Here is a 57,671-nt window from a genome sequence, read left to right on the forward strand (position 1 = left end):
TTCGTGCACGAGCGGATCTACGCCTCCCGCACCGGCACCCTGCCGGATGCCGGCGAGGCCGGGGCCGAGATGCTGCGCGCGGTGATCATGGGCCTGCGCCAGAAGGTGGCGGCGCCGACGGTGTGAGGGCAGGGCCGCCGAGGACGCCACGCCGTCATCGCGAGCGGAGCGAAGCAAGCCCGTCGGTGCCACGCCCGCAGGCCTCGCGCTGCCCTGGGTCGCCTCGCTGCGCTCGCGATGACGGCTGAAGGGGCGCCTCACGCCCCCCCGCGCCGTTCCGCAAAGGCGCGGAAGGCCGCCAGGGTCTCGGCGCTGACATGGTGCTCGATCCCCTCCGCGTCCCGCCGGGCGGTCTCGGGACTCACCCCCAGCGCGCACAGGAAGCGCTCGACGATGCGGTGGCGCTCCCGCGCCTGGGCGGCCAGCCGACGGCCGGCCTCGGTCAGGAACACGCCGCGATAGGGCCGCTGCTGGACGAAGCCCTCCTCGCACAGGCGCTTCAACATCTTGGCGACGGTCGGCTGGGCCACGCCGAGGCGGGCCGCGATGTCCACTTGGCGCGCCTCGCCGCCGTCGCCGATCAGGTCGTCGATCAGCTCGACGTAATCCTCCACGAGTTCCGAGCGCCGCGCCTCACGGGCTTGGCGGAAACTCTCCACGTGCCGCTCCGGATCGACCAGCACGGTCTCGGGCAAGCCCGGCTCGGACGGTTCCTGCATCGGCTTCCCCCTCTCGGCTCGCATGCGCCGCCCCGGCCCTGTCTAGCAAACACCGGTACCGGCAGGGGAGTCCCGTCAGACCCGCACGGAGCCGAACAGACCCGCAGAGAGACCTCTTGCATCCGAGAGGCGCAGACCCGAGTATAGCTCACGCTATATTTTTGAGGAGAGGGTGAGCATGGTGGCGCCGAACGCCGCGACGGCCTCCGGTGGCCCGGCGCCCGAGGGAACCGCGCGCGGAGCGATGAGCCGGCGGACCGAGGGCGCCATCCGGGACGTCCTCGACGGCCGTCCCGGCGGCCGGGCCCGGTTCCTGCTGTTCGCCGGCCCCGCCGTGACGGCGTCGATCGCCTACATGGACCCCGGCAATTTCGCGACCAACATCCAGGCCGGCGCCCGCTACGGCTACGGCCTGCTCTGGGTGGTGCTCCTTGCCAACCTGACGGCGATGCTGTTCCAGGCGCTGTCGGCCAAGCTCGGCATCGTCACCGGAAAGAACCTCGCCGAGCATTGCCGGGACGCGACGACGCGGCCGGTGCGCCTCGGCCTGTGGAGCATCAGCGAGGTCGCCGCCATGGCGACCGACCTCGCGGAGTTCCTCGGCGGCGCGATCGGCCTGTCGCTGCTCACCGGCATGCCGCTCATGGCCGGCATGGGGATCACCGCGGTGGTCACCTACGCGATCCTGCTCCTGGAGCACGAGGGCTTCCGGCCGCTGGAGATCGCCATCGGCGCGATGGTCGGCACGATCGGCCTCTGCTACGCGGTCGAGCTCCTGGTGGCGCCGGTGGCCTGGGGGGAGGCCGCCAAGGGCCTCGTCACCCCGCGCATCCCCGACGCGCAGGCGCTCACCATCGCGGTGGGGATCATCGGCGCCACCGTGATGCCGCACGCGCTGTTCCTGCATTCGGGCCTGACCCAGGGGCGGGGCAATCCCCGGACCGAGGCCGACCGGCGGCTGCTGGTGCGCTACTCGAACCGGGAGGTGGTGGTGGCCTTGCTGCTCGCGGGCCTCGTCAACATGGCGATGGTGATCATGGCGGCGGCGGCCTTCCATGTCGGCCACAACGGGGTCGCCGAGATCGGCGAGGCCTACCGTACCCTGACGCCGCTGCTCGGCCCCGCGGCCGGGGCGGCCTTCCTGGTGTCGCTGCTCGCCTCCGGGATCTCCTCCTCGGTGGTGGGCACGCTGGCCGGCCAGTTGGTGATGCAGGGCTTTACGGGCTGGCGCATCCCGCTCCTCGTCCGCCGCCTCGTGACCATGCTGCCGGCCTTCGTGGTCGTGGCGATCGGGGTCGATCCGACGCAGGCCCTGGTCCTGTCGCAGGTGGTGCTGTCGCTCGCCCTGCCGGTGCCGATGGTGGCCCTGGTGGTGTTCACCCGGCGCCGCAGCGTGATGGGGCCCTTCGCCAACGGGCCGCTCACCCAGGCGGCCGCCGTGGCGGGGGCCGCCTTGGTGCTCGGCCTCAACATGGTGCTGCTGGCGGCGGCCTTCGGGGTGCCGGTGCCGGGGCTGGAGTGACCGGCCCGCTCACGTCGCCCGCACCACCACCTCCACGAGGTTGGTGCCCCCCGACCGGATCCCGGCCTCGATCGCCGGGGCGATGTCGGCGGCCCGGGTCACCCGCCGCGCGGGAACACCCATCGAGGCGGCCAGTGCCGGGAAGTCGATCCGCGGATCGGTGAGGTCCATGCCGATGAAGCGGTTGGCGCGCACCGAGGCGTAATGCGCCTGGCCCTTCATGAAGGTCTTGAGGATGTTGTACTCGGCGTTGTTGATCACCACGAAGGTGACCGGCAGTTTTTCGTGCGCGGCGGTCCACAGGGCCTGGGGCGAGTACATGGCCGCCCCGTCGCCGACCACGCAGACCACGGGCGCACGGTCGAGGCCTAAGGAAAACCCGACCGCGGCCGGCATGCCCCAGCCGAGCACGCCGCCGCGCATCGCCGCGTACTGGTGCGCCGAGGGGCTGTCGAGGAAGGTGCGCAGGTGGGTCAGCGTCGCGGGCGCCTCGTCCACGATGGTGGTCTCGGCCCCGACCGCGCGGGCGACTTCGCGCGCGGCCACCAGCGGCGCGATCACCGGATCCTCGAAGGCCGCGTCGGCGGCGGCGGCGAGCTTGGCCCGGCGCTCGGCCCGCGCGGTCACGGCCTGGGCGCGTAAGCTCGCGAAGGCCTCGGCCCGGTCGGCGAGGCGGGGGCCGAGCAGCGGCAGCAGGGCGTCGAGCGAGGCGCGGATGTCGCCCACCGTCGACAGGCAGGTGGCGTAGGTGCGCCCGAGGTCGCGGACGTCCGCCGAGAGCTGGAAGACCTGCACCCCCGGCGGCACCGCCGAGACCTCGGAGTAGAGCACGGTGATCAGCGACTTGCCGCCGAGCGCGAACACCGCGTCGTAGCGCCCGAGGATGTCGGCGATGGCATCGGCCCGGGTCGGGAGGTTTCCGGCCCAGAGCGGGTGCGCGGTGGGGAAGGGGATGTGGGCCGGCCAGGACGAGCCGTAGACCGGCGCCGCCAGGAGGTCGGCCAGCGCCACCATCTGCGCCGAGGCGTCCGAGGCGTCGATCTCGTCGCCCGCGATCAGGGCGAGCCGGCCCGGCGCGATTGCGGCGAGCTTCTCCGCCAGCCGGTCCAGGGAGCCCGCCACCGCCCGCTGGTCGATGGTCGAGGTCTCGCCGGCCGGCACCGCACTCATCGCCTCCATCACGTCCATGGGCAGGGACAGGAAGACCGGGCCGGAGGGGGCGGCCCCCGCGTCGTGGAAGGCCCGGCGCAGCAGGATCGGGATCTGGTCCGGGCTCGTCACCTCGCGCGCCCATTTCATCACCGGGTCGGCGATTGCGACGAGGTCGCCCATCAGCAGCGGGTCGGTCAGCGCGTGGCGGAGGTCCTGCTGCCCGGCGGTGACCACCAGCGGCGTGCCCGAGACCTGGGAGTTCACCAGCCCGCCCATGGCGTGGCCGAGGCCGCCCGCCGTGTGCAGGTTGAGGAAGGCCGGTCTGCGGGCGCCCTGCGCGTAGCCGTCCGCCATGGCGACCGCGGTCGCCTCCTGCAGGGCGAGGATGTAGCCGATATCCGGCGCCTCGGTGAGCGCGTCGATGAGCGGCAATTCGGTGGTGCCGGGATTGCCGAAGATGTAACGCACGCCTTCCGAGCGCAGCACCTCCACCAGCAGGTCGGCGCCCCGGCGGCGCCCGGCGGTCTCCACGGTCTCGATCGGCATCGTCCCAGTTCCCTCCGGCGGAATCAGCCGGAGGCTAAACCATGGGCGGGCCGGGGCAATGCCGCGGCTCCACCCGCCTCCCGCGGGGCCGAACCGGCACGATGGGAGCGATCGGGGCGACACACGGGATGCGGCACCCCGATGCCGTGCAGCAACCCATCGGCAGCCATTTTCGTCGTATCCTGCGGGCGGGATGCTCCCGCTCCCTCAGGCGCAGGCCTGACGTTCCCTGCCACCGACCAGGACGACACATCATGCGGATCGCGGCTCCTCTTGCGCTCCTGGCCACGCTGGGCCTCGCCGCGGCCGCCCAGGCGCAGGGGTTGGAGCGTGGGGCCCAGGAGGGCGCCTCGCGCGGCGAGGAGATGGCGGGGCCGCTCGGCGCGATCGTCGGCGGTGCGATCGGTGCGGCCGTGGGTACGGCCAACGGCATCCTCGGCGTCGACCGGCGGGAGCGATTCCGCATCTACGCGCTCGGCGAGCGCCGCCCGTCCATCGCGCTCGCGGGTCCCGTGCGGGTCGGGACCGTGCTACCGGAGGATGGCGTCGTGTACTACGATGTCCCGCGCGAATTCGCGTTGCCGGAGTACAGCTACACGATCGTCAACGGACATCCGGTTCTCGTCGAGCCGCGGTCACGCCGCATCGTGGAGGTGATCGACTGACGCCCCCGCCGGCGGGGCCCGGCTGAGGGATCCGGCGGGATGGAGCGGGCGATCCCTTGCGGAGTGCAACGATGATCCAGACCGCGATCCTGCTGGCGCCCCCGGTGACGGGATGACCGAGCGCGACGCCGCAGATGCCGACCGGCGGCACTGGTTCTACGACAGCCGGCTCCTGGTCTGCGCGTTCTGCTTGGTGTCGTTCATGGTCATCTTCTGGCAGGTCAGCCGATTCGAGGGCTTTCAGCCGATCTTCACCTGCGCGCGGGATCAGGACGTCGATCGCGGACTGCTCTCCACCGGGATGCGGGCGTGCATGGGCGACGCGAACTCGCAAGCCGCCCAGGCCCGCTGCATGCACGTCGTCTACGTGCTGGCCTGCACGAACGAGCGGTGGCGCTGACGTCGCTTCGGACGGGCGCCCCGGGTGGCCCGACGCAGATCATGTCCGCGACGATCGAACGGTCCCGGAGCGTGTTCCGCGGGCTCCGCTCAGGCGCGCAGCTGCGCCACGAAGGCCCGGATGAACGGCGGCAGCCCGTCGAGGTCGCGCAGGCACAGGGTCAGGTCGCGCCGCGCCCAGGGATCGGCGAGGGGCACCACCGCCAGGGCGAGCCCATGCGCGGCACGGGTGGCGGCGCTCTCCGGAAGGACAGCCAGCCCGACGCGGGCCTCGACCAGCCGGCAGACGGCGTCGAAGCCCCGCAACTGCACCCGCAGGCGCATCGGCCGCCCCGCCCGCACCGCCTGGGCCACGAGGAACCGGCTGATGGCGCTGCGCCGGTCGAGACCGACGAGGTCATGGCCGAGCACCTCGGCGAACGGGATCGTCCCGCGCGCCGCCAGGGGATGGTCCCGGGCCGCCACCAGCACGAACCGGTCCTCCCGGAACGGAAAGGTCTGCAGCGAGCCGGTATCCACCGTGCCGGACAGGATGCCGAGATCGGCCGCGCCCTCGGCCACCAGTCCGACGATCTCCTCGGAGGTGCGCTCGTCGATCTCGACGCCGATCCCGGGGTGATCGGCCAGGAAGGCCGAGAGCGCGTCCGGCAGGAACTCGGTCAGCGCGTTGGTGTTGGCCAGCACCCGGATCTGGCCGAAGGCGCTTCCCGAAAAGGCCGCCATCTCCTCGCGCAGGCGCTCGACCCCGGCCAGGACCTCCCGGGCATGGACGAGGAGCGCGCGCCCGGCCGGGGTCGGGCTGACACCCTGCCGGCCGCGGGTCAGCAGGGCGGCGCCGAGGGACTCCTCCATCAGCCGGATTCGCGTCGAGGCGGCCGCCAGGGCGAGGTTCGCCCGCGCGGCCCCGTGGGTGATCGAGCCGGCCTCGACCACGTGCCGGAACAGGCCGAGATCGGTGAGATCGAACCGCATCATCGCGAAGGCGCCTCCCGGCCCGCCAACTGCGCCGCCCGCCCCGGTCCGGCCGCGCGTCGACGGCCCCGTCGGTCGCGGCCCCACGGTAGCGCCGGGGCGGCCGCCTGTCAGGCGTTCCGACCGGCCATGCCCCGGCATCGGAGCGGCAGAGGCCCGGAACGCCGGCGGACACGGCCCGCCACGGCGCTCCCGGTTACAGACCGGCCCGATCGTTCAGGCCTCCGGTGCGGGGCGGCGCACGCCCCCGCCGTCGATCGACGCGCGCCTGCCGGTCTCCGGCACCCGATACCCTGGGATCAGGCAGATCCTCTCCGCGAATACTGCAGACACAACCAGATTCTGCCGAAGATGCCGTTTTACCGCCCGTTAACGCCACACAATCCAATGCTCTTCGTCAGTTCGAAAGGCTTCGCGGCGATGGCCCCTGCGTCAACACATCCGGTCGAGCGGCCGCCCCGCGATCGCCTGCGGCGATCCGGGAGCCGCTGATGGACGCGCTCCTGGTCGACGACAGCGCCACGATGCGGATGCGGCTGCGCCTCCTGCTCGAGGCCAAGCCCGACGTGTCGGTCACCGATCACGGCGACCCGGCCGCCGCGATGGTCGAGGCGCAGATGCGGGCCTTCGATCTCGTCCTGGTCGATTGCCACATGCCCGGCATCGACGGGATCGCCTTCATCCGGCAGATGCGCACCATTCCGCACTACGCGCAGGTGCCCATCGTGATGGTCACCAGCGACATCTCGGACACGGTGCGGCTCGCCGCCCTGGAGGCCGGGGCGACCGATTTCCTCGACAAGTCCATGCAGGGCGTCGAACTCACCGTGCGGCTGCGCAACATGATCCGGCTCGCCCGGGCGGTGCGGCGGCTGGCCGAGCAGGCGGCCTGGCTCGACGGCGAAGTGGAGGCCGCTCTGCGCCACATGCGCGAGCGCGAAGAGGAGATCATCTTCCGCCTGGCACTGGCCGTCGAGTATCGCGACAACGACACCGGCGACCACACCTGGCGGGTGGCCCGCTACAGCCAGATCGTGGCCGAGGGGCTCGGGCTGGCGCCGGAGATCTGCCGCAACCTCTATCTCGCGGCGCCGCTGCACGATGTCGGCAAGGTCGGCATCCCGGACGGCGTCCTGCTGAAACCCGGCCGGCTCGACCGGGACGAGTTCGACCTCGTCAAGACGCATCCGGCGATCGGCCGGCGCATCCTGGGCGGGAGCGCCTCCGAACTGATCCGGCTGGCCGCGGAGATCGCCGAGTTCCATCACGAGAAGTGGGATGGCGGCGGCTACCCGCACGGGCTCGCCGGTGCCGCGATTCCCCTGTCGGCCCGGATCGTCGCGGTGGCGGACGTGTTCGATGCCCTGACCACGGTACGGCCCTACAAGGACGCCCTGTCCTTCGACGCGGCCCTGGACTGCATCCGCTCCGAGAGCGGCCGCCATTTCGACCCGGCCTGCGTGGCGGCGTTCTGCGCGCGCTTCTCCGACATCCGCGTCGCCGGCGGGCAGAACCGGGCGGCGGTGCGGCCGAGTGCCGGGCCGGTCACGGAACCCTGGGCGCGGGTCCCGACCCTGCTTCGCGAGGTCGCCCCGGCTGCGCCCGCCCCGACGGGATGGTGCATCGGCGCTCTCGACGCGCTCCTGGCGCCAACGGCGAACCCGGACGCGTCTGCGCCGTTGATCCCGGACACGCACGGATCACGGACGGAGCGGGACCATGACCACGACCTGGAAGACGCTGCCGGAGATCGCGCTGACGCGCAAGATCTCCCTGGAGGCGGCCCAGCGCCTGGTGGACGGGGCGAACTGCCCGAAGGTGTTCCGCGCGGACGGCACGGTCTATCTCATCTGAGCCCGTCCGGGGCGGATGACGCGCGTCCCGGCGGGCCCTAACCTGCCGGCATGCGCGTCGTCCACACACCCGATTCGAGCCGGCACGATCCCGAACGCTACATGCGGCGCGGCGCGCCGATCCCGCATCCCGAGCAGGCCGCCCGCTACACGATCCTGCGGGACGCGGCCCTGCGGGGCGGCCACGACCTCGCCGAGCCGGCCGATCACGGTCTCGAGCCGATCCGGGCGGTGCACGATCCGGGCTACGTGGCGTTCCTGGCCGAGGCCTGGGCGCGCCGGGGCGAGATCCCCGACATCGGTGACGAGATCCTGACCGGGGCCTTCGCCCGGCCGCAGATGCACCGGACGCCTCCCGGCCTCCTCGGGCGCCTGGGCCTCTACACCGCCGACACCTCGACGCCGATCCGCGCCGGCACCTGGGCGGCAGTCTACGGGTCGGCGCAATGCGCCGTCGCGGCCGCCGACACGGCGCTGACGGTGGGGCACGCCTACGCCCTGTGCCGCCCGCCCGGCCACCACGCCTACGCGGATTCCGCCGGCGGCTTCTGCTTCCTCAACAACAGCGCCATCGCGGCCGAGCGGATGCGCGCCGCCACCGGCGGCCCGGTGGCGATCCTCGACATCGACGTCCATCACGGCAACGGCACGCAGGGGATCTTCTACACCTGCGCCGACGTGCTGACGGTCTCGGTCCATGCCGACCCGTCCGACTACTTCCCGTTCTTCGCCGGCTACGCCGACGAGACCGGCACCGGGGCGGGGGCGGGGTTCAACCGCAACCTGCCGCTGCCGCCGGGCTCGGGCGACGCGCCCTGGCTCGAGGCCGTGGAGGCGGGACTCGCGGCAATCGCCGCGCACAGACCCCGGGCCCTCGTGGTGGCGCTGGGCCTCGACGCCGCCGCGGACGATCCGATCGGCGCCTTCGCGGTGACCCGGGCGGGCTTCGTCGGGGCGGCGGAGCGGATCGCCCGGGCCGGGCTGCCCACGGCCCTCATCCAAGAGGGCGGCTACCTCTGCGCGGCCCTGCCGGAGAACCTCTCGGCCTTCCTCGCCGCCTTCGACGCCGCGCGCTGAGACCTACCGCACGACGGTCTCGCGGGCACAGGCATGATGGGCAGGCACGATGTGACCGTGATCGCCGGCGCACTGTATCATCTGCCCGGATGTGGTCGACCCGATGCCACAACCGACCTATCAGGGCGGGGAGGGCGCCGCCGATGCGCCCCGGCAGGAGGAACGGGTGATGGGCGCGGGTGACGGCGGGCTGCGCGAGGCGGCCGGCGCTCCGTGGTACGCGGGTCTCACCCGGCGCCACTGGCGCATCCTGTGGGGCAGCTATCTCGGCTGGATCTTTGACGGCTACGAGGCGGTGGCCCTGGTCTACGCCCTGCGCCCGGCGCTGGCCTCGATCCTCACGACCGAGCAGGCCCAGATGCCGGCCTTCTACGTGGGGCTGGCCATCGGCATCACGCTGCTCGGCTGGGGGATCGGCGGCCTGATGGGCGGGATCGCGGCCGATTATATCGGCCGCAAGCGCATGATGATGGTGTCGATCCTGGGCTACGCGCTGTTCACGGGGCTCACCGCCTTCGCGGAGAGCTTCACGCAGCTCGCGCTGCTGCGCTTCATCACCGGGCTCGCCATCGGCTCGGAATGGTCTACCGGCATCGCCCTGGTGGCCGAGACCTGGCCGAACCGGGCGCGCCCGAAAGGTTGCGGCTTCCTGCAATCGGGCTTCGGCGGCGGCGCGGTTCTGGCCGCCATCGTCTGGGCCGTGCTCGCCGCCACCGAGCCCCTGGGCGCGGAATCCTGGCGGATCCTGTTCGCGCTCGGCGCGCTCCCGGCCTTCGTCTGCCTGTACCTGCGGCGGGCGCTGGAGGAATCCGAGCAGTGGATGCAGGCCGTGAAGGCGCAGCGCTGGGCCGCCACGACCGAGGATGCCCGGAGCACCCCGAAGACCGGGACGCGGCCGTTCTCGCTCACGGAGATCTTCCGCGAGCCCGAGAGCCGGCGGCGGGTCCTGCTCGCCACGCTGCTCTCCTTCGCCACCACGGTGGGCTGGTGGGCGGTCTCCTCCTGGCTTCCGGCCTACACGGAGGGGCTCGCCAAGGCCGAGGGCGAACCGGCCAATGTCTGGGGCCCGCGCATGGGCATCATCTACAATATCGGGGCGATCACCGCCTACGTGATCTCGGGCTTCGTGGCCGACGCGATCGGGCGCCGCGCCTTCCTGCTCCTGACCTATGTCGGCTGCATCGCCACGTCGCTCGCCTGCTACCTCTGGACCGGCGGGCTGGTGCCGTTCATGGCGCTCGCCTTCCTGAACGGGTTCTTCACCCTGGGCTTCGCCTTCTCGTGGATGGCGATCTACCTCGCGGAGCTGTTCACCCCGGCGGTCCGGGCGACGGCGGCGAGCGTGGTGTTCAACGGCGCGCGGCTGATCGCCTGGATCTTCCCGATCCTCGCCGGGCAGATCGTGACCGCCTTCGGGGGCGTGGCCGCGGCGGCGCTGACCCTGTCGGGCGTCTACGTGATCGGCCTCGTCGTGCCGTGGTTCATGCCGGAAACGCGGGGCCGGCCGCTGCCGGAATAGATCGATCCGGCTTCCGCACCGCCGGCGGCGGGCGCTATCAGGCCCGGCCGGACGCGAAGCGGCCCCCGACTCCGATGGAGCGGGGGCCGCGTCCTGCACGGGCCGTCCTGGAGCCCGCCCGGCCAGAGGCAGGGGGCGCCAGCCGGTCCTAGTCCTCGTCGTCCTCGTCCTGGTGCCGGCCCTTGAGCTTGGCGAAGACCGAATCCGCGTCGAGCCGCTCCTCGCGGCCGCCGTGATCGTCCTCCTGCTCCCGCTCGTCCGCGTCGCGGGCCGTGGAGACCTCGGTCGGCAGCAGCGAGGCGCCGGACTCGGCCGCGACCGCGGCCGGGCGGTCGGCCGCCGCGCGCTGGACCTCGAAGTCGAGGTTGATCTGGGTGGTCAGGCCGAGCGTCACCGGATCCATCGGCTGGAGCGAGCCCGAGTTCCAGTGGGTGCGCTCGCGGATCTGCTGGATCGTCGACTTGGTGGTGCCCACGAGCCGGATGATCTGCGAATCCTTGAGCTCCGGGTGATTGCGCAGCAGCCACAGGATGGCGTTCGGCCGGTCCTGACGGCGCGACAGCGGGGTATAGCGCGGCCCCTTGGTGGTGCGCTTCACCTCCGGCAACTTCACCTTCGAGACCGCAGGCTTCAGCTTGTAGTGCGGCGCCTTCTGGGCCTTCTCGATCTCGTCGCGGGTGAGCTGGCCGGTGGAGACCGGGTCGAGCCCCTTGATGCCGGCCGCGACCTCGCCGTCGGCGATGCCCTTCACCTCCAGCGGGTGCAGCTTGCAGAAATCGGCGATCTGCTCGAAGGCGAGCGAGGTGTTCTCGACCAGCCAGACGGCGGTCGCCTTGGGCATCAGCGGACCCTGGGACATGTCTCTCGTGCTCCGGCCTGGCGGGACGGGGGCCGGGCATCGGGCCGCGGGCTCCGGATGGTGGATCCGGACGTCCCGTCTCACGCTGTCGAATGGGGATGAGGCACTATAGGCCCGGGCGGGGAGGGGCGCAATCGCGGGTTACGCGGTTCGGGGCATCAGGCGCGGATTCCGCGAGCGGCGAGAACCGCGGCTAAAATCCGGCCGTGAGCCTGACCGACTCCTTCAACGATAATCCGCGCCCTCTCAGCGCGGGCGCACCCCGTCGAGGAACAGGCGCACCGCCGCCTCGCGCCGCCGCTCCTGCGCCTCCGGATCGGTGGAAATGCCGTAGAGAGTCGCCTGGGACGACCGGCCGAGGACGAGGCTGAGGAACAGGTCGGCCGCGATCTCGGGATCCGCCACCGCGATCCGGCCGCGCCGGGCGAAGGCGTCGAGCAGTTGCGCCACGGCGCGCACGCCGCGCAGCCAGCCCTCCTCGTGGGCGAGGCGGGCGAGTTCGGGAAACTGCAGCGCCTGGGCCACGAGGTTGCGCTTGAGCATCGCTGCGCCGGGCGACTGCCCGTGGGCCAGAAGGGTGCGGCTGAGATCGTGCAGGGCGGTCTCGACGTCGTCGCGTCCGCCCTGCGCGGCCTGGGCCTCGGCGGCGGCGGAGAGCGGCGCCAGCCACGCGGCGATCCGCTCGCGCAGGACCGCCTCGAACAGGGCCCGCTTGTCGCGGTAGCGGGCATAGACCGTCGGCTTGCTCATCCCGGCGGCCTCGGCCACCGCGTCGATGGAGGTGGCGTCGAAGCCGCGCTCCAGGAACAGGGTTGTTGCCACGGCGATCAGGTGTGCCTCGCGCCGGGCCGCCTCCGCACGGGTCGGCCGTCCACCCCGCCGCGGCCCCGCCGGATCGATCTCCGTGACCGTCACCCGCGATCCTCCTTGCTCAAAACTGCCATTCGGATTATCAAAACGATACCGTACCGTTTTGATTCTGGCCAGACCCGATGGACGCACGTCGCAGCGACAGCTTCAAGAGCGCCGACTCTGTCGCGGGTGGCGCGGGTGGCGCGGCGCCCCCTGTCGCGCCGATCGTCCCCATGGCGAGGCCGCGCCGCGGCCGCGCGCGGATCGTCCTGCCGCTCGTCGGCCTGCTGGCGCTCGGCGGGGCGGGAACCTATGGCTGGCATTGGTGGACCATCGGGCGCTTCCTTGAGGTCACCGACGACGCCTATCTCCAGTCCGACAAGGTCACGGTGGCGCCGCGCATCGCCGGCATCGTCGCTGCGGTGATGGTCGGCGACAACCAGCCGGTGAAGGCCGGCGAGGTCGTCGCCCGCCTCGACGACCGGTCGTACCGGGTCCAGCTCAAGCAGGCCGAGTCCGAGGTCGCGAAGGACAAGGCGCAGGTGCTGGGCGTCGCCGCGGCGATCGTCCAGCAGCAGGCGCAGGTCGCCTCCTCGCGGGCCGACCTCGCCAATGCCGAGGCCGCGCTGACCTTCGCGCAGCAGGAATACACCCGCTACCAGAACCTGCTGCAGACCGGGTCCGGCACGGTGCAGCGCCAGCAGCAGGCGGAGTCCGACCTGCGCCAGCGCCACGCCGCCCGCGACAAGGCCGCCGCCTCCCTGGATGCCGCGCAGAAGCAGATCGACAGCCTGAAGGCGCTCGAAGCCAGCACCCGGGCGAGCCTGGAGGGTGCCGAGGCCAAGGTCGAGGGGGTGAAGCTCGACCTCAGCTACACCACCGTCGTGGCGCCGATCGACGGCGTGGCCGGCGATCGGGCGCTGCGGGTCGGCCAGGTGGTCTCGCCCGGCACCGGGCTCCTGACCCTCGTGCCCATGGGCCGGGACATCTACTTGGTGGCGAACTTCAAGGAGACCCAGACCGGGCACATGGTCGAGGGCCAGCGCGTCACCGTCACGGTGGACGCCTTCGGCGACCATGAATTCCAGGGCCGGATCGAGAGCTTCTCGCCGGGTACCGGCTCGCAATTCGCGCTGCTGCCGCCCGAAAATGCCACCGGCAACTTCACCAAGGTGGTGCAGCGCGTGCCCGTGCGCGTCGCCCTCGACCCGTCGGACCCGCTCCTCGCCCGCCTGCGGCCCGGCCTCTCCGTGCAGGCGACGGTCCACACCCACGATCCGGTGGAAGCGGTCGATCCGGCTCGGCGCGGACCGAAGCCCGCCCCGGCGGCCCTCGTCAGCGAGGCCCTGCCCCGATGAGCGCCGTGCCGGCCGTGGCCATGCCCAGACCAGTGCCCGAGGCGAAGGCGAGCGCCCAGGACTGGCTCGCCGTGTTCGGCGCGATCCTCGGCGCCTTCACCGCCATCCTCGACATCCAGATCACCAACGCGTCGCTCGCCGACATCCAGGGGGCGCTCGGCGCCTCCACGGAGGAGGGGAGCTGGATCTCCACCGCCTACCTGATGGCCGAGATCATCGTGATCCCGCTCACCGGCTGGCTCGCCTCGGTGATCGGCCTGCGCCGCTACCTCGCGGTGAACACGATGCTGTTCACCGCCTTCTCGCTGGCCTGCGCGCTCTCGACCACCTTGAGCCAGATGATCCTGTTCCGGGCCGGCCAGGGCTTCACCGGCGGCGTGCTGATCCCCACCGCCATCGTGATCGTGCGCACGCGGCTGCCGAAGAGCCAGCAGGCGGTCGGCATCGCGTTGTTCGGGCTGACCGCGACCTTCGCGCCGGCCATCGGCCCGACAGTGGGCGGCTGGCTCACCGACAACCTGTCCTGGCACTACATCTTCTACCTGAACCTGATCTTCGGCCCCATCGCGGCGGCGATCCAGCTCGGCGCCTTCGAGGCCGCGCCCGCGCGCTGGGGCGACTTGCTCAAGGGCGACTGGATCGGCATCGGCCTGATGGCCACCGGCCTTCCGGCGCTGACGTTCGTGCTGGAGGAAGGCCAGCGCAAGGACTGGTTCGGGTCACCGGTGATCGTCGAGGCGAGCTGGATCGCGGTCGCCGGCATCGTCGGGTTCATCCTCCGCGAGCTGACGGCGGCGAGGCCCTTCATCAACCTGCGGGTTCTGGCCAACCGCTCGGTCGGCGGCGCCTGCGTGCTGATGACCGTTCTGGGCGCGGTCTCGTACGGGTCGATCTACATCATCCCGGTCTACTGCGCGCAGATCCAGGGCTACAACGCCCAGCAGATCGGCACCGTGGTGATGTGGTCGGGCCTGCCGCAGCTGCTGCTGTTCCCGATGATGCCGCTGATCATGCGCGCCGTGGACGCGCGGCTCCTCGTGGTCACCGGCACGCTGTTCTTCATCGCGAGCTGCTGGATCAACGTGGGGCTCACCCACGACGTCGGCGCCGACCAGCTGATCCTGCCGCAGATCATGCGGGCCATCGGCCAGCCGCTGTTCACGATCCCGCTCTCGCAGCTCTCCACGGCCGGCCTCGCGCCCCGCGACACCGCGGACGCCTCGGCTCTGTCGAACATGATGCGCAACCTCGGCGGATCGATCGGCATCGCCATGCTGTCGACCATGATCGACCGGCGGGAGCACTTCCATTTCTCGATGCTGGCCGAGGCGATCACCGTCAACGCCACCCGCACCCAGGACCGGCTCGCGGCGCTGGCGGCCGGGATGCACGCCCGCATCGCCGACCCCCTCGCCGCCAAGGGCGTCGCGCTGGGCCAGCTCGCCGCCCAGGTCCGCCGCGAGGCCTATGTCATGGCCTACGCGGACGGGTTCTGGCTGGTGGGGGTGAGCCTCGTGGCGAGCCTCGCGGTGGTGGCGGTCCTCAAGAAGCCGCAGCGCGCCGCCGGGCCCGTGGAGGCGCACTGAACGGCCGGGGCCTACTTCCCCGGGAGGTTGTGGACGATCGGGAAGAACGTGTCCTTCCAGTCCTTGGGCTCGGCCTTGATGGTCTTCATCGCGTAGAAGTGCCGGGCCTGGAGCATGATGCCGTAGGGGGTGGTGGAGAAGTTCGTCCCCGGCTCCTTCATGATCTCGACCAGGGTCTCGGGCGGGGTCTTCTCCTTGGTGGCCGCCACGTAGTCCTTGGCCGCCTGGAGCGGGTCCTTGGCGATCGCGGCATTGGCCTCGTCGATGGCGGCCACGATGGCGGCGGCGAGCTTGGGGTTGCGGTTGAACCAGCCGGTCCGGGCGTAGAAGATCGCGTTGCTCACCGGCTCGCCGACCAGCTCGTAGGAATTGAGCACCTTGTGGATCGCCGGATCCTGCAGCTCGCGCTGCTGGAACGGCGGCAGCGAGAAGTGGCTGTTGACCTCGTTGTGCGGGCTCGCCAGCGCCGCCACGGCGTCGGGATGGCCGAGCTGGACGGTGAGCGGGTCGAGCTTGGTGGCGTTCTCGGGCCCGAACGCCGTCTTGGCGGCGATCTGGAGCAGCACCGCCTGGGACGAGACCTTCACGGAGGGCAGGGCGATCTTGTCCTTGGACGAGAAGTCCTTGAGTTCCTTCACGTCCGGGTTGCGGGTGAGCAGCAGCATCGGTGTCGAGCCGACGCCGCACAGGCCCTTCACGTCCCCGCGGGTCCGGTCGTTGAGCAGCAGCATGTTGGTCGAGCCGCTGTCGACGATGTCGATGTTGCCCGAGAGCAGCGCGTCGTTGCCGGCCGCGCCGCTCGTCAGGTTGACCCATTCCACCGTGACGTCCCCGAGGCCCGCCGCCTTGGCGTGCTTCTCGATCAGCTTGTGCTGCTCGGCGAGCACGGCGGGCAGGTAGACGAAGCCCGGCTGCCGGCTGATCCGCACCTTGGCATCGTCGGCTCGGGCGGAGGTGGCCAGCGCCAGCCCGGCCAGCAGGAGGGCCGATCCCGCTCGCAGGAGCCGGCGGCGGCCCAGCAGCGACGAGCCCGTCCGCGACGTACGCACCATGACGCTTCTCCCTGTGGCCCGGCGGCTCCGTGTCCGATCCGGGCTTGTCGTTGAAGCGAGTGGACAGAATCGGGCCGGCGCGCGCAAGGCCCTGCCGTCTCGGCCCGCTTACGCCGGAGCCTCAAAGTTCGGCGCCGGGAAATCATCAGCGCGGCGCGTCGGGTGATGATCGGGCGCGGCGCGAAGCGCCCCGCCATCGCGGCGACCGCTCCGGTCGGCATCGTCGCGGTCTCGGGATCGGGCTCGTCAGCGTGAAGCCCCGGGTCGAGGCGGGCCGGATGGCCAGGACGCGCGATCGGGCCGATGTGGCCCACGGGGTGGCGGCCTCTTGCGAGGGCGCGGAGCGCGCCGGGCGCTCAGTCCGCCGAGAAGCCCCGCACCGCCGCCCGCACCAGCGCGTCGATCATCGGCCGTACGTCGTCCACGCCGAGCGGCCCGAGGCTGCCGAGATCGGCGAGATAGGTCATGCCGTGGACGCTGGACCACAGCGCCCGCGCCATCACGGGGATCGCCGCCTCGGCGAGGCGGCCGCCGTCGCGCAGCACCCCTTCCAGGATCCCGAACAGGGCCGCGATATCGGCCTGCACCGTGTCCGGCGCCGCCACGGTGCGGCGCTCGAAGATCGCCGCCCAGGCGGCGTGGTGCTCGCCTGCGAAAGCGAGGTAGGCGTCGGCCAGGCACAGGAGCCGCGCCTCCGTCTCCCGCGACGGGCAGGCCGCCAGCGCCCCCGCGAGGGTGTCCCGGAGCTGGCGCATGGTGACGGCATTGGCCTCCAGCCGCAGCAATTCCAGGCTGTCGAACTGCGTGTAGACCGAGCCCACCGCCGTGCCGGCCCGCTCCGCGACGCCCCGCGCGGTCAGCGCCGTGACGCCGCCCTCGTTCAGGATCGCCAAAGCGGCGGCGATCAGGGCCCGGCGATCGGCCTCCCGGTCGCCCGGCTCCTTCCGCGGCCGCCCCCTCACTTTTTTATGAACGTTGTTCATTTTATCTCTTGCGCCCTGCCGCGTGCCGTGTTTACCTGTTTCATGAACGGCGTTCAATCAAATCCGGACACGGTCCGGGCCGCCGTTCCCGCGAGGTGAACCGTGATGAGGACCCTCTCCTTCCTGATGCGCGGCGTGATCGCCGACAACGCCCAGGCGATCCACGACGCCCATGCCGTGACGATCCTGCGCCAGCAGATCCGGGAGGCCGCCGGCGCCCTGGCGACCGCCCGCCGGGAACTGGCCGTCGCCATGGCCTACCACGCGGCCGAGGCGCGCGCCCTGGCGGCGATCGGCGGCCGGATCGACACCCTGTCGGACGGGGCGCGCCGGGCGCTCGGCGACGGCCGCGAGGATCTCGGGACCGAGGCGGCGATCCACATCGCCGCCCTGGAGGACGAGCGGGCCGACCGCCGGGCCGCCGCCGAACGCTTCGCCGCCGAGGTCGAGCGGCTGAAGCGCCTGGTCGCGCAGGGCGGCGAGCGGCTGCGGGATCTCGACCGCGGGCTCCAGACCGCCCGCACCACCGAGGCCTTGCGCCGGGCCGGACTGGAGGGCCGCCGGGCCACGACCCTGTCGGCCGGCGCGCTGGGCGAGGCCGAGCGGACCCTGGAGCGCCTGCGCGCGCGGCAGGCGGCCGAGGCGGACGTCGCCGCCGCGCTGACCGAGCTGGAGACGGAGGCCGGGGGCGGGATCGAGGCCGACCTCCAGGCGGCCGGCTACGGCCGTCCGCGCACGGACCCCCGGACGGTGCTCGACCGGCTCAGGGCCCGGCCCTGACCGGATCTGCATGACCCCCGACTTTGATCACCCCCCAGGAGCGCACCATGACACCGCAGATGCCCCATACCGGCGCCTGGAAGACCTTCACGCTGGTCAGCTTCGCCGCCGCCGCCGCCATGCTGACGATCGGCATCTTCTTCCTGCCCGCGGATATCTGGATCAAGGGCTACCTCGCCATGGCGTCGCTGTTCCTCACGGGCACGACCTTCACGCTGGCCAAGACCCTGCGCGACGAGCACGAGGCGAACCGGCTGATCAACAAGATCGAGGACGCCGCCGCCGAGCGCGTCCTGCGCGAGGCGGTGCCGGGCCGGCTCTGACCGGCTCCGAGGAGTCCGTTCAGCCCGCAGCGTCCAGGAACGCGGCGAGCACCCGGGAAAATTCCGGGGTCCGCAGGTAGCCGTAGGATTTGTGCCGGTTCTCGACGCCGTCCGGCCTCCGGTAGGCGTTGATCACCGGCACGTCCCGCACCCGCACGCCGACGGCGTTCGGCGCGTAGAGGGCCGCGAGGTCGTCGCCCACCGTGGCGATGTCCTGCCGGTCCATCAGGTTGGTCCAGGCGGTGAGCGCCGCCGGCACCCGGAGATCGCCGTGCTCGTCGGCGAGCTTCAGCTTCAGTTCGGCAAGCCCGAGGGGCGCGCCGAGGGTGACCAGGGCGCAGCGGGGGATCGGCGTCCCGTCCGCCTCGGCGGCGCGCAGCACGTCGTAGGCGATCAGGCTGCCCATCGAATGCGCAGCGATCAGCACGGCATCCGTCGCGGCCGCGGCCAGCGTGTCGCGCAGGCGCGCCCGCGCCGCCGACCGGAACGCCGCATCCTCGTAGTAGCCCCAGAGATCATCGAGGCGGTATTCCAGGATCAGGTCGTCCACCGGCGTCAGCCCGGTGGCCTCCTGCAGGTGCGACAGGCCGCGATAGATCCGGTCGGTGAGGGTCGGCTCGGCGCTGTCGGGATGGCCCGACGGGGAGGGGAACGGCCCGAGGCCGTAATCGGGACCGTAGGGCTCGCGGTTGCGGTCGCCGGAGAGCGGCTGCGGGTAGCGCAAATCCGCCCAGTAGACGAAGGTGAAGGGCAGATCGGCCTCGGCCACCCGGAGCCCGAGATTGCGGTCGAGCCCCTCACGGATCGCGGCGTGCCACCACGCGGCCTTCTCATCCCGGGGCGGCTTGTTGGCGAGTCCGTGGATGCCGATGATGTGCGCCCGACCCAGTGTCCGCTCCCAGACCAACAAGAGTGCCGGCCGGGCAAGATAGAGCCGTCCCGCGCGGACGGAACTGCGGCTTAATTTCCGCGCCTCCGCGGGCGGCCCGTCGCCCCATTGCCACACGGCGGTCCCGCCATAGCTGCGCTGCGGGAACCGGATCGAACCCGGGGCCTTCTCCCACGACAGATGATCCTGCTGCGCTTGTGCCCCGGTGCGCGCGGCCAATGACGAGGACGGTGGCCCGATGCGGCGCGCCCACAGCATGGAATTCGGGGCCGAGATGGTCGGGGGCGGCGTCCGCTTCGCCCTCTGGGCGCCCACCGCCCGGAGCGTCGACCTCGTCGTCGACGGCATCGATCATCCGCTGCCGGAATCCGGCGGCGGCTGGCGGCGCACCGCCCTGCCCGGGGTGAAGCCCGGCGCCCGCTACGGCTTCCGCATCGACGGCGACCTCGTCGCCCCCGATCCCGCCTCGCGCTTCCAGCCCGACGACGTGTCGGGCCTCAGCGAGGTGATCGACCCGCGCGCCTACGCGTGGTCCGACGAGGGCTGGGCCGGGCGGCCCTTCGAGGAGGCGGTGATCTACGAGTGCCATGTCGGCACCGCGACGCCGGAGGGCACCTATGCCGGCCTGCAGGCGCGGCTGCCCGACCTGAAGGCGCTCGGCGTCACCGCCATCGAGCTGCTGCCGCTCGCCGACTTCAAGGGCTCGCGCAACTGGGGCTACGACGGCGTCCAGCCCTACGCGCCCGACGGCGCCTACGGCCGGCCCGACGACCTCAAGCGCCTGATCGACACCGCCCACGGGCTCGGCCTGATGGTCTATCTCGACGCGGTCTACAACCATTTCGGCCCGGCCGGGAACTACCTCCACGCCTACGCCAAGACGTTCTTCACGGAGCGCCACCAGACGCCCTGGGGCGCGGGCATCAACTTCGACGGCAAGGAGAGCGGCGCCACGGTGCGGCAGTTCTTCATCCAGAACGCCCTGTACTGGCTGGAAGAGTACCATTTCGACGGCCTGCGCTTCGACGCCGTCCACGCGATCCTGGACGATTCGCCCCGCCACTTCCTGGCCGAGCTCGGCGAGACGGTGCGGAAGACCTTCCCGGACCGTCAGATCCACCTGATGCTGGAGAACGAGGCCAACCAGGCCCGCTGGCTGGAGCGCGACGCCGCCGGGCGCCCGAAGATGCACGACGCCCAGTGGGCCGACGACCTGCACCATTGCTGGCACGTGCTGCTGACGGGCGAGGATGCCGGCTACTATAAGAGCTTTGCCGACAAACCGGTCGAACATCTCGCCCGCTGCCTCGCGGAGGGGTTTGCGTATCAGGGCGAGCCGTTCGCCACGCTCGACAACCACCCCCGCGGCGAGCCCTCCGGGCACCTGCCACCCTCTTCCTTCGTGACCTTCCTCCAGAACCACGATCAGGTGGGCAACCGGGCGCTCGGCGAGCGCCTCAACCACCTGGCCGATCCGAAGAAGCTCGACCTCGCCCGGGCCGGCTTCCTGCTGGCGCCGCAGATCCCGATGCTCTGGATGGGCGAGGAATGGTCGGCCTCGGCGCCGTTCCTGTTCTTCGTCGACTTCGCGCCGGACGAGGCGCTCAACAAGGCGGTGCGCGACGGCCGCCGCCGGGAGTTCAAGAGCTTCGCGGCCTTCGCGGACGATACCTCGAAGATCCCCGACCCGACCGAGCGCGAGACCTTCGACGCATCGAAGCTCGACTGGTCCGAGCGCGACCGCTCGCCCCACCGGGAGGTTCTGGCCGAGACGACGCGGCTCCTGGAGCTGCGGCGCGACGCGGTCGTGCCCCTGGCGAAGTCCGGCTACGACGGCGCCGCCGCCATCCTGCCGCGCGCCGACGTGGTCGATTGCACGTGGCGCTTCGGCGCCGGCACCCTGCGCTTCGTCGCCAATGTCGGCGACGCCCCCTTCGCGCTGGATCCGGGCGGCGCCCGATTGGTCTGGACCAACGCCCCCGACGGGGCCGGACGCGATCTCCCGTCCTGGACGGGCGTGTTCCTGACGGAGTCCCGCTCGTGAGCCCGCTGGAAACACTCGCCGACCTCGTCGGCGTCGCCGCCGGCTACACCGACGCCTTCGGCAAGCCCGTCGAGACGCCGCTGGCGGTGCGCCGCGGCCTGCTCGCGGCGCTCGGCTTCGCGGTGGACGACGAGGCGGCCATCGCCGGGAGCCTCGCCGAGGTCGAGAGCCTGCGCCGCGGCCTGATTCCGCCGCTCCTGCCCGTGGAGGCCCGGCGTGCCGCACGCGTTCCGGTGCGTCCGCCGAACGGCGCGCCCCACACCCTGGTCTGGCGCCTCGTGGACGAGCGCGGCACGGCCCGCGAGGGGCGGGCGAACCCGCAAGGATCCGAGCCGGGCTTCGAACTGCCGCCGCTGACCCCGGGCTATCACCGCCTCACCGTGCAGGCCGGCCGGACCCGCACCGAATCCTGGGTGATCGCCGCGCCGCAGCGCTGCTGGCGTCCGCGCCCCTACACGGAGGAGGGCGCCTCCGACTGGGGCATGGCTGCCCAGCTCTACGGCCTGCGCTCGGGCAGCAATATCGGCATCGGCACCTACGCGGATGCCGGCGAGGCGGCCCGCGAGGCGGCCTTACGCGGGGCGGCGTTCTTAGGCCTGAGCCCGGTCCACGCCCTGTTCGGCTCCGACCGGACCAAGATCTCGCCCTACTCGCCCTCCTCGCGCCTGTTCCTCGAGACGCTGTTCATCGCGCCCCGCAGCCTGCCGGGGCTCGCCGGATCCCGGGCCGAGGCGCTGCTGGCCGAGCGCGAAGACGCGATCGCGGCGCTCCGCGAGGCCGCCCTCGTCGACCATCAGGGCGTGCACGACGTGCTCGATCCGGTGCTCCGGGCCCTCTGGGCGGAGTCCCCAGCCCGCGCCGGCACCGACGCGGGGTTCGAGCGCTTCCGCCAGGAAGGCGGCACGGATCTCGAATCCCACGCGGTGTTCGAGGCGCTGTCCGAGCATTTCCGGGGGCAGGGCGCCCACTGGCTGGGCGACTGGCCGGAAGACTATCGCCGCGCCGGCACGGACGCGGGGCGGGCCTTCGCGGCGGAGAACGCGGACCTCGTCAGCTACCATGCCTGGCTGCAATACCTCGCCGACCAGCAGCTCGCCGAGGCCTCCGCGGCGGCGCTCGGCGCCGGCATGCGGGTCGGGCTCTACCGCGACCTCGCGGTCGGCGCCGACCGGGGCGGCTCCGAGATCTGGTCGCATCCCGAGCGCTTCGCCGACAAGGTCTCGATCGGCGCGCCGCCGGACCTGCTGGCGCCGAAGGGCCAGAACTGGGGCCTGCCGGCCTTCGACCCGCTGGCGATGGAGCGCGACGGGCTCGCGGCCTTCCGCGCCCTGGTCCAGGCCAACATGCGCCACGCCGGCGCGATCCGGATCGACCACGCCTTCCAGCTCGCCCGGCTGTTCCTGATCCCGCTGGGCGCGGGGGCGCAGGCGGGCGCCTACGTGGCCATGCCGTTCGAGCCGATGCTGGCGGTGCTGCGGCTCGAGAGCCACCGCAACAAGTGCCTCGTCATCGCGGAGGATCTCGGCACCGCGCCCGAGGGCTTCTCCGACGCGCTGATGCGGGCCGGAGTGCTGAGTTACCGGATCCTCGCCTTCGAGCGCGAGGCCGACGGGCGGTTCAAGCCGCCCTCCGCCTATCCGCGGGACGCGCTCACCGCCATCACCACCCACGACCTGCCGACCTTCGTCGGCTGGTGGCGCGGGGTCGATACCGACACCCGCCAGTCCCTGGGCCTCTACGACCAGGAGCGGGCCGAGGCCGAGCGGGCCGAGCGCGTCGTCGAGCGCCGCCGCCTCGCCGAGGCGCTGGCCGGGGAGCAGCTTCTCCCCTCCGCCGAGCCGCCGGACGCCGCGCCCTTCGAGGCCGCCGCCCGCTACCTCGCTCGGGCGCCCTCGATGCTCACCGCCGTCCAGTACGAGGACGTGGTCTCCGAACTCGCCCAGGCCAACGTGCCGGGCTCGACCGAGGGCTATCCGAACTGGCGGCGCAAGCTCGACCGGGATCTGACCGACATCGCCGCCCCCGGCGGGCCGCTGGCGAAGCTCGCGGCCTCCCTCTCGGCTGAGGCGCGGGGCCCGCGCTCGGGCGCCGCGCGGCTCGCCGCGCCGCCGCCGCGCTCGACCTACCGGCTGCAGTTCCACAAGGACTTCACCTTCGCGGATGCGGGTCGGATCGTCCCCTACCTGCAGCGGCTCGGGATCAGCCACGTCTACGCCTCGCCGCTCCAGAAGGCGCGGCCCGGCTCGACCCACGGCTACGACATCGTCGACCACGGCGCGATCAACCCGGAACTCGGCGGCGAAGAGGGCTTCATCCGGCTCTCCGAGATCCTGCACGCCCACGGGATCAAGCTCCTCCTCGACATCGTCCCGAACCACATGGGCGTCGGCGGGGCCGACAATCCGTGGTGGCTCTCGGTGCTCGAATGGGGCTCGCTCTCGCCCTTCGCCGACGCCTTCGACATCGACTGGCAGCGGCTCGGGGCCGGGCGCAACCTCGTGATCCCGTTCCTGGGCGACCGCTACGGCGAGGCCCTGGAGAAGGGCACGCTGGAGCTGAAATTCGACCCCGAGAAGGGCGCCTTCAGCGTCTGGCACTACGAGCACCAGCTGCCGATCCGCCCCCTGAGTTACCCGACCATCCTCAACCGGGTGATCGCCGCAATCGGGGCCGTGGACGACGATACCACAGCGGAGCTGCTCGCTATCTCCGAGCGGTTACGGGCCATGGGGATCGACACCGACGAGACCCGCCGCAAGGGTTTTCCGGAAGAGGCCGAAGGCCTGAAGCGCCGGCTCGCCGAGATCTACGGCGTGTCGCCGCTGATCCAGGAGGCCACCGCCAGCACGCTGGCGCTGCTCAACGGCTTCAAGGGCCGCCCGGACAGCTTCGGGCCGCTGCACCGGCTGCTGGAGGCCCAGGCCTACCGGCTGGCCCATTGGCGGGTGGCGTCGAGCGACATCAACTACCGCCGCTTCTTCGACGTGAATTCCCTGGCGGGGCTGCGGGTCGAGCTCTCCGATATCTTCCACCGCTCGCACGAGACCGTGTTCCGGCACGTCCGCGAGGGCCGGATCGACGGCTTGCGCATCGACCACATCGACGGCCTCGCCGACCCGCTGGGCTACGCGCGGGCGCTCCAGGCGGCGGTCGGCCCCGGCTTCTACGTGGTGGTGGAAAAGATCCTGGAGCCCGGGGAGCGGCTGCGGCCCTGGCCGGTGGCCGGGACCACGGGCTACGACGTGCTCAACCAGCTCGACGGCATCCTGGTCGACAAGGGACGGCGCAGCAAGGTCGAGCGCCTCTACACCTGGGCCACGGGCTTCGACGAGCCCTACGGGTTCCAGCTCCGCGCCGCCAAGGCCGAGATCCTCGAGATCAGCTTCGCGAGCGAATTGGAGGTGCTGACCACCGACCTCAAGGAGGTCGCCGATGCCGACCGGCGCACCCGCGACTTCACCGTCAACGCGCTCCGCCGGGCGCTGATCGAGGTCATCGCGCGCTTCCCGACCTACCGGAGCTACCTGCCGCCGGAGCTGGAGGAGGGCGAGGTCGAGCCCGAGGACGTGCGCCTGATCGAGGGGGCGGTCGCCAAGGCCAAGCGCTGGTCGAGCCTGCCGGACCGCTCGGTCCACGATTTCGCCGCCGAAGTCCTGCTCGGGCGGATCGAGACCACGGGTCCGGGCCGGCCGGACCCCCGGGTGGTCCTGCGCTTCCGCCGCCGTTTCCAGCAGCTCACCGGCCCGGTCATGGCCAAGAGCCTGGAGGATACGCTGTTCTATCGCTACGCGTGCCTGCTGGGCCTCAACGAGGTCGGCGGCGATCCGGGCGAGTACGGCATCGACGCGGAGCATTTCCACGACCTGCAGATCGCCCGCGCCCGCGACTGGCCGAGCGCCATGATCACCACGGCGACCCACGACACCAAGCGCGGCGAAGATGCCCGTACCCGGCTGCTCGCGCTGTCGGAGATCCCGGAGGAATGGGCGAAGGCCTGGGACCTGTGGCAGCGGACCGCCGGGCCGCACCTCGCCCGCATCGACGGCGAGCCGGCCCCCGACGCCAACGACCAGTGGATGTTCTTCCAGGCGATCCTGGGCGCGTGGCCGCTGGAGTTGCTGGAGCAGGACGAACCCAGGGCGATCGAGGATTTCCGCAGCCGGCTCATCGCCTACGGCGAGAAGGCCATGCGCGAGGGCAAGCGCCGGTCGAGCTGGGTCAACGTCGACGAGGTCTACGAAGGCGCGGTCAAGAAGCTGTTCACGGCGTTGATCGCACCGGGCTCGGACTTCCTGCGGGAACTCCGGCCCTTCGCCCGGCGGCTCGCCCATCTCGGCATGCTGGCGAGCCTCGGTCGGACGGTCCTGAAATGCACTCTGCCGGGCCTGCCCGACACCTACCAGGGCACGGAGATCTGGGATTTCTCCTTCGTCGATCCCGACAACCGCCGCCCGGTGGATTATCCGGCCCTGGAACGCATGCTCGAACAGGGCGGCGAACCGGTGGAGTTGCTGGCGCATTGGCCGGATGGGCGGATCAAGCAGGCGACGCTGACGCGGTTGCTGGCCGAGCGGGCCGAGCGCCCGGATTTCTACGCCATCGCCGCCTACGAGCCCGTCGATGCGGCGGGGCCGCGGGCCGACCATGTCATCGCCTATCGGCGGGCCGATCCCGTCCAGGAGGGCGGCGACCTGTTCGTGGCGGTACCGCGGTTGGTGGCGAGCCTCGTCGGCGAGGCGGTCTGGTCGGGTGAGGCTCTTGCCGGCACCCGGGTGGATCTCGGGGCGGGCACACGCTGGCGGGACCTCGTCTCGGGGCGGATCGTTGAGAGTGAAGGGGAGGGGGCCGATCTCGGCGACCTCCTGCGCGACCTGCCCTACGCGGTGCTGCGGCGGGAGGCGTGATCCCTCCGTCATCGCGGGCGCAGCGAAGCGACCCAGGGCAGCGCGACCGCAAGAGGCACGGCGCCATCTGGATTGCTTCGCTTCGCCCGCAAAGATGACGGCGTTCCGGGTGTTTCTACCGGCATTCTCTCCGCAGACCTGTCACGCAAGTCTGCTGAGAGAAGACCAGCCGAATCCATGAGGCACGCCCGGGCGGTTCGGGCGTTACGACACAGGAACGGGAGCCAGAAGCCAGCATGAACGCACCGACCAAAGCCGCTGCGACGTCCGGGGCCGAGGCCGTCCTGCCGGCCGCGCTGGCGCCCCGGGCCGAGGGGCCGCGGATCTACAACCTGTTCCCGCTCCTGGTCGGGCGCGTCTCGGACTGGGCCGCCGAATTGCCGCGGATCGCCGCGCTCGGCTTCGACTGGATCTACCTCAACCCGTTCCACCAGACCGGCGGCTCGAAGAGCCTCTACGCGGTGGCCGACCCGGACCGCCTCGACGAGCGGTTCCGCGACCAGGACGGGACGCCCGACGACGAGCAGATCCGCCGCTTCTGCGCCGCCGCCAAGGCGGCCGGCCTGTCGGTGATGACCGACCTCGTCATCAACCACACCGCCGACAACGCGCGGCTCGCCACCGAGCGGCCCGACCTGTTCATGAAGGAGCCGGACGGCTCGATCATGCACCCGGCCGCCGTCGATCCGGACGATCCGTCGATCCGCACGGTCTGGGGCGATCTCGCCGAGCTCGACTACCACACGCCGGCCGCCCGGGACGAGCTGACCCGGATCTGGGGCGGCTACGTCGCCCGGCTCCAGGGGCTCGGCGTGGCCGGCTTCCGGTGCGACGCCGCCTACAAGGTGCCGCCGGAGACCTGGCGGGTCCTGATCGGGGAGGCCAAGGGCCGCGATCCCGCCTGCCTGTTCGCCGCCGAGACCCTTGGCTGCACCTTCGAGGAGGCCCGCGCCACGGCGGGGGCCGGCTTCGACTACCTGTTCAATTCCTTCGCGTGGTGGGACCTGAGGAAGCCCTGGGCGCTGGAGCAGTACGAGCGCCTGCGGGTGCTGGCGCCGTCCATCGCCTTTCCGGAGAACCACGACATGAAGCGGCTCGCCGCCGAGATCGGCGGCGGTCCCGAGGCGGTGGCGGCCCATCTGCGCACCCGCTACGCGCTCGCCGCCTTCTTCTCGGCCGGCGTGCTGATGCCGATCGGCTACGAGTGGGGCTACCGCCGGGCGCTGCACGTGGTCGAGACCACTCCGCGCGACCGCGAGAACGAGACCGGCATCGACATCTCGGCCTCGATCCGGGCGATCAATGCCCTGCGGGCGGAGCTGCCGGCCGCCAATGTCGAGGGCGCGCAGATCCGGATCTCGGCCCCCGACAGCGATCTGGTGGCGCTCGCCCGCTTCGACACCGGCCACCCGGCCTCGGCCCGGCACGGCCTGATCGTGCTGTACAATCCGACCGACAAGCCGGTTCCGGTGGAGGCCGGCGCGCTGATCGCCCGCACGGGCGGGATGCTCGGGACCTTCGTCGACCGGACCCCAGAGGCCGAGCCGATCGCCTTCCACCCCGGCAGCGCCATCGACCTCATGCCGGGCGAGCTGCGCATCCTCGCTGCCAGCGCCCAGGAGGTCGCCCGCCAGCCGACGCGCGGCACCCCGGACGGGGAGGGCCGGGTGGTGATCGAGGCCGTCAGCCCTGAGATCGACGGCGGCCGCTCGGCGGTGAAGCGGATCGTCGGCGAATCCCTGCGGGTCGAGGCCGACATCTTCTCCGATGGCCACGAGATCATCGACGCCGCGATCCTGTCGCGGATCGCCGGCACCGAGGCGTGGCGCGAGGACCCGATGGTCTTCGTCGACAACGACCGCTGGGCCGGGCAATTCCCCCTGGAGAAGAACGCCCGCTACGAGTTCACCCTGATCGCGTGGCGCGACGCCTTCTCGTCCTGGGTGCGCGACACCCTGAAGAAGCGCGCCGCCGGCGTCGACGTGCGCCTGGAGACGATCGAGGGCGTGACGCTGGTCGGGACCGCCGCCTCCCTCGCCCGCACCCGCGGCGGCCGCGACGCCGACCGGCTCGCCGCCTTGGTGGCGGCGCTGGCCGCCGAGGAGACGGGTTCGGCCGCCCAGCTCGACCGGATCCTGGCTCCCGACGCATCGCGCCTCGTGCGCCGGAACGCCGAGCGGGTGAACCTCACCCGCTATCCCGTGACTCTGCCGGTGATCGCCGACCGCCTCGCCGCCCGGTTCTCCGCCTGGTACGAGATTTTTCCGCGTTCGCAATCCATGGACGTGAACCGGCACGGCACCTTCGACGACGTCATTCGCCGGCTTCCGGAAATCCGTGAGCTGGGCTTCGACGTCCTCTACTTCACGCCGATCCACCCGGTGGGCCGGACCAACCGCAAGGGGAAGAACAACACCCTGAAGGCCGAGCCCGGCGATGTCGGCTCGGTCTACGCGGTGGGCGCGGAGGAGGGCGGACACGAGGCCGTGCATCCCGACCTCGGCACGCTCGCCGATTTCGAGCGGCTGGTCGCGGCGAGCCACGCCTACGGGATGGAGATTGCCCTCGATTTCGCGATCCAGTGCTCGCCGGACCATCCCTGGATCAAGAACCATCCGGAATGGTTCGAGTGGCGCCCAGACGGCACGCTGAAATTCGCCGAGAACCCCCCGAAGAAGTACGAGGACATCTCGAACGTCCATTTCTACGGGGGCGCCCTGCCCTCGCTCTGGATCGAATTGCGCGACATCCTGCTCGGCTGGTGCGCCCGGGGCGTGCGCATCTTCCGGGTCGACAACCCGCACACCAAGCCAATCCCGTTCTGGGAATGGGTGATCGGCGAGGTCAACGGCCAGTATCCGGACGCAATCTTCCTCGCCGAGGCCTTCACCCGGCCGAAGATGATGATGAAGCTCGCCAAGGCCGGTTACCAGCAGAGCTACACCTACTTCACGTGGCGCAACACCAAGCAGGAGCTGACCGACTACGCCCTGGAGCTGGCCGGCCCGATGGGCGAGTATTACCGTCCCAACTTCTTCGCCAACACGCCCGACATCAACCCGTACTTTCTCCAGACCAGCGGGCGTGCCGGGTTCGTCATCCGGGGCACGCTCGCCGCGACCCTGTCGTCGGTCTACGGCATCTACAACGGCTTCGAATTGTGCGAGGCCGCGCCGTATCCCGGCAAGGAGGAGTATCTGAACTCAGAAAAGTACGAGCTTAAGGCCTGGGACTACGACCGACCCGGCAACATCCGCGAGCACATCGTCAAGCTGAACAGGATCCGGCGCGAGAACCCGGCGCTCTGGGACTTCCGCAACGTCACCTTCACGGGCGCCTGGAACGACAACATCATCGCCTACGCGAAGGCGACGCCGGAGCGCGACAATTGCATCTTCACCATGGTCAACCTCGATCCCAAGAGCCGGCAGGAATGCACCTACGAGGTGCCGCTCTGGCTGTTCGGCCTGCCCGATGACGGCGCCGTCGAGGTCGAGGACCTGCTCCAGGGCTACCGGTTCGAGCTGCGCGGCAGAACCCACCGCATCGCCCTCGATCCGGCCGAGCGATCCTGCGTGATCTGGCGCCTCAGGGCGCCGCGGCGGGTTGCGGGTTGAGGCCACCCGTGGCACTCGGCCATGGCCGTTGAATCCGGCGGCGGGCGTGCCCGTCGCCGCCCCTTGCACCCGTGCGGCGGCCCCCCGCCCGCGCCCCGGCCGGTTCCCCCGCCGGTCCCGTCAGATCCGACCGATGAGGCAGCGACGCGATGATCGATCGCAGCGACCCGCAATGGTACCGTGACGCCATCATCTACCAGATCCACGTCAAGTCGTTCTTCGACTCGAACAACGACGGGATCGGCGACTTCGAGGGCCTGACCCAGCGCCTCGACTACGTGCGCGATCTCGGCGTCACGGCGATCTGGCTGATGCCGTTCTACCCCTCGCCCCTGCGCGACGACGGCTACGACATCGCCGATTACCGGGACATCAACCCGTCCTACGGCACCATGGAGGACTTCAAGGCCTTCGTGGAGGCGGCCCATGCGCGGGGCCTGCGGGTCATCACCGAACTCGTCATCAACCACACCTCGGACCAGCACCCCTGGTTCCAGGCCGCCCGCGAGGCGCCCCCCGGCTCGCCGGAGCGCAACTTCTACGTCTGGTCGGACACCGACGAGCCGTACAAGGATACGCGGATCATCTTCCTCGACACCGAGGCCTCGAACTGGACCTGGGATCCGCTCGCCAAGCAGTATTTCTGGCACCGGTTCTACAGCCACCAGCCGGACCTGAACTTCGACAACCCGGCCGTGCTGGAGGCCGTCATCGAGGTGATGCGCTACTGGCTCGACATGGGCGTCGACGGCCTGCGCCTCGACGCGATCCCCTACCTGATCGAGCGCGACGGCACGAATTGCGAGAACCTCGCCGAGACGCATGACGTCATCAAGAAGATCCGCGCCGCGCTGGATGCCAGCTACCCCGACCGGATGCTGCTGGCCGAGGCCAACCAATGGCCCGAGGAAACCGCCCAGTATTTCGGCGACGGCGACGAATGCCACATGGCGTTCCACTTTCCGCTGATGCCGCGGATGTACATGGCGATCGCCCGGGAGGACCGGCACCCGATCACCGACATCATGCGCCAGACCCCCGAGATCCCGGACGGGTGCCAGTGGGCCATCTTCCTGCGCAACCACGACGAGCTGACGCTCGAGATGGTGACGGCCGAAGAGCGTGACTACCTCTGGTCGTTCTACGCCGCCGAGCGGCGGGCCCGGATCAATCTCGGCATCCGCCGCCGCCTCGCGCCGCTGCTCGAGAACGACCGGCGCAAGATCGAATTGATGAAGTCTCTCGTCCTGTCGATGCCCGGCACGCCGGTGCTCTATTACGGCGACGAGATCGGCATGGGCGACAACATCTATCTCGGCGACCGCGACGGCGTGCGCACGCCGATGCAATGGTCGCCCGACCGCAACGGCGGCTTCTCCCGGTCGAACCCGCAACGGCTGTTCCTGCCGGCGATCCAGGACCCGATCTACGGCTTCGACGCGATCAACGTCGAGGCTCAGACCCAGGCACAAACGAGCCTGCTGAACTGGACGCGGCGCATGATCGCGATCCGCAACAACAGCGTCGCCCTCGGGCGCGGCACGATCCAGTTCCTGTACCCGTCGAACCGGAAGGTGCTCGCCTGGATCCGCGAGCACGAGGACGAGCGGGTGCTGTGCGTGGCGAACCTGTCCCGCGCGCCGCAGGCGGTGCAGCTCGACCTGTCGGAGCTGCGCACCGCGGTGCCGATCGAATTGACCGGCGGCACCGAGTTCCCGCCGATCGGCGACCTGCCCTACCTGCTGACCCTGCCGTCCTACGGCTTCTACTGGTTCAGCTTGAGCGCCGCGCGGTCCGGGGTGATCGGCCCGCAGCAGGAGCCGCCGGAGCTGTTCACCCTGGTGCTCACCGGCGGCATCGAGAGCCTGATGAGCGGACGCGAGCGTGTCGCCTTCGAGCGCACGGTCGTGCCGCCCTTCCTGATGAGCCGCCGCTGGTTCGGCGCCAAGGGCTCACGGATCAAGGGCGTGAAGGTCATCGACTGCGCCGCCCTGAAGGACGTCGACGGGAGTGCGCGCTTCCTGCTGCCGCGGCTGCAGGTGCAGCTCGCCAACGGCGAAGCCCAGGAATACTTCATGCCCGTGGGCGTCGAGGAGGGCCGGGAAGACGAGACGCTGCTGCCCTTTGCGGTGGCGCGCGTGCGCCGGGGACCGCGCACCGGGCTGCTCTACGGCGCAGCCGGCTCCAACGACTTCGCTGCCTGCCTGATCGACGACATGCGGCAGGCCCGCGAGATCCCCACGGAGAACGGGCGCCTCGTCTTCGCCGTCACCTCGGCCTTCGACCCGGACGTCACGGTGGACGTGGCCGATATCCGCCGGCTCTCGGCGGAGCAGAGCAACACATCGATCGCCGTCGGATCGAAAATGATGCTCAAGCTGCTGCGCCGCCTGCAGCCGGGGCTGCATCCCGAGATCGAGGTCGGGCGCTTCCTCACCGAGGAGGCAGGCTTCGCCAACACCCCGGCGCTGCTCGGCACCCTGGAGCACGTGGCCGAGGACGGCACCCGCACGGCGCTGGCCGTGCTGCAGAAGTTCGTCATGAACCAGGGCGACGCCTGGACCCTGATGCTGGAGGGCCTACGCCGGGACTTCGAGACCGTGGTTCTCACCCCCGAGAGCGAGGCCGCCAGCCCCGAGGAGGCGTTCCAGGCCCACGGGCCTTGGGCCGACCTCCTCGGACGGCGCACCGCCGAGCTGCACGCGGCGCTCGCCATCGAGACCGACGACCCGGCCTTCGCGGCCGAGCCGTTCACGGCGGACGACCTCGCGGTGCTGGCACGCGACGCCCGCCACCAGGCCGAGCGCGCCTTCCGGGCGCTCAAGGGCCTGGCCGAGCGGGGACTCGATTCCGGCAAGCCGGCCTGCGCCGAACTCGGCCAGCGTCGCGGCGCGGTCGAGGCCCTGATCGAGGCGCTCACCGCCGAACCGGTCCGCGGCGCCCACAAGACCCGTATCCACGGCGACTACCACCTCGGTCAGGTGCTGGTCTCCGAGAACGACCTGATCATCGTCGACTTCGAGGGCGAGCCCTCGCGCCCGGCCGACGAGCGCCGGGCCAAGTCGATGCCGCTGCGCGACGTCGCCGGCCTGATGCGCTCCTTCGCGTACGGCGCCGAGACGGTGATCCGCGAGATCGCCGCCCGGTTCGGGGATTCCGAGGAGCGGGCGCGAGGTGCTGCCACGGCATGGCGGGGCATGATCGAGGCGGCGTTCCTGACCGGCTACGAGACCGCGGTTGCGGGCTCCCGGGCGGCCGTGACCGACGCAGGAAGCCGGGCCCGGCTGCTGCGCCTCTGCCTGCTGACCAAGGCCCTGTACGAGGTCGATTACGAGGCCAACAACCGGCCGGATTGGATCGAAATCCCCGCGCGGGGGGTTCTCACCATTCTGGACACGGACGGACACGAGCCCGGAGCATCTGAATGACGGCGATCGACGAGACCTTCGCAATGCGGGCCGACCCGGAAGCGGCGACGGTGCGGAACGCGAATGTCCCGGGCTCCGGCGTCGCGCAGCCGCCGAGCGTCCATCCGGACGCGATCGCGGCCCTGATGGCGGCCAATCACGGCGATCCGTTCTCGGTGCTCGGTCCCCATCGGGTCGGGCCCCAGGCCTGGGAGGTCCGCGCCGTGCTGCCCGAGGCACGCGCCGCCACCCTGGTGATGGACGGCCGCACCGTGCCGTTCGAGAAGCGCCATCCGGACGGGTTCTACGTCGCCCGGGTCGAGGGTGAGCACCGGCCCCTCTACGAGATCGAGGTCGAGTCCTGGGACGGGACGAAGCGCCGCCGCTACGATCCCTACGGCTTCGGCTCCTCGATCGAGCAGTACGACGTGGCCTCCCTCCGCGAGGTCGGCACCAATCTCGTCTACCGGATGCTGGGCGCCCAGTCGGGCCAGCTCGACGGCATCGACGGCTTCCGCTTCGCCGTCTGGGCCCCGAACGCCCGCAAGGTCAGCGTCGTCGGCGACTTCAACGACTGGGACGGCCGGCGCCACCCGATGCGCCTGTGGCAGGATGGCGGGATCTGGGAGCTGTTCGTGCCCGGCCTCAAGGCGGGCACCTGCTACAAGTTCGAGATCCGCGGCCCCGACGGCGCGCTGATCCCGCTCAAGGCCGACCCGGTCGCCTTCGCGGCCCAGCACCCGCCGGAGACCGCCTCGGTCACGCATGGGACCGGCGAGTTCGACTGGCGCGATTCCGGCTGGATGAGCACCCGCGGCGCCAAGGACCCGCGCCACGCGGCGATCTCGGTCTACGAGGTGCATCTCGGCTCCTGGGCGCGGGTGCCCGAGGAGGGGAACCGCTATCTCACCTACCGGGAGCTGGCCGAGCGGCTGATCCCCTACGTCAAGGATCTGGGCTTCACCCATATCGAGATGCTGCCGATCACCGAGTTCCCGTTCGACGGGTCCTGGGGCTACCAGCCGGTTTCGCTGTTCGCGCCGACGAGCCGCTTCGGCACGCCGGAGGAGTTCGCCGCCTTCGTGGATGCCGCGCACGAGGCCGGCATCGGCGTGCTGCTCGACTGGGTGCCGGGCCACTTCCCGCTGGATGCCCACGGGCTCGGCCTGTTCGACGGCACGCACCTCTACGAGCATGCCGACCCGCGCCAGGGCTTCCACCAGGATTGGGGCACCTACATCTACAATTTCGGCCGCACGGAGGTCGCGACCTTCCTGGCCGCCAACGCCCGGTTCTGGCTGGAGCACTACCATCTCGACGGCCTGCGCGTGGATGCCGTCGCGTCGATGCTCTATCTCGACTATTCCCGCCGCCAGGGCGAGTGGATCCCCAACCGCTACGGCGGCAACGAAAACCTCGACGCCATCGACTTCCTGCGCAAGACCAACGAGGCGACCTACAGCCACGCCCCGGGGACGATCACGGTGGCCGAGGAATCGACCTCCTGGCCCGGCGTCTCGCACCCGACCTATACCGGGGGCCTGGGCTTCGGCTTCAAGTGGAACATGGGCTGGATGCACGACACCCTGCATTTCATGCAGGAGGATCCGATCCACCGCCGCTACCACCACCACAACCTGACCTTCGGGCTGCTCTACGCCTTCTCGGAGAATTTCATCCTGCCGCTCTCCCACGACGAAGTGGTGCACGGGAAGGGCTCGCTGCTCGGCAAGATGCCGGGCGACCGCTGGCAGAAATTCGCGAATCTCCGGGCCTATTACGGCTTCATGTGGGGGCATCCCGGCAAGAAGCTCCTGTTCATGGGCGGCGAGTTCGGCCAGGAGCGGGAGTGGAACCACGACAACAGCCTGGATTGGCACCTGCTGGAGGATCCCCTGCACAAGGGCGTCCAGAGCGTGATCCGCGACCTCAACCGGCTCTACGTCTCGACGCCGGCCCTCTACAGCCGTGACGTCGAGCATACCGGCTTCCAGTGGCTGGTGGCGGACGACCAGGACAACAGCGTCATCGCCTGGGCCCGCAAGGGCGCCAAGCCCGGCGAGATCGCCATCGTGGTGTCGAACTTCACCCCGGTGCCACGCGAGGGCTACCGGATCGGCGTGCCGCAGGCGGGCTTCTACCGGGAGGCGTTCAACTCGGATGCCGGCGTGTATGGCGGCTCCAATTTGGGCAACCAGGGCGGCCGCCACGCCGAGGAGCAGGCCAGCCACGGCCAGAAGCAAAGCCTGTCGCTGACCCTGCCGCCGCTGGCCACGATGATCTTCCTGCTGGAGGGGTGAGGGGGCGAGGAGACGTCCTCCCCCGCTTCAGGAGCCAGCGCGTCATCCCGGGGCCGCACAGCGGAGCCCGGGATCACACCCGCCGACGCGCCAAGTCTCGGCACCCGATAGTGTCTCTGGCTTCGGGGCTCGCCTGCGGCGCCCCGGAAGGACGGTGCGCTGCGCCGTCATAGGTGTGGGCCCACCGAGCGCTACGGAGACGATCCTACCCTGGGCAACCGCCCCGTCGGCCAGGAGGGGATGGCACGCGATCCGCCGCGCGACCGTCCTACGCCGCCCGCCAGCGCAGGGCCGTGCTGTTGCCGATGGCCCGGCCGTAGAGCCCGGCGTAGTTGTCGGCGGCCTGGTCCCAGCCGAAGCGGGCCACCATGGCGCGCCGCCGCATGGCGTGGAGGCGCTTCTTCTGGCCGAAGGCCTCCAGGGCCCGGCGGACCGCCGCCCCGAAGGACGCGGCCGAGGCCTCCGCGAAGGTGAAGCCCGTCACGCCGTCCTCGACGGTGTCGGCCAAGCCTCCGGTCCGGCGCACGATCGGCAGGGAGCCGAAGCGCTGCGCGTACATCTGCGCCAGCCCGCAGGGCTCGAAGCGCGAGGGCATCAGCAGGAAGTCGCTGCCCGCGAACATCCGCCGGGCCTGCGCCTCCTCGAAGCCGACATGCACGCCGACCGCCTCGGGATGGCGCTTGGCGAGGCCGCGGAGCGCCTGCTCGAACCGGCCCTCGCCCTGGCCGATCACCACGAGCTGGCCGCCCTCGGCCACGATGGCCTCGGCCGCCTGCAGGCTCAGGTCGATGCCCTTCTGGTGCACGAGGCGCGAGACGATGGCGAAGAGCGGTCCGCGGGAGACCGCCAGCCCGAACTGCTGGCGCACCGCCTCGGCATTGGCGCGCTTGCCCTTCCAGTCGTCGACCTCGAAGCGCGTGGCGAGATGCGGGTCGGTGCTCGGGTCCCAGGTCTCGTCGATGCCGTTGAGGATGCCGGCAAGCCGGCCCTGACCGGCGCGGGTGCGCAGGAGCCCGTCGAGGCCGCAACCCATCTCGGGAGTCTGGATCTCCCGCGCGTAGGTCTCGCTCACCGTGGTGACCTGGGAGGCGTAGAAGATGCCGGCCTTGAGGAAGGAGAGCTGCCCGTAGAACTCGGCGCCCTCCACCTGGAAGGCCGATTCCGGCACGCCGAGGCGGGGCAGGGCGTCCCGGGGAAACAGGCCCTGGTAGGCGAGGTTGTGGATCGTCAGCACGCTCGGCACCCGCCGGCCGCGCCAGGCCAGGTAGGCGGGGGCCAGGGCCGCCTGCCAGTCGTTGAGGTGCAGGAGATCGGCCGCCCAGTCGGGATCGGCGCCGCCGGCGGCGAGTTCCGCCGCGGCGAGGCTGAGGCGGGCGAAGCGCAGGTCGTTGTCTCCGAAATCGCCGTGCTGGTCGCCGTAGGGCGTACCGTCGCGCTCGTAGAGCTCGGGACTGAGCAGGACGTAGATCCGCAGGCCGTCGACCGCCTCGACCAGACCGAGATCGCAGGCCGGGACACCCGCGAAGCCCTCGAGCCGGCCGATGACCGGGATCTCGGGGAAGGCCGCGCGGACCTGCCGGTAGCCCGGAATCAGGACGCGAATATCGTAGTGCGGGACCAGGGCCCGCGGCAGGGCGGCCGAGACTTCGCCGAGACCGCCGGTCTTCACGAAATCGGCCATCTCGGGCGTGGCGTAGAGGATGCGGCGGCGCAGAGAGGCCGGCCGGGCCGGAACGGATACGACGCCGTCCTCTTCGCCGGACGAATACTCGGCGAAGGAACCACCACGGCGCGCATCGAGCATCAACATTGATCCTGGCCGGGCGGAATGCCCCGGTCTGGCAGACGATCGGCCAGGCACGGCTGTCGCGATCTCAACCACGGCTAATGCTCCCTCGCCGCGACGGTTCCGTTGCGACGCACAAAATAGGCCACCGGGCGCATTAAGCTTCACTTACCTATGTCGCATCGCAGCAGGAAATCGCGCCGGAGCGGCGGATTTCGGCCCCTGAAGACGACTCTTCGGCCGGGGAAAGTGCCGCCGAACACGCCCGTGGGCGCCCGGCCAACGATCCTCGCCCGACGGGCGGCGTGCGCCGGACACCTGATTCGGTCTCCGGCCTGACGGGCGCCGGAGCCGGGAGCGGGCTCCGCTTACCCGGCGCGGCGCAGGATCACCCCCTCGGCGGGCTCCAGCGCCAGGGTGAGGCCGGCCACCTCGCCCGTGCGCCCCGCGCGGGTCGAGAGCAGCACGGTCCAGCCGCCCTCGGGCAGCGGCAGATCCTGCGACGCTGCGCCGAAGTTCAGGAACACTCGCAGAACGGCCTCGTCGGCGAAGCGCTCGTAGGCGAACACCTCCGCGCGCCCCAGCGGCACCGCCCGGTAGCCGCCCACGGCGAGCGCCGCATGGTCGCGGCGCAGGGCGAGGAGCCGCCGATACAGGGTGAGCATCGAGGCGGGGTCCGCGCGCTGGCTCTCGACGTTGCGGGTGGCCCAATCCTCCGCCAGAGGCAGCCAGGGTTCGGCCGTGGAGAAGCCGGCCTGCGAGCTGTCATCCCACTGCATCGGCGTGCGCTCCGGATCGCGGCCGTGCCCGGGCTCGTTGTGCTCCCAGGGGTCGCGGGCGCGCTCAGGCGGGATCGGCACATGGCCGAGCCCGATCTCGTCGGCATAATAGAGGGTCGGGGTGCCACGCAGGGTCAGGAGCAGCATCGCGGCGATGCGGGCCTGGGCCTCGCCCACCCGGGCGGCGATGCGCGGCTGGTCGTGGTTGCCCAGCACCCAGTTCGGCCAGCCGCCCTCGGGCAGGGCCGCCTCGTACTGCGCCACGAGGTCGGCCACCGCATCGGCCCGCCACGGGGTCTGGATCAGCTGGAAGTTGAACGGCAGGTCGGCGCCCGTGAGGTCCGGCCCGTAATAGGCGACCAGCCGCTCCACCGGCAGGTAGATCTCGCCGATCAGCACCCGCTCGCCGTAGTCGCGCAGCACCGCCCGCATGCCGGAGATCACGTCGAAGATCTCGGGCCGGTCGGCGGAGTAGACCTGGGTGAATCGGTTGATCTCGGGCGCGCCCGGCGCGTAATCGGGATTGGCCGGATTGTCGCGGAAACCGGCATCCTTCATCAGGTGCCAGATCACGTCGACCCGGAAGCCGTCGACCCCGCGCTCCAGCCAGAAGCGGAGCACGTCGTGCATGGCCGCCCGCACCGCGGGGTTGCGCCAATTCAGGTCCGGCTGCTCGGCCAGGAAGGCGTGGTAATAATACTGGCCGGTGGCCGCATCCAGCGTCCAGGCCGGCCCGCCGAAATTCGACACCCAGTTGTTGGGGGGACCGCCATCGGGCGCCGGGTCGCGCCAGATGTACCAGTCCCGCATCGGGCTCGTGCGGGACGACCGGCTCTCCGCGAACCACGGATGCGCGATCGAGGAGTGGTTCGGCACGAAATCGAGGATCACCTTCAGCCGGCGCCGATGGGCCTCGGCCACCAGGGCATCGAAATCGGCCAGCGTGCCGAACAGCGGGTCGATCCCGCAATAATCCGCCACGTCGTAGCCGAAATCCGCCATCGGCGAGGGGTAGACCGGCGAGATCCAAACGGCGTCGACCCCCAGCCAAGCGAGGTAGTCCAGCCGCGCCGTGATCCCCGGCAGGTCGCCGACCCCGTCGCCGTTCGTGTCCTGAAAGGAACGGGGATAGACCTGATAGACGGTCCCGCGCTTCCACCAGACGGTGTCGGTCATGCTGCGCCCTTCGCGTTGGCGGCCCAGGCTTAACCGCTGACCCACGCTCTGGCGACCGGCAACGGATGCGCTCCGAGTGCGCGCCGGGCGTGGACGAATCGGCCCGCCGCCGCGCCCCCCTCTTGACGCCCTCGTTCAGGGAATGGCTGCGGCCCACTTGCGCGGCCGGCATGCCCCTCGTGCAGCGCCGCCGCGCGAGGCTGTGTCTGGAATGTCACGATGCCGTGCCATATCTCCTTCGCCGTGCCCGTGCGTTCCGCCGGAACGGCGCTGCCACGACTTCGCCGGAAGCCGACCGCATCGTTGGACGCTTCGGGGCACGGATCGCTCGCCCGTTCATGCGGCGGCAATCCATCAAAAGAGATAATCCGCCCACGATACCCCCGGCGCTAGAATCCGGGGCGACGACTTTGGGGGACCCGCACGTGTTGAACGATGTTCTGACCCGGCCTGTGCCACAAGATGTCCCGCGCGACGAGCGCGCACCCGAGGTTCCGGCCGCGGCCGCCTGGACCGCCCCGGCGCTGTCCGCGAGCGGCGACGCGGTGGCCGACCTGCGGGAATCGATCCGCGCCAAGCTCGCCTTCGCCCTGGGCCGCACGCCCGAGACCGCCCGCCCGCGCGACTGGTTCGCGGCGACCGCGCTGGCCCTGCGCGAGCGGATCGTGGCCGCGGCTCTGGCCTCCGAGCGCAGCGTCCCGAACAAGCGCGTCTACTACCTGTCGCTGGAATTCCTGATCGGCCGGCTGATGTCGGACGCCCTGAACAATCTCGGCCTCACCGAGACGACCCGCAGCGCGCTCCGGGAACTCGGGGCCGATCTCGACGCCGTGCAGGAGGCCGAGCCCGACGCGGCTCTGGGCAACGGTGGCCTCGGGCGGCTCGCCGCCTGCTTCATGGAGAGCATGGCCAGCATCGGCATCCCGGCCATGGGCTACGGCATCCGCTACGACCACGGCCTGTTCCGCCAGTCCATCGAGGATGGCTGGCAGCGCGAGGCGCCGGAGACCTGGCTGGCCGAGGGCAATCCCTGGGAATTCGCCCGGCCCGAGGCGACCTACCCGATCGGCTTCGGCGGCACCGTCACGCTGTCCTCGCCGGAGGAGGGGGTGATCCGGCGGCACTGGCAGCCGGCCGAGACCGTGCGGGCGGTGGCCCACGACGTGCCGGTGGTCGGCTGGCGCGGGCGCCACGTCAACGGCCTGCGCCTCTGGAAGGCCGAGGTCGGCGAGCCCATCGATCTCGCCCGCTTCAACGGCGGCGACCATGTCGGCGCGGTCGCGGCGCGGATGCGCGCCGAGGCGATCTCGCGGGTGCTCTATCCGAGCGATTCCTCGGCCGAGGGCCAGGAGCTGCGCCTGCGCCAGGAATACTTCTTCACCGCGGCCTCGATCCAGGATCTCGTGGCGCGCCACGTGGCCGAGCGCGGCGACGTCCGGTCCCTGCCGGACCACGCGGCGATCCAGCTCAACGACACCCATCCGGCCATCGCGGTGCCGGAGCTGATGCGCGTCCTGCTCGACGTGTACGGCCTCTCCTGGGAGGATGCGTGGCACGTCACCACCCACACGCTGCACTATACGAACCACACGCTCCTGCCCGAGGCACTCGAGACCTGGCCGGTGGAACTGATGGAGCGGCTGCTGCCGCGCCACATGCAGATCATCTACCTGATCAACTGGATGCATCTGGAAGAGCAGGCCAAGCACGGCCGCCAGGATGCGGCCTACCTCGCGTCGATCTCGCTGATCGACGAGTCGCACGGACGGCGGGTGCGCATGGGGCACCTCGCCTTCCACGGCGCGCGCCGGGTCAACGGCGTCTCTGCGCTGCACACCGACCTGATGCGCTCGACGGTCTTCTCGGACCTGCACGCCCTCGATCCGGACAAGATCGTCAACAAGACCAACGGCATCACCTTCCGCCGCTGGTTCCACAACGCCAATCCCGGCCTCACCCGGCTCGCCGTGGAGACGGTGGGCGCGGGCGTGCTGGACAATCCCGATCTACTCCGGGGCCTGGAGGCCCATGCCGAGGATCCGGGCTTCGTGGCGCGCTACGCGGCGGTGCGCCGGGAGCGCAAGGAAGCCCTGGCGGCGATCATCGCCGAGCGCACCGGCATCGACGTCGATCCGGCCGCCCTCTTCGACGTGCAGGTCAAGCGCATCCACGAGTACAAGCGCCAGCTCCTCAACGTGGTCGAGACCGTGGCGCTCTACCAGGCGATCAAGGCCGAGCCGCACCGGGACTGGACACCCCGGGTGAAGATCTTCGCCGGCAAGGCAGCACCGAGCTATGTCCAGGCCAAGCTGATCATCAAGCTCGCCTGCGACGTCGCCAAGGCGGTCAACGACGACCCCGAGGTCGCCGACCGGCTGAAGGTGGTGTTCCTGCCGAACTACTCGGTGAGCCTCGCCGAATCGATCATCCCGGCCGCGGATCTCTCCGAGCAGATCTCCACCGCCGGCATGGAGGCGTCGGGCACCGGCAACATGAAGTTCGCCCTCAACGGCGCGCTCACGGTGGGCACCCTCGACGGCGCCAACATCGAGATTCGCGACCATGTCGGGGCGGATAACATCTTCATCTTCGGCCTGGAGGCCGACGAAATCCGCGCCCGGCAGGCCGAGCCGGACTACGCGGCCAAGGCGATCCAGGCCTCGCCGCGCCTGGCGGCGGCGCTCGACATGATCGCCTCCGGGCGGTTCTCGCCGGAGGAGCCGGGCCGGTTCCGGCCGCTCACCGACGACCTGCGCCGGCGCGACCAGTACCTGCTCACCGCCGATTTCGACGATTACTGGCGGGTGCAGCGCGCCATCGACGCCGCGTGGCGCGACCCGCGCGGCTGGTGGGCGAAAGCGATCCGCAACACTGCCCGCATGGCGTGGTTCTCCTCCGACCGGGCGATGCGCGAATACGCCGAGGAGATCTGGCGGGTCCGCCTGGGCTGAATGCCGGTCGGGCCGAGAATCGGGGTCGCGGATCGCGCCGATCCGCGACCCCGCCGCGCGGGTCGGTGCCCGGCGCGGGCGGGGGGCCTCAGGCGGCGCGGACGCCGCCCAGGAAGCGGCCCACCTCCGCCGAGAGGTGCTCCGACTGGCGTGACAGGGCCGTCGCGGCCCTGAGCACATGGTCGGCCGCGACGCCGGTCCGCTCCGAAGCCTCGGCCACCCCGACGATGGTACCGGTCACCGCCGTGGCGCCCCGCGTCGCCTCGCCGATGGTGCGCACGATCTCCTGCGTGGCGGTCCCCTGCTCGTCCACGGCCGCCGCGATCGCGATCGCCACTCCGTTGATCTCGCGGATCCGGTCGATGATCACGCCGATCGCACCGACCGCGGAACCGGTCACGCCCTGGATCCGGCCGACCTGCGCGGCGATCCCGTCAGTCGCCCTGGCGGTCTTCTCGGCCAGGGCCTTCACCTCCCCCGCCACCACCGCGAAGCCGCGCCCGGCCTCGCCGGCCCGCGCCGCCTCGATGGTCGCGTTCAGCGCCAGCAGGTTGGTCTGCCCGGCGATGGACGCGATCAGCCGCACCACGTCGCCGATCTCGGAGGCCGCCTGCCGCAGCTCGGCCACGAGGCCGGCGGTCTGGTCGGCCTCACCGACCGCCTGCTGCGCGAGGTCGGACGAGCCGCTCGCCTGACGGCCGATCGCCTGGATGGCGCTGCCGAGCCGTTCGGTCGAGGCCGCCACGGCGTTGATGTTGGCCGCGGCTTCCTCGGCCGCCGTCGCTACCGCGCCGGACTGGCTGGCCGTCTCCTGGGCTGTTGCGGTCATCTGGTGGGCGGTACCTTCCAGTTCACCCGCCGAGGCCGAGACCCGGTCCACGATCTTGGCCACGGCCTCCTCGAAGGTCCGGGCGAGGTCCATCATCGCATCCTTGCGCATTGCGGCGGCTTTGGCATCCGCGCGCTGGCGGCGCTCGGCTTCCGCGGCGGCGTTGCGGGCGACCATGCTCCGGATCGCCTCGACCGCCCGCCCGACCATCCCGATCTCGTCGCCGCGCTGCGCCTCGACGATCGTGGCCTCGATATCGCCCCGCGCCATGCGCTGCAGCACGGCAACGAGGCGGTGGAGCGGCCGCGTCACGCCGAACCCGACGATCGCGGCCGAGAGGCCGAGGGCGGCGAACAGCCCCGCGACGGCCGCGCCGATCAGCACTGTCCGCGCCCGTTCGGCCTCCTGATGCGCCGCGATCTTGGCTTCGCCGAGGCGGGCCGCCGCCTCCGCCGCGTAGGCCTGGGCCGCCTGGTCGAACTGCGCCCGGACCTCACGGCTCGCGACGACGCCGACCTGGATCGCCGCAGGGCGGTCGCTCCGGCGAGCGAGATAGTTGGAGCGGTCGAGCAGATCGAAATAGTCCCGGGCGATCGCCCCGATCTGGCGTTGCAGCGCCGCGATTTCCTTACGTCGCGACCCCTCGGCCAGCGTCTCGACGCTGTCGGCCACGGCCTTGACGTCCTCGTCGTAGCGCCTGCGGAAGAGCGGAAGGTCCGCCTCCGGCCGGCCGATGATGAGGTTGCGATTCATGAGTGCGGCATCGACGAATTTCTCGCGGATGCGCGCGAACATCTCCAATCTTGCGAAGTAATAATCGACCAGATACCTGTTTCTATCCTCCATATTTTTTATTCCCGCGAGCGCATAAAAGACCGAACTCGCAGCGACAATCACCATGATGACGATGGGCACGGACATTTTGACATGCAGCTTCGTGTTCCTCAGAATCCGCATGTTGCCCGATCTCCTTCCGCACGCGGAAAGCTTTTTATCACACAGGCTCAATCGAGATCCATGCGCTCCAAGCTGATTCTAAGGATACCAAGGGCAATATCGATATGAAATATTTAGCGTTCCGATGCAATAATTGGAATACAGGAGCAAATACGTCGACACTTTCGAACCGATCGAGCCGCGCAGGCGTGGGATCCCGAAGCCGAGCCGGATGCGCGATGGGCCGGTCGCCGCGGGCCGCCGGTCGGGCTCCGTAAGGCCCGCTGCCCCGTTCGCTCCGGGGCCGGGCTCTCAGGCCCCGCGGACGAGGCCGATCCGCAGCCCGATGCGGCGCAGGCTGCGCCGCAGCCGGTGATGCAGGCGCACCGCGCGCTGGGCGAGGCTCAGCCTGCGCCGGCAGATGATGTGCGACACCCGTCCGAGCCGCGGGCCCGGATCCGGCGTCCCCTTGCGCAGGGCGATGTCGGGACGCTCCGTCGATTGCGCGATCGTCAGCGCGCACGCCGCCGGGAGTGTGACGCTGCGGTACATCGAGCGCGTGTAGTAGGAGAACTCGTCGTAGGCGACGAGGGTGTGTGCCCGCCCGGTCGCGGAATCCTCGATTGTCAGCGTGCCCGCCTGCGGCCCGTAGGTCACGAGGAGGCCGATCACGTCGCGGGGTCGCCCGAGGGAAACGGCGACGCGCGTGCCCTCCGGGATCTCCAGGAAGTCCAGCGGGATGCCGTTGCGGCGCAGGGCGAACGCGCAGGACAGGCCGGGGAGGGTGCAGAGCGGCAGGGACTCGAACCGGCCCGGCAGAGTCCGGAACCGGTCGATATAGGCGTGGCCCGGCGGCGGTGCGCGCAGGAAGCTGTAGACCAGGAGGCCGTAGAGGTCGGCGCCCGCCGGCGTGACGTGGGTCGCGTCCGTCAGCAGATAGGTGATGTCACCCGCTCCCGCCGCCGCCACCGGGGCGGCGATGTCGAGAGAGGGGATCCCGTAGAGGGCGCGGTATTCCGCCAGCAGGCCGGCGACGGGCTCGGCCGCGTAGTCGACGCCGCCCTGGTGCAGGTTGAGAAAGGCGACGGGCAGGTTCCGCCGGGCGGTCGCCGCGAGGATGTCGTCGAGATAGGCCCGCATCGTCGCGCCGTCGAAGTAGCGGACGTTGCCGGTGAACAGCTCCAGGAGCACGCGGTCGCAGGGGATCGCGTCCAGGATCTCGTCGATCAGGGCGGCGATGGAGGGCAGGGAATGGCCGCCCCAGCCGCTGCGGAGGACGGTGACCGGGCGACCCTCGGCCTCGGCCAGGGCGTTGGCCCGCTCCACATAGCCCGGCAATTCCGTGACGCTGTAGCCGAGGCAGAGGACGCGGATCATCGAGGCTCGGATCGGGCACGGGGCCGGCCCCGTGCGGCCGCCCCGGCGCGGGTATCAGCCGCACGCCGCCACGTCGAGGCGGCCGCGGTCAGTCGAGGACGATCGGGTAGCAGCGGGCGCCCACTGAGGCGGCGAGCACCTGCACGGCGCCGACCGTCGAGACGTCGCCCGCCACATGGACCACGTCGGTGGCCCGCAGGCTCGGCAGGTGGGCGCTGAGCGGGCCGGAACGCACGTCCGGCGGCCGCTGGCGGCCGCGGTCGGCGCAGAGCACGATCCGGGAAACGCCGGTGCGGCGCAGCCAGTCCAGGCTCTCGCGCATATAGAGATCCAGGGCGTCGCGGGCACCGACGGCCAGGGCCATCTCGCGGGCCGGCTCGACGTAGCGGGCCGCCCGGGCGATCGCCCAGATCGCGCCGAAGCCGGCGCCGGCCGCCACCAGCACGAGGCGGCCGCCCCCGGGGCGGTACTGCCCCCGGCCGACGGGCCCCTTGAGGCGCACCGGCTGGTCGAGCCGGAGCCCGTCGAGGGGATCGCCCTCGGGGTCGCGGGCGACGTGGAACACCACGTCGTTGATCTCGGTCGTGCCGTCGACCCGCAGGGTCGGGGACAGCGTCCGCGTCGGCATCCCCGCGAAGGTCACCAGCGCCTGGTGGCCGGGCTCGCCGGTGGGGCGCCGGGTCAGGGTCGCGACGACCTCGAGGATTCCGGGGCTGAGCCGGCGGATCTCCGTGACCGTCCCCTTGCGGACGGCGACGGGCGGGGGCGGCGCCTCCTCCTGGCCCAGGATCGGGGCGCCGGGAAGGGGCGGGCGCAGGGCCTCGGCCCGGGCCCGGCGGGCCGGGTGCCGGCGGCCGGACGGCGCCGCGCTTCCCTGGGCGAGCCCCTGGCCGGCGAGCAGGTTGCCGGACTGCGCCTGCAGCGGCGCGATCATGCCCTCGGCCAGCGCCGCCTCCAGCGGCGTGTCGCCGGTCGAGACGCGCACCGAGCGACCGTTGACGACGAGCGAGCAGCGCGCCCCCATGGCTCTCCCCCGCATGCCCTGGTGACGGATCAGCGGGCGCGGATCAGGAGCGAGTCGACCAGGGCCGCCCAGCGCTCGCGGGTCGCGCGGACATCGTCGGTCGGTGCCGATTCGGTGAGGAGCTGGCGCTGCGCCCGCAGCGACTCGACCTCCTGCCGCTGGGCCCGGAGCACCGCCTTCATCACCTGCAATTCGGTCTCGAGGCGGGCGATCTCATCGGCCTCGTCCTGCACGTCCGCCGCATCGTCGGCGAACGCGTCCGTGAGCGCATCGGCGTGGCGTGGGTCGCGGAGGGGCAGGCGGGTCCGGGCCTGCTGCTCCAGCCGGACCGGGCGGGCCATCAGGCGGCGCACGAGGTCCGAGCCGCCTGCCTGCTGGTAACGCCGTGCCGCCTCGGCCATCCGACCCATCCCCATCGCGGGCGCTGAAGGGCCCGCCTATCAACAGGAGCTTGATCGGACATGGTTAAGGCCGACTTAAACCGATCGGCGCCATTCTTCGTTTCGGCCTCTCAGACCGCGTCTGCAGCCGCCTGCTGCATCACGCCGGCGACGAGCCTGTAAGTCTCGGCCCAGGCCTCCCGGATCTCCGGCGTGAAGTCCGAGCCCAGGCCCTGCTCCAGGGTCCACAGCAGGGCCGCTCCCACCGGAGCATAATGGGCATCCTGCGTGCCGTAGGCCACGTGCTTGCGCCCGAGATCCTGGAGCGCCGGAACCACGGTCTGCGGGTGGTTCAGATTGGCCACCGCCAGACCGAGCATCGCCATCAGCTTCTGCTTCTGCTCGGTCATGTCCTCGGGAAAGAGGGCGCGCACCTGCGGAGCGATCTCGAACAGACGACCGTAGAACAGGTCAGCCGCCGTCCCGGCGATGGGTCGCACCTTCGCGAAGCTGTCCTGCACGCATTTGATCTGTTCTGGCGTCATCGCATCCCTGCCACCGCGTTATCGTTGGTCGGCAGTATGCCTGATTGGCCGGTCAGGTGGAATCTCAGGCCGCCTCCGGCGCCGCTCCGACGATTTGGCGGGCCTGCAGCAGGGTCATCGGCTCGCCGAAGGCGGGGCCGAGGGCGTATTCGCAGCCGAGTCCGGCGAGCGCCTGGGCGTCGGCCTCGGACTCGCAGCCCTCCGCCACGATGGCGAGGTTCAGCTCGCTCGCCATCCGGACGATGGAGCGCAGGATCGCGGTCTGACCGGTGCCGATCTGGCGCACGAAGGTCGCGTCGACCTTGATCGTGTCGAAGGGGAAGCGCTGAAGATAGGAGAGCGCCGAGTAGCCGGTGCCGAAATCCGACAGGCACAGGCCGGCTCCGAGGTCGTGAATCCGCGCCAGCATCTGGGCGGCGTATTCCGGGTTCTCCATCACGAGGCTCTCGCTGAATTCCAGCTTGAGCGAGCCGGGCAGGGCCCCGGAGCGGGCCAGCACGGTCTTCACGTCGTGCAGGAGATCGTGGCGCAGGAGCTGGCGCGAGGACAGGTTGCAGGCCGCGAAGATCGGCGGCTCGACCTCCAGGGAGCGCTGCCACGCCGCGAGTTCCAGCGCCGTGCGCTCCAGGGCGAAGATGCCGAGATTGACGATGAAGCCGCTCTCCTCGGCGAGCGGCAGGAAAGTGGAGGCCGGGATGCGCCCGAGCTTCGGGTGGTCCCAGCGCAGCACGGTCTCGAATCCCGCCACGGTCCGGTCCTCCAGCCGCACCACCGGCAGGAACAGGACCTTCAGCTCGTTGCGCTCGATCGCCTTGCGCAGATCGCTCTCCAGCATCAGCCGGTCCGAGCGGTCGGTGCGCATATGGGCGCGGAACACCTCGATCCGGTCGCCGCCGTTGCGCTTGGCCTGGATCATGGCGATCTCGGCGCTCTTGAACACCTCGTCGCGCTTCAGGTTGGCGCCGGCCTCGTAGAGGGCGAGGCCGATCGAGACCGTGAGGAAGATCTCCCGGTCGGCGTAGGTGATGGGGGTGGCGATCGCCCGGCGGATCATCTCGGCGAAGGCCAGGATCCGGTCGGGGTCGCGCTCGGAGAGGAGGATCACCGCGAACTCGTCGCCGGCGACCCGGGCCAGCGTGTCCTGCGGCCGCAGCAGGCGGCCGAGCCGGCGCGACAGGGTCAGCAGGATCGAGTCGCCCGCCGAGAGGCCGATGGCGTCGTTGATGCCCTTGAACCGGTCGACATCGAGCACGATCACGGTCGGCTTGAGGCGCTGGTCCTGGCCGGCAAAGGCGAGCGCCGCGTCGAGCCGGTCGCCGAACAATTCGCGGTTCGGCAGGCCGGTCAGGCTGTCGTGCACGGCGTCATGGAGCAGGCGCTCCTCGGCGGTCTTGATCTCGGTGACGTCCGCGATGGTGCCGACCACCCGGATGACCTCGCCGTCGGCGCCGATCACCGGCCGCGCCTTCAGCCGGTACCAGAAGAACGTGCCGGCCTCCGAGCGCAGGCGGAAATCGTGGACGATGCGCCCGCGCCGCTCCTCGATCACCGTGTCGAGGGCCGCCGAGTAGCGCTCCACGTCGAAGGGGTGGAGCGCGCCGAGCCAGTTGGTCGCCGGCCCCTCCAGGGTGCCGCGGGCGAGGCCGAGCTGGCCCTCGATCTCCGGGCCGACGAAGACCCGGTCGGCGGGCACGTCCCAGTCGAAAACCACGTCGCCGGCGCCGGTCAGCGCCAGGGCGCGCCGCTCCGTATCGGAGACCAGGGCGTGGCTGAGGCCGCCGCCCGCGAAGGCGTGCTGGAGCACCGTGAAGCCGATCAGCATCACGATCAGAACGAGGCCGCCGATGAGGGCCGGCTGCACGAGGTCGCTGCCGATCTGGCCGGTGACCGCGAAGCCCGCCGCCGTGACCCAGACCACCAGCAGCAGCCAGGTCGGCACCAGCAGGATGGCGCGGTCGTAGCCGTTATGGGCCGCGAGGTAGACGATCAGCAGCAGGCCGATGCCGGCCACCGCGGCGATCGAGATCCGCGCCACGCCCGCCGCCACCGGCGGGTCGAACACCGCGAGCCCGACGAGGCCCGCCAGGAAGGCGAGCCAGAAGAACGCCACGTGGCTGTAGCGCACGTGCCAGCGGGCGAGGTTGAGATAGGCGAACAGGAAGACCAGCAGCGTCGCCCCGAGCACCGCCTCCGCGGAGGCCCGGTAGACCCGCTCGGCCAGTTCCGTGACCGGGAAGACCCGCTGCAGGAAGCCGAAATCGATGCAGGCATAGGCGAGCACCGACCAAGCCAGCGCCGCCGCCGCCGGGAAGATGATCGCGCCCTTGACCACGAACACGATGGTCAGGAACAGGGCCAGCAATCCGCTGATCCCGATGATGATGCCCTTGTAGAGGGTCAGGCCGGCGGTCTTGCGGCGGTAGGCGTCCTGATCCCAGAGGCGGAGCTGGGGGACGTTGGAGCCGCGCAGCTCGGCCACGTAGGTGATGGTCGCGCCGGGATCCAGCGTGATGGTGAACTGGTCGGCCTCGGGGTTCTCGTCGCGCTCTGGACGGATACCCTGGCTCGCCGTGATGGCGGCGATGCGCGAGCCGCCGAGATCCGGCCAGATCACTCCGGAATCGACCAGCCGGAAATGCGGGGCGACCAGGATGCGGTCGATCTGCTCGTCGGTGTCGTTGGTGAGCGCGAACACGATCCAGTCGGGCCGGGCGCCGGCGTCGCGCGCCTTCACGACGATGCGCCGGACGATGCCGTCCTTGCCGGGTGCGGTCGAGATCTGGATCAGGTCGCCGTCGGAGCGGTAGCGCTCGATCGCGGTGGTCAGGTCGATCACCGGCGCGTCGAGGGTGACGCGGACCGCCTCCACGGCCTGGGCGGGCCCGCTCACGCCGAGCGCGAGCGCGAGGGCACCGACGAGACCGCCGACCAGGGTCAGGAGGAGGGCGAGGATGCGCAAGGGTGTCTTGACTTCCGGCCGTGCGAGCTTCGGCATCGGCCGCCCGGGCGGCCTCGATCGATAGGCGCGGGCCTAACCTGGGGCAAGGTCGCCCCGCGGCCGGTCCACATGCCGCGGATCGCGCCCCTTTGCGGCCAAATCAAGTTGGGCCCGACCGGAGGGGGCGGTTCTGGGCACGATCCGAATTATCTCAGAGGCTGCCCAACCCGGACTCCCAATCTCCCCCCTCTCCCGAGGGGGCGGGTCGGATCTCCATCGCGTCGGGCGGCGCTCAGGCCGCCCGGAGCGCGCCCGCGATCTTGTCGAGGGCGGGCAGCTTGCGGATCGGGCCGATCGCCGCCAGCGTCGGCGTGCCCTGCAGCATCGCGGCCGCCGCGGCCCGAACATCCGCCACCGTGACGGCGTCGACCTTGTCGATCACCTCCCCGGCGGGAATCACCCGGCCCCAGGCCAGGATCTGGCGGGCGTTGCGCTCGATGCGCCCGCCGGGCGTCTCGAGAGCCGAGAGCAGCGAGACCTTCAACTGCGCCTTGGCGCGGGCGATCTCGGGCTCGCCGAGGTCGCGGGCCGCGCGGGCTGTGGCGGCAAGCGTCACGTCGACGAGTTCCGGCAGGTCCGCCCCGGCGGTGCCGGCGCCGATGCCGAACAGGCCGCAATCCGAGAACGGCCAGTGGAAGGCCTGGATCTCGTAGGCGAGGCCGCGGGTCTCGCGCACCTCCTGCCAGAGCCGCGAGGTCAGGCCGCCACCCAGCAGCTGCGCGAACATGTGGAGCGCGTAGTAGCTTTCGTCCCGGAAGGAGAGGCCCGGCAGGCCGATCACCACGTTGGCCTGCTCGAGCTTGCGCGGCATCCGCCGCTCGCCGCCGCCGTAGACGCCCGGCACGGAGGCGGGGGCGGATTTGGCCGGCAGGGCGCCGAAATGGCGCTCGGCCGCCGCCACGATCGCCTCGTGGGTGACGGCCCCGGCCCCGGCCACGACGATGCGGTCCGGCGTGTATTCCCGGTCGAGATAGGCCCGGATGCCGGCCTCGTCGAAGCTCCGGATCGTCTCCGGCCGCCCGAGGATCGGCCGGCCGACGGGCTGGTCCGGGAAGGCGGCCTCCGTGAAGGCGTCGTAGACCACGTCGTCGGGAGTGTCCTCGACGGCGGCGTATTCCTGCAGGATCACGCCCTTCTCCCGGGCGAGTTCGCCCGCGTCGAAGACCGAATCGGTGAGGATGTCGCCGATCACGTCGAGGGCGAGGCCCACATCCTCGCCGAGCACCCGGGCGGTGTAGCTCGTCCCCTCCGTGGAGGTCGCGGCGTTGATCTCGCCGCCGACATTCTCGATCGCCTCGGCGATCGCCTGCGCCGAGCGCGCCCGCGTCCCCTTGAAGGCCATGTGCTCGATGAGATGGGACAGGCCCGCCTCGTCGGCGCGTTCGTTGCGCGAGCCCGCCCCGACCCAGACGCCGAGGCTGGCGGTGGCGACCCCCGGCATCGGCTCGGTGACCACCGTGACCCCGTTGTCGAGCCGGGTCGTGCGCAGGGACGGCGAGGCGGCGTGCGTGGAGAAGTGCTGGTTCATCGCGGGCTCAGGAACCCCTGGTGATGCGGGCACGCTCGCGGATGAGCGTCTCCAGAGCGGCCTGATCGTTGGCCACCCGGGTCAGGCGCTCGGGCCGGTCCATCAGGTCGGCGAGGTGCGGGGGCAGGGACGGACGCAGGCCGCCGGTGGCCTTGGCGACCGCGTCCGGGAATTTCGCGGGATGCGCCGTGGCCAGCGCGATGACCGGCGTCGCCGGGTCCTTCTCCAGCAGCCGCCGCCCGGCATGCACGCCGATGGCGCTGTGGGGGTCGAGCACCACCCCGGTGGCGGCCTGGGTCAGGGCGATCTCCGCCATGACCTCGGGTTCCGGCACCGCGACGGCGTCGAACTCGGAGCGGATCGCGGCCAGAACCTCCGGACTCAGGTCGAAGCCGCCGGACTGCTTCAGACCGGCCATCAGCCGCGACAGGGCGGAGGCGTCGCGCCCCAGCGCCTCGAACAGGAGCCGCTCGAAATTCGACGAGATCTGGATGTCCATGGAGGGCGAGGTGGTGGGCACCACGCCGCGCAGCGCGTAGGCGCCGTGCTCCAGGGTCCGCACCAGGATGTCGTTGGCATTGGTGCCGATCATCAGCCGCTCGACCGGCAGACCCATCTGCTTGGCGACCCAGCCGGCGAGGACGTCGCCGAAATTGCCCGTCGGCACCGCGAAGGAGACCGGTCGGTGGGGGGCGCCCAAAGCCACCGCGCTGGTGAAGTAGTACACGGCCTGCGCCGCCACCCGGGCCCAGTTGATCGAGTTGACGCCCGACAGCCGCACCGAATCGGCGAAATCCGCGTGCTGGAACAGGGCTTTGACGAGGTTCTGGCAATCGTCGAACGTGCCGTCGACGGCCAGCGCGTGGACGTTCTGCGCCGGCACCGAGGTCATCTGCCGCCGCTGCACCTCGGAGACCCGGCCGTGCGGGTAGAGGATGAACACGTCGACCCGGTCGAGGCCGCCGAAGGCCTCCACGGCGGCCGAGCCGGTATCGCCCGAGGTCGCGCCCACGATGGTGGCGCGGGCGCCGCGCTCAGCCAGCACGTGGTCCATCAGCCGCCCGAGCAGCTGCATCGCCACGTCCTTGAAGGCGAGCGTTGGCCCGTGGAAGAGTTCCAGCAGGAACAGGTTGTCGTCGAGCTGGGTCAGCGGGCAGACCGCCGGGTGGCGGAACGTGGCGTAGGACGCGTCGATCATCCGGTCGAGGTCAGGGCCGGCGATGTCGCCGTCGATCAGCGGGCGCAGCACGCGCTTGGCGGCCTCCGCGTAGGGACGGCCGGCGAGCGCAGCGATCTCCGGATGACCGATCTTCGGCCAAGTCTGCGGCACGTAGAGCCCGCCGTCGCGGGCGAGGCCCGCCAGGAGCGCGTCCGAGAACGAGAGCGGCGCGGCCGCGCCGCGAGTCGAGACGTGGAGCACAGGGTCCTCCGAGGGGAAGGCGCCCCCTCTACACGATGCGGGCGGGCCTGTCGAAAGTCGCGGACGCGCGGCCGGCCTGTCCGGGCGGCGGGTCCGGTCCCTAAACCGGGGCTGAATGGGACGGTTCAGGGCCGGTTTTCCGGCCGGGTCCTAGAGCCGGCTGGCCCCGCGGCCCCCAAGCCGGCGGAGCGGAGATCCCCTCGGAGAGAGCCGACATGACCCGAATCATCACCCTCGCGTGTGTCGCGGCGCTGCTGTCCGGCACGGCCGCTTTCGCGCAGGCCCCACCGCCGCCGCCCGGCGGCCCGAGGCCCGGCCCCGAGGCCGGCGCGCCGCCACCGCCGCCCGGCGATCCGAGGCGCGGTCCCGGTCCCGACGACCCGCCGCCGCCTCCCCCGCCGTCGCGGGCCGCCCACATCGTGCTCGAGCGCGGCGACGCGCGCGTGGACGTGAAATGCGCCGACGACGATTCGACGAAAGCCTGCGCCGACCTCACCCTGCAGATGCTCGACAGGCTCGCGACGCTCCGGCCCTGAGCCCGGCAGGTCCGCGCCCGCCGCAACGGCGGCGGGCGTCCCTCAGGCGCGCGCGCCGGGCGCCTTGATCAGGCGGCAGCCGGTGATGCGCCATTGCCCGTCCGCGTCCCGGGCGAGGCTGTACTCGGCGGTCCAGTCGACGCCGTACGCGTCCTGGATCGCCACCGACTGGACCAGGGCCGCATCGCCCGTGTCCCACGCCTGGCCGAACACGAAGCTGCGGTGGCGGTAGACCGGAGGGTACTGGTTCCGGACCATGCCGATGAACAGATCGGCGTTCGGGAACAGATCCCGGATCCCCGGCGCAGCCTGCTCGTAGGCGGTCTGCGCATCGTCGCGGCCCAGCGCCTGCTCCTGTTTGGCGATCACCGCCCGGGCCGCCGCGCGCTGCGAATCGTCGGCCGCCGCCGCCGCCGATCCTGCGAGGACGAGGACGAGGAGCAGAGCGGACCACGCACGCATCGCTGTCACTCCGGCAGGATCGGACCAAGATTTCTCAATGCCACCTGGAAATGGTCTCCGTTTCGGCGGTGACAATCTTTTCGAAGGCTTCCGGACGATGCTGACGCACGGAAACTTATCTCGGCCGTTCGGCGCGGCCGAACGGGCAGCGCGCACGGGTTGAGCACGCATCGCGGCTCGGTTGTGCAAGCCGCTGGAAAGAGAGGCATTTTCGCCCCGGATGGACGCCGCGGGTTTGACCCTCCGCCGCGGTTTTGCGAGCCTCCGCGCCGACTCGGTTCCGGGGGGAACCGACCGGGCGGAGCGCGGACGATGATGCAAGGCCATGCGGACGAGAGCGCCGGTGCCCGAACAGGGCCGGCCCAAGGCACACCTGCTCCGAACCGCGTGACCGCTCCGGATCTCGTGGCCGGGACGACGCCTGGAGGCGGGCCGGCCATGAGCGTCGGGGTGTTCATCCCGATCGGGAACAACGGCTGGCTGCTCTCGGAGAACGCCCCGCAATACCGCCCGAGCTTCGAACTGAACAAGCAGATCACCCTGAAGGCGGAGGGCTACGGGCTCGACTTCGCCCTGTCGATGATCAAGCTGCGCGGCTTCGGCGGCAAGACCGAGTTCTGGGACCACAATCTCGAATCCTTCACCCTGATGGCAGGGCTCGCCGCCGTCACCAGCCGGATCAAGCTGTTCGCCACCGCGGCGACGCTGTGCCTACCGCCCGCGATCGTCGCCCGGATGGCGGCAACCATCGACTCGATCTCCGGCGGGCGCTTCGGCGTGAACCTCGTCACGGGCTGGCAGAAGCCGGAATATGACCAGATGGGCCTCTGGCCCGGCGACGAGCATTTCGCACGGCGGTACGACTATTTGGCTGAGTATGCTCACGTTTTGCGTGAGCTTTGGGAGACGGGCGTCAGCGACCTCAAAGGCACGTATTTCCAGATGAACGATTGCCGCCTGAGCCCCCGGCCGCAGGCACCCGTGAAGATCATCTGCGCCGGCCAAAGCGGCGCGGGGCTGGCCTTCACGGCGCAGTATGCCGACTACAATTTCTGCCTGGGCAAGGGGCTCAACACACCGACCGCCTTCGCCCCCGTGGTGGAGAAGCTCGCGGAAGCCAGATCCAAAACCGGGCGGCGGGTGACCTGCTACGCCCTGTTCATGATCCTTGCCGACGAGACCGACGATGCCGCGATGGCCACGTGGGCGCATTACAAGGCGGGGGCGGATTCCGAGGCGATCGCGTGGCTCGGCCTCCAGGGCGCAGCCGACACCAAGTCCGGCGGCGACACCAACGTGCGCCAGCTCGCCGATCCGACCTCGGCGGTGAACCTCAACATGGGCACCCTGGTGGGCAGCTACGCCAGCGTGGCCGCGATGCTCGACGACATCATGACCATCGACGGGGTGGAGGGCGTGCTGCTGGTCTTCGACGACTTCCTCAAGGGCCTCGAAACCTTCGGGACGCGGATCCAGCCGCTGATGCGGTCACGCCGGCACGTGACCGCGGCGCCGCTGGCGGAGGTCGCCTGATGGACGCCCCCGCCGGGTATCGCGACCCGAACGGCCACCACGGCGACGTCATCCTGCCGGCCCGCCCGGAGCCGATCGCCTTCGATCCCGCGACCACCTTCCTCATCGTCGTGGACGTCCAGAACGCCTACGCGAGCCCGGGCGGCTACCTCGACCGGGCCGGCTTCGACGTGTCGGGCACGGGACCGGTGATCGCCCGGATCGCCCGGGCAGTGGCGGCGGCCCGGGGTGCCGGCATCCCGATCCTGTGGTTCCAGAACGGCTGGGACCCGGGCTATGTCGAGGCCGGAGGCCCGGGCTCTCCGAACTGGCATAAATCCAACGCTCTCAAGACGATGCGCCGGAATCCTGAAGCGAATACGCAGCTTCTGGCCAAGGGATCCTGGGATTATGCGCTGGTCGACGCCCTGACGCCCGAGCCCGGCGACATCGTCATGGGCAAGCCGCGCTACAGCGGCTTCTACAACACGCCCCTCGACAGCACCCTGCGCGCCCGGGGCGTGACCACGCTGGTCTTCACCGGCATCGCCACCAATGTCTGCGTCGAGTCGACCCTGCGGGACGGATTCCACCGGGAGTATTTCGGGATCGTGCTGGCCGACGCCACCCATCAGGCCGGGCCGGAGAGCCTGCACCACGCGGCGCTCGCCAATATCGAGACCTTCTTCGGCTGGGTCTCGGACGTCGCCGCCTTCGAGGCGGCCCTCGGCACGCCTTCACACGCCGCGGTTGATGCGGCCGGCGTCGACCTGGCCGGATAAGTGCATCGCGCACCCGGCCGGTGACCGGCAGGGTGCGCGAACGCCGCCGCGCTGCGGCCTCCCGCGCGTCCTGCCCGGCCTGGTCGTCAGGTCGAACGTGGGAGGCGCAGGGGAATGCCCAAGCAGGTCGTGATACCGCCGGGGACCGGCAAGCCGCTGGCCCCCTACGTGCCCGGCACGCTGGCCGACGGCGTGCTGTACGTCTCGGGCACGCTGCCGCTGGATGCGGATGCCAACGTGGTCCATGTCGGCGACGCAAGCGCTCAGACCCGCCACGTGCTGGAGACCATCAGGGGCGTGGTCGAGGCCGCGGGCGGCACGATGGAGGACGTCACCTTCAACCACGTCTTCCTGGCGGACTGGGCCGACTACGCGGCGATCAACGCCGTCTACGCGGAGTATTTTCCGGGCGAGAAGCCGGCGCGCTACTGCATCCAGTGCGGCCTCGTGAAGCCCGAGGCCCGGGTGGAGATCGCCTCCGTCGCCCATATCGGCCGCTGATGGCACGGCGCGCGGCGGGGGCGGCCCCGCTCCATCACGACGTGGCTGGCCCGGCGGGCGGCCGTCCGGTGCTGCTCTCGCCGGGGCTCGGCGGCGCGGCGGGCTACTTCGCGCCGCAGATGGCGGACCTGACCGCGCGGTTCCGGGTCGTCACCTACGACCATCGCGGCACCGGGCGCTCGCCCGGCCCGCTCGAGCCGGACCACGACATCCCGGCCATGGCGCGGGACGCGCTCGCGGTTCTGGATGCCGTCGGCCTCGACCGGGCCGACGTGGTCGGCCACGCGCTCGGCGGCCTGATCGCCCTCCAGATGGCGCTGGAGGCCCCCGAGCGGATCGGGCGGATCGTGGTGATCAACGGCTGGGACGCCCTGGACCCGGCCACACGCCGCTGCTTCGCGGCCCGCCGGGCGATCCTGGCCGGGGGCGGTCCGGAAGCCTTCGTGCGGGCCCAGGCGATCTTCCTGTACCCGGCGCCCTGGCTCTCGGCGGAGGCCGAGCGGGTCGCGCACGACGAGGCGCTGGCGCTGGCGCATTTTCCCGGTGCCGAGACCGTGCTGACCCGCATCGCCGCACTGGAGCGCTTCACGGTTGCCGACCGTCTCGGTTCGATCGGCCACGAGACCCTGGTGATGGCGGCCCGGGACGACGTGCTGGTGCCCTACACGCGGTCCGAGCGGCTGGCGGCGGCGCTGCCCGAGGCCCGCCTCGCCCTCGCCCCCGACGGCGGCCACGCCCACAGCGTCACCCGGCCCGAGGCTTTCAACCGGG

Annotated in this window: 41 protein-coding genes (2 of these 41 only partly in view); 22 read left to right on the forward strand and 19 right to left on the reverse strand. The window is 71.0% G+C overall.

Annotation, left to right across the window (positions count from 1 at the left end; all coding sequences use genetic code 11):
- Positions 1-126, forward strand: the 3' end of a protein-coding gene (locus CIW48_RS15985; RefSeq protein WP_149311656.1) for a putative zinc-binding metallopeptidase. 1,059 nt of this gene lie to the left of the window's left edge; 126 of the gene's 1,185 nt are visible here — the last part of the coding sequence; its start codon lies beyond the left edge, outside the window; the stop codon is at positions 124-126.
- A gap of 131 nt (positions 127-257) precedes the next feature.
- Here CIW48_RS15985 and mntR read toward each other — a convergent pair whose 3' ends face one another.
- A complete protein-coding gene (gene mntR, locus CIW48_RS15990) occupies positions 258-719 on the reverse strand; it encodes a manganese-binding transcriptional regulator MntR (protein WP_149311657.1) in 462 nt (153 codons plus the stop codon).
- Between the two features lie 178 nt (positions 720-897).
- Here mntR and CIW48_RS15995 point away from each other — a divergent pair, with 178 nt between their 5' ends.
- The gene (locus tag CIW48_RS15995) at positions 898-2,241 is read left to right on the forward strand and encodes an Nramp family divalent metal transporter (RefSeq protein WP_149311658.1); all 1,344 of its coding nucleotides are present in this window, start codon (positions 898-900) and stop codon (positions 2,239-2,241) included.
- A gap of 9 nt (positions 2,242-2,250) precedes the next feature.
- Here the strand turns inward: CIW48_RS15995 and CIW48_RS16000 are convergent, their stop codons facing one another.
- Complete coding sequence (locus tag CIW48_RS16000; RefSeq protein ID WP_149311659.1) at positions 2,251-3,939, reverse strand: thiamine pyrophosphate-binding protein; 1,689 nt, start codon at positions 3,937-3,939, stop codon at positions 2,251-2,253.
- A 254-nt stretch (positions 3,940-4,193) separates the two neighbouring features.
- Here CIW48_RS16000 and CIW48_RS16005 point away from each other — a divergent pair, with 254 nt between their 5' ends.
- A complete protein-coding gene (locus tag CIW48_RS16005; RefSeq protein ID WP_149311660.1) occupies positions 4,194-4,604 on the forward strand; it encodes a DUF1236 domain-containing protein in 411 nt (136 codons plus the stop codon).
- 112 nt (positions 4,605-4,716) lie between these two features.
- A complete protein-coding gene (locus CIW48_RS16010) occupies positions 4,717-5,004 on the forward strand; it encodes a hypothetical protein (RefSeq protein WP_149311661.1) in 288 nt (95 codons plus the stop codon).
- A gap of 89 nt (positions 5,005-5,093) precedes the next feature.
- Here CIW48_RS16010 and CIW48_RS16015 read toward each other — a convergent pair whose 3' ends face one another.
- Positions 5,094-5,978 carry a LysR substrate-binding domain-containing protein gene (locus CIW48_RS16015; protein ID WP_149311662.1) on the reverse strand — a complete coding sequence of 295 codons (885 nt, stop codon included), beginning with the start codon at positions 5,976-5,978 and terminating at the stop codon, positions 5,094-5,096.
- Between the two features lie 488 nt (positions 5,979-6,466).
- On the opposite strand from CIW48_RS16015, the gene CIW48_RS16020 reads away from it, so the two are divergent.
- From CIW48_RS16020 to CIW48_RS16030, 3 genes are all read left to right on the forward strand, one after another.
- Positions 6,467-7,870 (forward strand): HD domain-containing phosphohydrolase, encoded by a 1,404-nt coding sequence (locus tag CIW48_RS16020; protein WP_149311663.1) that lies wholly within the window; start codon positions 6,467-6,469, stop codon positions 7,868-7,870.
- Positions 7,871-7,879: 9 nt separating this feature from the next.
- Positions 7,880-8,905 carry a histone deacetylase family protein gene (locus CIW48_RS16025; RefSeq protein WP_149311664.1) on the forward strand — a complete coding sequence of 342 codons (1,026 nt, stop codon included), beginning with the start codon at positions 7,880-7,882 and terminating at the stop codon, positions 8,903-8,905.
- A gap of 103 nt (positions 8,906-9,008) precedes the next feature.
- Positions 9,009-10,424, forward strand: a complete 1,416-nt coding sequence (locus CIW48_RS16030) for an MFS transporter (RefSeq protein WP_246695265.1) — start codon at positions 9,009-9,011, stop codon at positions 10,422-10,424.
- Between the two features lie 148 nt (positions 10,425-10,572).
- On the opposite strand, the gene CIW48_RS16035 is transcribed toward CIW48_RS16030, so the two are convergent.
- Together CIW48_RS16035 and CIW48_RS16040 are read right to left on the reverse strand one after the other, a co-directional pair.
- A complete protein-coding gene (locus CIW48_RS16035) occupies positions 10,573-11,283 on the reverse strand; it encodes a cell cycle transcriptional regulator TrcR (RefSeq protein WP_091788444.1) in 711 nt (236 codons plus the stop codon).
- Between the two features lie 246 nt (positions 11,284-11,529).
- Complete coding sequence (locus CIW48_RS16040) at positions 11,530-12,198, reverse strand: TetR/AcrR family transcriptional regulator (RefSeq protein ID WP_149311665.1); 669 nt, start codon at positions 12,196-12,198, stop codon at positions 11,530-11,532.
- A gap of 170 nt (positions 12,199-12,368) precedes the next feature.
- Between CIW48_RS16040 and CIW48_RS16045 the strand changes: the two genes are divergently transcribed.
- Both CIW48_RS16045 and CIW48_RS16050 read left to right on the forward strand, forming a co-directional pair.
- On the forward strand, positions 12,369-13,493 hold the full coding sequence (locus tag CIW48_RS16045; RefSeq protein ID WP_246695266.1) for an HlyD family secretion protein: 1,125 nt from the start codon (positions 12,369-12,371) through the stop codon (positions 13,491-13,493).
- Positions 13,490-15,079: a DHA2 family efflux MFS transporter permease subunit gene (locus tag CIW48_RS16050; RefSeq protein WP_173009278.1), complete on the forward strand. Its 1,590-nt coding sequence runs from the start codon at positions 13,490-13,492 to the stop codon at positions 15,077-15,079. Before CIW48_RS16045 ends, CIW48_RS16050 begins: the two co-directional genes overlap by 4 nt.
- An 11-nt stretch (positions 15,080-15,090) precedes the next feature.
- On the opposite strand, the gene CIW48_RS16055 is transcribed toward CIW48_RS16050, so the two are convergent.
- Entirely contained in the window at positions 15,091-16,131 is a 1,041-nt protein-coding gene (locus CIW48_RS16055; protein WP_149311667.1) for an ABC transporter substrate-binding protein, read from the reverse strand.
- A 356-nt stretch (positions 16,132-16,487) separates the two neighbouring features.
- Entirely contained in the window at positions 16,488-17,114 is a 627-nt protein-coding gene (locus CIW48_RS16060) for a TetR-like C-terminal domain-containing protein (RefSeq protein ID WP_149311668.1), read from the reverse strand.
- 105 nt (positions 17,115-17,219) lie between these two features.
- Between CIW48_RS16060 and CIW48_RS16065 the strand changes: the two genes are divergently transcribed.
- Together CIW48_RS16065 and CIW48_RS16070 are read left to right on the forward strand one after the other, a co-directional pair.
- Positions 17,220-17,894 carry a PspA/IM30 family protein gene (locus CIW48_RS16065; protein WP_149311669.1) on the forward strand — a complete coding sequence of 225 codons (675 nt, stop codon included), beginning with the start codon at positions 17,220-17,222 and terminating at the stop codon, positions 17,892-17,894.
- A 47-nt stretch (positions 17,895-17,941) separates the two neighbouring features.
- A complete protein-coding gene (locus CIW48_RS16070; protein ID WP_091788466.1) occupies positions 17,942-18,217 on the forward strand; it encodes a YiaA/YiaB family inner membrane protein in 276 nt (91 codons plus the stop codon).
- Between the two features lie 19 nt (positions 18,218-18,236).
- Here CIW48_RS16070 and CIW48_RS16075 read toward each other — a convergent pair whose 3' ends face one another.
- Positions 18,237-19,127: a hypothetical protein gene (locus CIW48_RS16075; protein ID WP_173009281.1), complete on the reverse strand. Its 891-nt coding sequence runs from the start codon at positions 19,125-19,127 to the stop codon at positions 18,237-18,239.
- 217 nt (positions 19,128-19,344) lie between these two features.
- Here CIW48_RS16075 and treZ point away from each other — a divergent pair, with 217 nt between their 5' ends.
- The 5 genes from treZ (at position 19,345) to glgB (ending at position 35,378) form a co-directional block, all read left to right on the forward strand.
- Positions 19,345-21,150 (forward strand): malto-oligosyltrehalose trehalohydrolase, encoded by a 1,806-nt coding sequence (gene treZ / locus CIW48_RS16080; RefSeq protein ID WP_149311670.1) that lies wholly within the window; start codon positions 19,345-19,347, stop codon positions 21,148-21,150.
- Positions 21,147-26,054: a malto-oligosyltrehalose synthase gene (locus CIW48_RS16085; RefSeq protein WP_149311671.1), complete on the forward strand. Its 4,908-nt coding sequence runs from the start codon at positions 21,147-21,149 to the stop codon at positions 26,052-26,054. Before treZ ends, CIW48_RS16085 begins: the two co-directional genes overlap by 4 nt.
- Positions 26,055-26,290: 236 nt before the next feature.
- On the forward strand, positions 26,291-29,671 hold the full coding sequence (locus CIW48_RS16090; RefSeq protein ID WP_149311672.1) for a maltotransferase domain-containing protein: 3,381 nt from the start codon (positions 26,291-26,293) through the stop codon (positions 29,669-29,671).
- A gap of 149 nt (positions 29,672-29,820) precedes the next feature.
- Positions 29,821-33,099 (forward strand): maltose alpha-D-glucosyltransferase, encoded by a 3,279-nt coding sequence (treS, locus tag CIW48_RS16095; RefSeq protein WP_149311673.1) that lies wholly within the window; start codon positions 29,821-29,823, stop codon positions 33,097-33,099.
- A complete protein-coding gene (glgB, locus tag CIW48_RS16100) occupies positions 33,096-35,378 on the forward strand; it encodes a 1,4-alpha-glucan branching protein GlgB (RefSeq protein ID WP_149311674.1) in 2,283 nt (760 codons plus the stop codon). Before treS ends, glgB begins: the two co-directional genes overlap by 4 nt.
- A 268-nt stretch (positions 35,379-35,646) precedes the next feature.
- On the opposite strand, the gene glgA is transcribed toward glgB, so the two are convergent.
- Both glgA and CIW48_RS16110 read right to left on the reverse strand, forming a co-directional pair.
- Positions 35,647-37,182, reverse strand: coding sequence for a glycogen synthase GlgA (glgA, locus tag CIW48_RS16105; protein ID WP_149311675.1), 1,536 nt, complete (start codon positions 37,180-37,182; stop codon positions 35,647-35,649).
- Positions 37,183-37,532: 350 nt separating this feature from the next.
- Positions 37,533-39,119: an alpha-amylase family glycosyl hydrolase gene (locus tag CIW48_RS16110; protein WP_149311676.1), complete on the reverse strand. Its 1,587-nt coding sequence runs from the start codon at positions 39,117-39,119 to the stop codon at positions 37,533-37,535.
- Between the two features lie 338 nt (positions 39,120-39,457).
- On the opposite strand from CIW48_RS16110, the gene CIW48_RS16115 reads away from it, so the two are divergent.
- Positions 39,458-42,070: a glycogen/starch/alpha-glucan phosphorylase gene (locus CIW48_RS16115; RefSeq protein ID WP_246695267.1), complete on the forward strand. Its 2,613-nt coding sequence runs from the start codon at positions 39,458-39,460 to the stop codon at positions 42,068-42,070.
- 88 nt (positions 42,071-42,158) lie between these two features.
- On the opposite strand, the gene CIW48_RS16120 is transcribed toward CIW48_RS16115, so the two are convergent.
- The 8 genes from CIW48_RS16120 to thrC form a co-directional block, all read right to left on the reverse strand.
- Complete coding sequence (locus CIW48_RS16120) at positions 42,159-43,694, reverse strand: HAMP domain-containing methyl-accepting chemotaxis protein (protein WP_246695268.1); 1,536 nt, start codon at positions 43,692-43,694, stop codon at positions 42,159-42,161.
- Positions 43,695-44,147: 453 nt separating this feature from the next.
- Complete coding sequence (locus CIW48_RS16125) at positions 44,148-45,212, reverse strand: hypothetical protein (RefSeq protein WP_149311678.1); 1,065 nt, start codon at positions 45,210-45,212, stop codon at positions 44,148-44,150.
- A gap of 88 nt (positions 45,213-45,300) precedes the next feature.
- Entirely contained in the window at positions 45,301-46,236 is a 936-nt protein-coding gene (locus tag CIW48_RS16130) for a ferredoxin--NAD(+) reductase (RefSeq protein ID WP_149311679.1), read from the reverse strand.
- A gap of 29 nt (positions 46,237-46,265) precedes the next feature.
- Positions 46,266-46,637, reverse strand: a complete 372-nt coding sequence (locus CIW48_RS16135) for a hypothetical protein (RefSeq protein WP_149311680.1) — start codon at positions 46,635-46,637, stop codon at positions 46,266-46,268.
- Between the two features lie 110 nt (positions 46,638-46,747).
- Positions 46,748-47,161, reverse strand: a complete 414-nt coding sequence (locus CIW48_RS16140; RefSeq protein ID WP_149311681.1) for a globin family protein — start codon at positions 47,159-47,161, stop codon at positions 46,748-46,750.
- Positions 47,162-47,225: 64 nt separating this feature from the next.
- Positions 47,226-50,156, reverse strand: a complete 2,931-nt coding sequence (locus CIW48_RS16145) for an EAL domain-containing protein (RefSeq protein WP_091788508.1) — start codon at positions 50,154-50,156, stop codon at positions 47,226-47,228.
- Positions 50,157-50,391: 235 nt separating this feature from the next.
- Positions 50,392-51,687, reverse strand: coding sequence for a pitrilysin family protein (locus CIW48_RS16150; RefSeq protein ID WP_149311682.1), 1,296 nt, complete (start codon positions 51,685-51,687; stop codon positions 50,392-50,394).
- Positions 51,688-51,694: 7 nt separating this feature from the next.
- On the reverse strand, positions 51,695-53,107 hold the full coding sequence (gene thrC / locus CIW48_RS16155) for a threonine synthase (RefSeq protein WP_149311683.1): 1,413 nt from the start codon (positions 53,105-53,107) through the stop codon (positions 51,695-51,697).
- A gap of 215 nt (positions 53,108-53,322) precedes the next feature.
- Here thrC and CIW48_RS16160 point away from each other — a divergent pair, with 215 nt between their 5' ends.
- The gene (locus tag CIW48_RS16160) at positions 53,323-53,643 is read left to right on the forward strand and encodes a hypothetical protein (RefSeq protein WP_149311684.1); all 321 of its coding nucleotides are present in this window, start codon (positions 53,323-53,325) and stop codon (positions 53,641-53,643) included.
- 42 nt (positions 53,644-53,685) lie between these two features.
- On the opposite strand, the gene CIW48_RS16165 is transcribed toward CIW48_RS16160, so the two are convergent.
- Complete coding sequence (locus CIW48_RS16165; RefSeq protein ID WP_149311685.1) at positions 53,686-54,105, reverse strand: DUF4864 domain-containing protein; 420 nt, start codon at positions 54,103-54,105, stop codon at positions 53,686-53,688.
- A 438-nt stretch (positions 54,106-54,543) separates the two neighbouring features.
- On the opposite strand from CIW48_RS16165, the gene rutA reads away from it, so the two are divergent.
- From rutA to rutD, 4 genes are all read left to right on the forward strand, one after another.
- A complete protein-coding gene (gene rutA / locus CIW48_RS16170) occupies positions 54,544-55,638 on the forward strand; it encodes a pyrimidine utilization protein A (protein WP_149311686.1) in 1,095 nt (364 codons plus the stop codon).
- A complete protein-coding gene (rutB, locus tag CIW48_RS16175; RefSeq protein WP_149311687.1) occupies positions 55,638-56,399 on the forward strand; it encodes a pyrimidine utilization protein B in 762 nt (253 codons plus the stop codon). Before rutA ends, rutB begins: the two co-directional genes overlap by 1 nt.
- Positions 56,400-56,513: 114 nt before the next feature.
- Complete coding sequence (gene rutC / locus CIW48_RS16180; RefSeq protein ID WP_149311688.1) at positions 56,514-56,900, forward strand: pyrimidine utilization protein C; 387 nt, start codon at positions 56,514-56,516, stop codon at positions 56,898-56,900.
- Positions 56,900-57,671, forward strand: the 5' portion of a protein-coding gene (gene rutD, locus CIW48_RS16185) for a pyrimidine utilization protein D (RefSeq protein WP_149311689.1). Its footprint extends 29 nt past the window's final position; the window shows 772 of its 801 coding nt (coding positions 1-772); its start codon is at positions 56,900-56,902; its stop codon lies off the right edge, out of view. The genes rutC and rutD overlap by 1 nt, the downstream gene beginning before the upstream one ends.

This window comes from Methylobacterium sp. P1-11, from assembly GCF_008329595.1.
In the GTDB taxonomy this organism is placed as follows: Bacteria; Pseudomonadota; Alphaproteobacteria; order Rhizobiales; family Beijerinckiaceae; genus Methylobacterium.

Bases quoted from the DNA above. Each gene is read 5' to 3' on its own strand.
- mntR (WP_149311657.1), bottom strand. From the start codon at position 719: ATGCAGGAACCGTCCGAGCCGGGCTTGCCCGAGACCGTGCTGGTCGAT.
- CIW48_RS15995 (WP_149311658.1), top strand. From the start codon at position 898: ATGGTGGCGCCGAACGCCGCGACGGCCTCCGGTGGCCCGGCGCCCGAG.
- CIW48_RS16000 (WP_149311659.1), bottom strand. From the start codon at position 3,939: ATGCCGATCGAGACCGTGGAGACCGCCGGGCGCCGCCGGGGCGCCGAC.
- CIW48_RS16005 (WP_149311660.1), top strand. From the start codon at position 4,194: ATGCGGATCGCGGCTCCTCTTGCGCTCCTGGCCACGCTGGGCCTCGCC.
- CIW48_RS16010 (WP_149311661.1), top strand. From the start codon at position 4,717: ATGACCGAGCGCGACGCCGCAGATGCCGACCGGCGGCACTGGTTCTAC.
- CIW48_RS16015 (WP_149311662.1), bottom strand. From the start codon at position 5,978: ATGATGCGGTTCGATCTCACCGATCTCGGCCTGTTCCGGCACGTGGTC.
- CIW48_RS16020 (WP_149311663.1), top strand. From the start codon at position 6,467: ATGGACGCGCTCCTGGTCGACGACAGCGCCACGATGCGGATGCGGCTG.
- CIW48_RS16025 (WP_149311664.1), top strand. From the start codon at position 7,880: ATGCGCGTCGTCCACACACCCGATTCGAGCCGGCACGATCCCGAACGC.
- CIW48_RS16030 (WP_246695265.1), top strand. From the start codon at position 9,009: ATGCCACAACCGACCTATCAGGGCGGGGAGGGCGCCGCCGATGCGCCC.
- CIW48_RS16035 (WP_091788444.1), bottom strand. From the start codon at position 11,283: ATGTCCCAGGGTCCGCTGATGCCCAAGGCGACCGCCGTCTGGCTGGTC.
- CIW48_RS16045 (WP_246695266.1), top strand. From the start codon at position 12,369: ATGGCGAGGCCGCGCCGCGGCCGCGCGCGGATCGTCCTGCCGCTCGTC.
- CIW48_RS16050 (WP_173009278.1), top strand. From the start codon at position 13,490: ATGAGCGCCGTGCCGGCCGTGGCCATGCCCAGACCAGTGCCCGAGGCG.
- CIW48_RS16055 (WP_149311667.1), bottom strand. From the start codon at position 16,131: ATGGTGCGTACGTCGCGGACGGGCTCGTCGCTGCTGGGCCGCCGCCGG.
- CIW48_RS16060 (WP_149311668.1), bottom strand. From the start codon at position 17,114: ATGAACAACGTTCATAAAAAAGTGAGGGGGCGGCCGCGGAAGGAGCCG.
- CIW48_RS16065 (WP_149311669.1), top strand. From the start codon at position 17,220: ATGAGGACCCTCTCCTTCCTGATGCGCGGCGTGATCGCCGACAACGCC.
- CIW48_RS16070 (WP_091788466.1), top strand. From the start codon at position 17,942: ATGACACCGCAGATGCCCCATACCGGCGCCTGGAAGACCTTCACGCTG.
- treZ (WP_149311670.1), top strand. From the start codon at position 19,345: ATGCGGCGCGCCCACAGCATGGAATTCGGGGCCGAGATGGTCGGGGGC.
- CIW48_RS16090 (WP_149311672.1), top strand. From the start codon at position 26,291: ATGAACGCACCGACCAAAGCCGCTGCGACGTCCGGGGCCGAGGCCGTC.
- treS (WP_149311673.1), top strand. From the start codon at position 29,821: ATGATCGATCGCAGCGACCCGCAATGGTACCGTGACGCCATCATCTAC.
- glgB (WP_149311674.1), top strand. From the start codon at position 33,096: ATGACGGCGATCGACGAGACCTTCGCAATGCGGGCCGACCCGGAAGCG.
- glgA (WP_149311675.1), bottom strand. From the start codon at position 37,182: ATGCTCGATGCGCGCCGTGGTGGTTCCTTCGCCGAGTATTCGTCCGGC.
- CIW48_RS16110 (WP_149311676.1), bottom strand. From the start codon at position 39,119: ATGACCGACACCGTCTGGTGGAAGCGCGGGACCGTCTATCAGGTCTAT.
- CIW48_RS16115 (WP_246695267.1), top strand. From the start codon at position 39,458: ATGCGGCGGCAATCCATCAAAAGAGATAATCCGCCCACGATACCCCCG.
- CIW48_RS16120 (WP_246695268.1), bottom strand. From the start codon at position 43,694: ATGTTCGCGCGCATCCGCGAGAAATTCGTCGATGCCGCACTCATGAAT.
- CIW48_RS16125 (WP_149311678.1), bottom strand. From the start codon at position 45,212: ATGATCCGCGTCCTCTGCCTCGGCTACAGCGTCACGGAATTGCCGGGC.
- CIW48_RS16130 (WP_149311679.1), bottom strand. From the start codon at position 46,236: ATGGGGGCGCGCTGCTCGCTCGTCGTCAACGGTCGCTCGGTGCGCGTC.
- CIW48_RS16135 (WP_149311680.1), bottom strand. From the start codon at position 46,637: ATGGCCGAGGCGGCACGGCGTTACCAGCAGGCAGGCGGCTCGGACCTC.
- CIW48_RS16140 (WP_149311681.1), bottom strand. From the start codon at position 47,161: ATGACGCCAGAACAGATCAAATGCGTGCAGGACAGCTTCGCGAAGGTG.
- CIW48_RS16145 (WP_091788508.1), bottom strand. From the start codon at position 50,156: ATGCCGAAGCTCGCACGGCCGGAAGTCAAGACACCCTTGCGCATCCTC.
- CIW48_RS16150 (WP_149311682.1), bottom strand. From the start codon at position 51,687: ATGAACCAGCACTTCTCCACGCACGCCGCCTCGCCGTCCCTGCGCACG.
- CIW48_RS16160 (WP_149311684.1), top strand. From the start codon at position 53,323: ATGACCCGAATCATCACCCTCGCGTGTGTCGCGGCGCTGCTGTCCGGC.
- CIW48_RS16165 (WP_149311685.1), bottom strand. From the start codon at position 54,105: ATGCGTGCGTGGTCCGCTCTGCTCCTCGTCCTCGTCCTCGCAGGATCG.
- rutA (WP_149311686.1), top strand. From the start codon at position 54,544: ATGAGCGTCGGGGTGTTCATCCCGATCGGGAACAACGGCTGGCTGCTC.
- rutB (WP_149311687.1), top strand. From the start codon at position 55,638: ATGGACGCCCCCGCCGGGTATCGCGACCCGAACGGCCACCACGGCGAC.
- rutC (WP_149311688.1), top strand. From the start codon at position 56,514: ATGCCCAAGCAGGTCGTGATACCGCCGGGGACCGGCAAGCCGCTGGCC.